The organism is Actinomadura miaoliensis (assembly GCF_039536785.1).
Lineage (GTDB): Bacteria > Actinomycetota > Actinomycetes > Streptosporangiales > Streptosporangiaceae > Spirillospora > Spirillospora miaoliensis.
In genome coordinates this window covers 1-57,671 of the sequence record NZ_BAAAZG010000003.1, presented here as the reverse complement: position 1 = coordinate 57,671, position 57,671 = coordinate 1, and the positions used below count along the sequence as shown (strand labels likewise).

The window sequence follows — 57,671 nt, the reverse complement described above, 5'->3', positions numbered from 1 at the left end:
GCCCCCGGCGCCGTCCGAGGCGCCCTGCCCGGCACGTCACCGGCTCGAACGTCCCACCGCCCCTGCCTGCGGTCCCCAAGGGGCGGGGGGTGCTGGCGGGGATGATTGGAACCTCAGGTGGGGGTATGCGGCGGACATGACCCACATCCCGTCTGGACACCGCACCACCCGCCAGGACCGGGACGCCCACCAGGCGCCAGACGCCCGGGACGTGCGAGAGCGCACCCCCGCCCGCCGCCCCGCCCGCGGGCGCGTCCGCGAGCAGGGCGCCGGGCTGAAGCGTGGACAGGCGCGCAAGCTGGAACGGGAACTGCGGCGCCGCGTCGACGGTGAGGTCCGCTTCGACGACGGCACCCGCGCCGCCTACGCCCACGACGCCTCCAACTACCGGCAGGTCCCCATCGCGGTGGTCGCGCCGCGCACCGTCGACGCCGCCGCCGAGGCCGTCGCGGTGTGCGCGCGGCACCAGGTGCCGGTGCTGTCACGCGGCGGCGGCACCAGCCTGGCCGGGCAGTGCTGCAACACCGCCGTGGTCATCGACTGGTCCAAGTACTGCAACCGCGTCGTGTCGGTCGACCCCGGCGCGCGCCGCGCCGTCATCGAACCGGGCGCGGTGCTGGACCAGGTCAACGCCGAACTGTCGCGGCACGGGCTGATGGTGGGGCCGCGGCCGTCCACCCACGACGCCTGCACCATCGGCGGGATGGTCGGCAACAACTCCTGCGGCGCGTCCGCCCAGGCGTACGGGAAGATGTCGGACTCGGTGGAACGCCTGGAAGTCCTCACCTACGACGGGACCCGGTTCTGGGCCGGCGCCACCACCGACGACGACTACCGGCAGATCGTGGCCGCCGGCGGCCGCCGCGCGCAGATCTACCGCGACCTGCGGGCCCTGCGCGACGCCAACCTGGCGCTGATCCGCACCCGCTACCCCGACATCCCCCGCCGCGTGTCCGGCTACAACCTGGACGCGTTGCTGCCCGAACGCGGCTTCCACCTGGCGCGTGCCCTGGTCGGCAGTGAGTCGACCCTGGTCACCGTGCTGCACGCGGAGATCTCACTGGTGCCGGTGCCGGCCCACCAGGCGCTGGTCGTCCTCGGCTACGACGACATCGTGCGGGCCGCCGCGGCGGTGCCGCGCATCCTGCCGCACCGGCCGCTGGCCCTGGAGGGCGTGGACGACACCCTGATCGACCTGGCCCGCGCCGAGCACATGGCCGGACGCGACGCGCTGTCGCAACTGCCGCAAGGGTCGGGGTGGCTGATGGTGCGGTTCGGCGGCGACACCCGCGAGCAGGCCGACCGCCGCGCCCAGGACCTGCTGGACGACCTGCACCGCGGCCGCCACTCCCCCACCGTGTCGTTCCTGGACGACCCCGCCGCCGAAGAACGCCTGTGGAAGCTGCGCGAGGCCGGGCTGGGCGCCACCGCCTACCCGCCGGGACGCCCCGAAACCCACGAAGGGTGGGAGGACGCCGCCGTCGCCCCCGACCAGCTCGCCGCCTACCTGCGCGACTTCCGCACCCTGCTGCGCGAGTTCGGCTACGGCGGCTGCTCCCTGTACGGGCATTTCGGTCAGGGCTGCGTGCACACCCGCATCCCGTTCGACCTGCGCGACCCCGGCGGCGTGGACAAGTACCGCCGCTTCGCCCAACGCGCGGCACGGCTGGTGGCCGCCTCGGGCGGATCACTGTCGGGCGAGCACGGCGACGGCCAGTCCCGCGGCGAGCTGCTGCCCATCATGTTCGGCGACGACGTGGTGGAGCTGTTCGCCCGCGTCAAGCACATCTTCGACCCCGGCGACCGCATGAACCCCGGCAAGGTCGTCCACCCCCACCGCCTCGACGACGACCTGGACCTGCTCGGCTACCACCCCGCCGAACCCCGCACCCACTTCACCTACCCCCACGATCACGGCCGCTTCGTCCACGCCGCCGCCCGCTGCGTGGGCATCGGGCAGTGCCGCTCCCACAGCGGCGGGGTGATGTGCCCCAGCTACCGCGTCACCCGCGAGGAACGCCACACCACCCGCGGCCGCGCCCGCATCCTGGAGGAGATGATGCGCGGGCAGGTCATCACCGACGGGTGGCGGTCCAAGGACGTCCTGGACGCCCTGGACCTGTGCCTGGCGTGCAAGGGCTGCCGCGGCGACTGCCCCGTCCACGTCGACATGGCCACCTACAAGGCCGAGTTCCTCGCCCACCACTACGCGCGGCGGCTGCGGCCCCGCTCCCACTACGCGATGGGATGGCTGCCGGTGTGGGCGAAACTGGCCGCGGCGGCCCCGGTGACCGTCAACGCCCTCACCCACGCCCCCGTCCTGCAGGCCCTGGTCAAGTTCGCCGGCGGCGTCGACCCCCGGCGTGAACTGCCGCGCTTCGCGCCGCAACGCTTCACCGACCAGTTCACCCGCGACGCCCCCCGCCCCGGCGGCGAACCCGACGTCGACCCCGGCTGTGACGGGGAAGCGGACGAGCGGCCGCGCGTGGTGCTGTGGCCCGACACCTTCACCAACAACTTCCACCCCCACATCGCACGCGCCGCGCTGCGCGTGCTGGACCGCGCCGGGTTCCGCGTGGAGGTCCCGCCGGTGCCGCTGTGCTGCGGCCTGACCTGGATCTCCACCGGGCAGCTGGGCGTCGCCGAACGGGTGCTGCGCCGCACCGTGCGGGCCCTGGCGCCCAGGCTGCGCGCCGGGATCCCCGTGGTGACGCTGGAACCCAGCTGCACCGCGGTGTTCAAGTCCGACGCGCCCGAACTGTTCGGCGCCAGCGACGGCGAACCCGGATTCGCCCGCCACGGCGGCGGCATCGCCGCCGACGTGCGGCGCCTGTCGCAGCAGACCTACTCCCTCGCCGAGTTCCTGCTCAAGCACGCCCCCGGCCAGTTCAGCGTCCCACCGCCCGGCACCGGACGCACCGCGCTCGCGCAACCCCACTGCCACCAGCACGCCATCTGGGGATTCCAGGACGACGCCGAACTGCTGCGCCGCGCCGGAGTGCAGGCCCGTGTCCTGGACGTCGGATGCTGCGGCATGGCCGGCAACTTCGGGTTCGAACGCGGCCACTGGGAGGTCTCCACCGGCTGCGCCGAACTGGGCCTGTGGCCGCAGGTCGACCAGGCACGCCGCGACGACCCCGGCACCGCGATCCTGGCCGACGGGTTCTCCTGCCGCACCCAGATCGAGGCGGGCACCGACGCCCGCCCCGTCCACCTGGCCGAACTGCTCGCCGAACTGTGACCCACCAGCCCCCCGGCACCCCGATCCCGGGCCCGCACCGCCAACGGCACGACGCAGGAGGACGACGCGATGCGTTCCGCTCACGCGCACCGGCGCGCACTGGTGCGCACCGCCGCCCAGGCCGCGGCATGGTGGGTGCCGCTGCTGGCGATCTACGCGGCGCTGGTGTCGACGCTGTCGCCGACCGAGGTGCTGGTCGGCGCGGCGGTGGCCGCCGCGTCCGCCGTGGCGGGGGTGGCGGCGCGCCGCACACTGCTGAACACCCGGCCCGCACGCGGCGGCGGCGACCAGGTGCGCCGGCTGGCGGTGCGGCTGCCCGGCCGGATCGCCGCCGACACCGCCCGCGTGCTCGCTCCGCGCCTGCACGGACAGTGGGACCAGATGAGCGTGGGCCGCCAGGCCGCACGGCGCGGCGCGGTGACGCTGCTGGTGTCGGCGTCCCCCGGCGGGTACGTCGCCGCCGTCGACCCGGACCGTGGCGTGCTGACCGTGCACCGCCTCACCCGCGCCCCCACACGAACCCGCACACCAACTCGCACACGGAACGGCACGCGGAACGGTGCCGGGCACGACGACAGGAACGGAAGGTGACAGCGGTATGGCCGCCCTGGCACTGACCCTGCTGGCCGCTGGACTGGCGCCCTGCCTGGCCGCGATGGCGCGCGGCCGGCCCGCCGACCGGCTGGCAGCCCTCATCCTGGCCGGCCCCCTCGCCACCCTCGTCCTGGCCGTGCTCGCCGCCGTCTACGCACGCCCCGCCTACCTGGACGTGGCGCTGGTACTGGCGGTGCTGTCCCTGGCCGGATCGCTGGTGTTCGCCCGGTTCCTGGCCCGCACGCTATGACCGCCGCGACGGCCGGAACCGCGCTGGCCTGGGCGGGGACGGTACTGGCCGTGGCGTGCGCGCTGCGGCTGCCGCTCACCCGCGACGCGGCGACACGGCTGCACGTGGTCGCGCCCGTCACCACCGTGGCCGCCCCGCTGGTGCTGGCCGGGCTGGCGTTGCGGCCATGGTCGTCCTGGCACGACGTGGCCAAGCTGCTGCTCATCGCCGTGCTGCTGACCGGCACCGGACCGGCCGCCGTGGCCACCGCCGGGCAGGCCGTCCACCGCGCCACCCGGCCCCACCCGCAATCCCACCCGCAATCCGGCCCCGGCCGCGGCTCGGGTGGCGGTCGGGCGGGACGGCGGTCAGAGGGGGAACGGTGATGAAGGACGCGCTGATCTACCTCACCTCGGCGATGGCGGTGGTGATGGCCACGGTGGTCGTGCTCACCCGCGCCCCCGTACGGCAGGCGATGGTGCTGTCGGGCTACGGTCTGACCCTGGGCGTGCTGTTCGTCGTCCTGCAGGCCCCTGACGTGGCGCTGTCACAGATCGGCGTCGGCACCGTGGTCATCCCCCTGCTGGTGCTGCTGGCCGTGCACGCCGCCCGCCGCCACCTGCCACCCCCCGACACCCCACACCCCAGCGGCCCGCCACCTGGAACCGCCCCCCACGCACCCGACACACACCGGCACCGGCCGGCCGGGCGCGGGGACGACACGTGAACGGCCGCGCACGCCTGACCCTGTTCACCGTCGCCGCCGCGGGCCTGGCCACCGCCTACACCGCCGGCACCCTGCGCCTGCCCGGCTTCGGCACCGCCTTCCACCCCTACGGCGACCGCGCCGTCCGCCAAGCCCTCGACCACGCCACCGCCAACACCGTCTCCTCGGTCAACTTCGACCAGCGCGCATTCGACACCGTCGGCGAGGAACTCATCCTCATCGCCTCCGCCCTCGGCACCGTCGTGCTGCTGCGCGCCGTCGGCCGGGAGGAAGAGGCCCAGACCGGCACGCTGCGCCACGGACCAGCCGAGGTGTTCGAGGCGCTGCGCGTCACCGGCCTGGCGCTGCTGCCGGTCACCCTGCTGGTCGGCGCCTACGTCGTCGCCCACGGCCACCTGTCACCCGGCGGCGGCTTCCAGGGCGGCGTCCTGCTCGGCACCGCCCTGCACATGCTGTACCTGGCCGGCGACTACCCCTCCCTGCGCCGCCTGCGCCCCATCCCCGCCTTCGAAACCGGCGAGGCGCTGGCCGCCGGCGCGTTCGTCATACTCGCCCTGGCCGCCGCCGGGCAGATCATCCCCCTCAACACCGCCGTCGGCGTCGAGGTCGGCTGCGCCATGGTGCTGCTGCTCGCCAAGTTCTTCGAACAGGCCCTGCTCATCCGCCAACCCCCCGACAGCCAACCCCCCGACAGCCGACCCGACGCCCGGCCCGGCATCCCGCCCGGCGCCGCGCCGAGCACCGGGGAGGCCGGCCGGTGAGCACCCTGACCGCCCACCTGCCCCACCTGGCCGCCGGATGGATCCTGCTCGCCGGGATCTACGGCATCGTCACCACCCGCAACCTCATCCACGCCGTCGTGTGCCTGTCGGTCACCCAGTCCGGCACCTACGTGCTGCTGCTGACCATCGGCTACCGCGCCGGCGGAACCGCCCCCGTCTTCTCCGACCTGACCCCCGCCCGCCGCCACGCCCACGCCGCCGTCGACCCCGTCGTGCAGGCCATGACCCTCACCGACATCGTCGTCGGCGCCACCGTCACCGCCCTGCTGCTCGCCCTGGCCGTGCAGGTCGCCAAACGCCGCGGCACCCTCGACCCCGCGCACCTGCGCCCCCTGGAACCGGCCGCCACCACCCGCACAGGACCCACCCAGACAGGACCGGCCGACACGGGACCCGCCGGCCCGAAGGCGCCCCGGCCGTGATCCTGCAGACGACGATCGCGCTGCCGGTCGTGGTCGCCGCGCTGCTGGCCGCCACCGGACGCCACCTGCCCCGCCTGGCCGTCGACGCCCTGACCGCCGCCACCACCGCCACCGTCACCGCACTGGCCGCCCTCACCCTGCACCACACCACCCGTCACGGCACCGACGTCACCTGGCTCGGCGGCTGGCAGCCCGCCACCGGCGTCGGCATCCCCCTGACCGCCGACCCCTTCGCCGCCGGACTGGCCGTCACCATCGCCGCCCTCACCCTGGCCGCCCTGGTGTTCACCTGGCGCTACTTCACCGAGGTCCAGGCCATCTTCCACGCCCTGACCCTGCTGTTCCTGGCCGCCATGTGCGCCCTCACCTACACCGGCGACCTGTTCAACGCCTTCGTGTTCTTCGAACTCATGAGCGTCGTGGCGTTCGTCCTGGCCGGCTACCAGGCCGAAGAACCCGCCACCGTCCACGGCGCCCTCAACTTCGGCATCACCAACTCCCTGGGCGCCTACCTCACCCTCACCGGCATCGCCCTCACCTACGCCCGCACCGGCGAACTCAACCTCGCCCGCCTCGACCACGCCCTGCACACCCTCCCCCCGGCCGACCGGCCCCTCATCACCGCCGCGTTCGTCCTCATCTGCTCCGGCCTGCTCATCAAAGCCGCCGCCGTTCCCTTCCACTTCTGGCTCGCCGACGCCCACGCCGTCGCCCCCACCCCCGTCTGCGTCCTGTTCTCCGGCGTCATGGTCGAACTCGGCGTCTACACCACCGCCCGCTTCTACTGGACCGCATTCCACGACACCGTCCCCCTCACCGCACCCGCCGCCCTCGGCGCCGCCGCCGCGCTGCTCGGCGCGGTCATGTGCGTCACCCAACGCCACATCAAACGGCTGCTGGCCTACTCCACCATCAGCCACACCGGCCTGCTGCTCATCGGCATCGCCCTGCTCGACCGCGACGCCCTGACCGGCACCGCCTACTACCTCACCGGCCACGCCGCCGTCAAAGGCGCCCTGTTCCTCGGCGCAGGCGTCCTGCTCAACCGCCACGCCACCGTCGAGGAACACCACCTGGCCGGACGCGGCCGCACCATGCGCGTCACCGCCACCGTGTTCCTCATCGGCGCCCTGGCCCTGGCCGGACTGCCCCCCTCAGGCATGTGGCTCGGCAAAACCCTCATCGAACACGCCGCCGAACAGGCCGGCTGGTGGTGGGTCACCCCCCTGGCCGTCATCGCCTCCGGCCTCACCGCCGGAGCCGTCCTGCGCGTCTGGCTGCGCGTCTTCCGCGGCGCCGGTCCCCCACCACCCGACCCCACCCCCGGCACCGACAACGCCGACAACACCGACAACGGCGGCGGTGAAGACGGCGACAGGCAAGACCGCGAAACCACCGTCCCACTGACCCGCACACCCTGGACCATGCTCACCCCCGGCCTGGTCCTGCTCGCCGCCGGCCTGGCCATCACCTGGATCCCCGGCCCCGCCGTCACCTCCGCCGCCGCCACCTTCACCGACCCGCCCGCCTACGCCGCCGCGATCCTCCACCAGCACCCCGCCCCACCCCCACCCGGACACACCCCGCACCCCTGGACAGTCCCCGGCATCCTCAGCATCGCCCTGTCCGCCGCACTCGCCGCCGCCGTCGCCGCACTCGGCGTCTCCCAACGCGTCCCCCGCGTACTGCACGCCACCGCGGCACGACTGCACCACCTGCACTCCGGGCACATCGGCGACTACACCGCCTGGCTCGCCCTCGGCGTCGCCCTCATGGCCCTGCTCACCACCACCACGTGACCACCCCACCCCGCCCCCGGGGCCGTGTCACTCACCCCTCCATGAACCAAAGACGCGCGGCCGCGTCCCGCGCCACCAGGAACCCCGCAATGGCCAGCAACCACCCTGTGGCGCCCGCACCCCTGTCACCGATCCAGGCGTCGACCCGACGCAGCACCGGCTCCACCCGCGACGCGGCGAGGACCCGCGCGACCAGCAGCACACCCGCCGGAAGCACCATGACCACGCAGTAGCCGGCGAGCAGCACCACCACGACACCAGCGTGCAGATCGGACGCGGCCAGCATCGCCAACGCCCCCAGATACGGCAGCATCGTGGCGACCTCGGCCACCGCCGCCACCAACGCAAGACCCACCACCCACACCACCGACGACGACCCCGCCGCCACACGTTCCCGCCAACGCGACACCCCGCCCCGCCCCTCACCCCGCCGCTTGGGATCGAAACGAAAACTCAGCGCGAACAGACCCACACCCACCGCCAGCTGCCCCCACAGCGCGGCACGACCGTCCAGCGCCCCACCCACCGCGGCGGCCACCGAACCCGCACCACCGACCACCACCACACCGACGGCGAAGTAGAACACCGCAAGCGTCCCCAGGTAGACCACCACCCGTCCGGCCCGCACCCGCCCCGGCACCAAAAGCAGCCACACCGGGATGAACAACGTGCCGACGCTGGTGCCGTCCAGCAACGCCAACCCCGCCAACGACAGCAGCACAGCGACACTCACACACACTCACCTCCCCCGCCGCCCGCGCCGCCTGCCCCGCCTGCGCCGCCTGCCCCGCCTGCGCCAACGAAGATCCGGTCGAGATACCGCCCCAGCAACACGCGGACCTGATCATCGGCCATGGCCTCCGGGGCGACGGCACGCTGGACGGCCAGCCCGTCCGCGAACGCCGCCAACGCCCACGCCTCGGCCTCCGCGTCAACCCACCGCGGCACCCGCCCCAACTCCCGCGCCGCCTCCAACGCCCGCCGGCAATGCTCACGGATCTCCGCCGCCCCCGCGACATGCACCTCACGCAACGCCGGATGGAACGCCGCCCGCGCCAGGAACGCCAGCCAGATCCGCCCCTCGGCCGCCCGCTCATCATCGGCGCCCGCCACGACGCACATCGCGCGCAGCAGCCGCTGCCTGACATCCCCCTCGGGGGCGGCACGCACCGCGGCGGCCACACGCGCCCTGATCAGATCACCCAGATGCCGCGCCGCGAACAGCAGCAGCTCGTCCTTGCTGCGGAAATACGCCTGCACCAGGCCGGTGGAGGCGTTCAGCTCCCGGGCGATCCGCGGGATGCTCGCCGCCTCCAGCCCCTCGTCCTCCACCACCGCCAGCAGCGCCTCCGCCACCTGACGACGACGCTCCACCGGATCCGCATGTCGTGGCACACCGTAACATTAAGGTCATAATCCAACCCGGGGCAACCGCCGCCCGCCCTGGTGGCCGACGCGTGCCCCGCCGCCACCAGCCGCCCGCCGGTAGGGTCACCCGGTGAACAGCGGACCGGAACTGACCACCCCACGCCTCCTCCTGCGACGCTGGCGCGACACCGACCGCGCCCCCTTCGCCGCCCTCAACGCCGACCCGCAGGTCATGCACCACTTCCCCGCCACGCTGAGCCGCGCCGAAAGCGACGCCCTCATCGACCGCATCGAAGCCCACTTCGACCGGCACGGCTTCGGCCTGTGGGCGGTCCAGCACACCGGCACCGGCGCCTTCCTCGGCTTCACCGGCCTGTGGACCCCCGCCTTCGACGCCCACTTCACCCCCACCGTCGAGATCGCCTGGCGGCTGGCCCACCACGCCTGGGGCCACGGCTACGCCACCGAAGCCGCCCGCCGCGCCCTGGAGTACGGCTTCACCACGGCCGGGCTGCCCGAGATCGTGTCGTTCACCGCCGTCCCCAACGACCGCTCCCAGGCCGTCATGCGCCGCCTGGGCATGACCCGCGACCCCCGCGACGACTTCGACCACCCCGTCCTGCCCGCCGGACACCCACTGCGCCGCCACGTCCTGTACCGCATCACCCCCGACCGGGCCGCCTGACCGGCCCGGGCCCCGACCAGCGCCGTGATGGCCACAGCGCGGCGCCGCTCCCACACCGAACCCGCCCCGGGCAGGCTCCACAGGCTGGCACAACCCGACGTCAGCCGGGCAGCGGCAGGTAACCGACACCTGCCGCCAGTGGGCACGACCGCCCGCCGGGCAAGCGGCACACCCGCATGCCCGGCGCGCCCGTCATGTTCGTCGGGACGATGCCAGAGGCGACGCTGGAAGCCCTGCCGCTACGCCCACCTCGGCGGCGAACCACTCAACCCGTTGCACGGGCCGGCCGACCTGGGCCGCCGGCCCGTGCAACGACGCCATACTCACCTACGGTCGCCGAACATCACGCTAAGTGAGGCGTTCTTCCCTTGGTGATGGTGGTTCTGCACGGTGAGGATTACCTGTCAGGTATTGGTAGTGCACCAACCCAGCGCCTTGACAAAGTAAGGTTCAGGTGGGGCGGGGAGTGCCGGACCGAGCCTCGGCGGGCGGCAGGCCGTGCAGGACGCGGAACAGCCGCAGCCACTGATCCGGATGCACGAACGCCACCACCGCGTCCCGCTCCACCCCGGCCACGCGCAGCGCCGCGTCCACCCTCCCCCGGGGATGCTCGCGCCGCAGCGACGCCCGCAGGGTGCCGCCCTCCCCCGTGAACCCCAGCGCGACGCACCGTTCGTAGTCCGCCAGCGCCGAGGCGGGCAGCAGCGGCCGCGGGCGGCGCTCCAGCCGCAGGATCGCCGAGTCGACCCGCGGGACGGGACGGAACAGCTCCCGGCCGATCCGCTCCCCCAGCCGCCAGTGAAACAGCGGCCACGACCGCACGGTCACCAGGCTCCAGCGGCCGTAGTCGCCGGTGCGTTTGCGGGCGTACTCCAGCTGGGTCACCAGCGTCGCCGACGTCAGCTCCGGGGCGCGCAGGCACCACTCGACGATCGCCGAGGTCAGCGAGTACGGGATGTTGCCCGCCACCGCGAACGGGCCGCGCGGCGGCCGCGCCCGCAGGAAGTCGCCGCGCACGATCCGCACGTTGGGCAGGTCGGCGCACCGCTCACGCACCCGCCCGGCCAGCGCCGGGTCGATCTCGTAGGCGATGACGTAGGCGTCGCCGGCGGCCAGCGCGGCGGTGATCCGCCCGTCCCCCGCGCCGACCTCCACCACCAGGTCACCGGGACGGGCGGCCACCGACCGCACGATCACATCGATCGCGCGCGGGTCGGCCAGGAAGTTCTGCGACAGGAAACGGCGGGCGCGGTCACGGCCGGACCGGGGACGCCGGGGGCCCGGACGCCCGGACGCGCCGGAGGTGCGTGGCGTGGAGTTTCGGGTCATCGTGGATGTCCTCCGCGGCCGGACACGCCACAGCCGGGCCGCGCGCTGACGCCGTCACCGGCGACGCGGACGAGAAGGCGGGGCGCGACCGGCCAGACGGGACGGGCACAGGCCCGTCCGGATGGGCAAGGGACCGGTCACGGCCCTGAACTTGCGGGACACCACGAAGAGCATGGGAGCACGACGGCACCACGCGAAAGGAACGCGAAAGTGCGCGCGCCGAAGAACGCGGATCAGTGCACGCGAAGAAGAGAAGCAGGCGTCAGATCACACATCGGCGCGACGGCCCGGCAGGTTCAGAGCCGGACGCCGCCCGCGCAGCCGCCAGAAGACGACGGCACCGCGGACAACGATGCCGTCGAACTCAGTTATCGCTCCCATGCCGCTGATCTTAGGGGCGCCGGCGCCACCCGCCCAACAGGTTTTCTCGCCAGGAACCGCCGCAGCAGCGCGTCAGGCGCGGGTCAGGGGCGGGTCAGTTCGGCGCGCAGAAGGTCCAGGCCCATCGGGCCCACCTCCAGGCCCCGGCGGTGGAACGCCTTGAGATCGAACGCCTCGCCGTCACGGCGGCGCACCGCCTCACGCGCCTCCAGCCACACCTTCTCGCCCACCTTGTAGGCGATCGCCTGCCCGGGACGCCCCAGGTACCGGTCGATCTCGAAGGCGACGCCGGCGTCGGTCAACGTGGCGTGCGCGCGCAGGAACTCCCGGCCCAGCCGCGGCGTCCACCGCTCCCCCTCGTGGAACCCCGTCCCGGCGGGGATCGGCAGCTCCAGGTGCAGGCCGATGTCCAGCACGACCCGGGCGGCGCGGAACAGCTGGCCGCCCACCAGCATGCCCAGCTTGTGCGCGGGGTCGCGGTAGAAGCCCAGCTCGTCCATCAGCCGCTCGGCGTACAGGGCCCAGCCCTCCCCGTGACCGGGGTACAGCTCGCATCCCAGCCGCTGGAACCGGGTGAGCCTGCCGGTGGCCAGCGTGGCCGTGCCCAGCTGCAGATGGTGGCCGGGCACGCCCTCGTGGTACATGGTCGACGGCACCGACCAGGTGACGACGTCCTCGTCGGGTTCGGTGACGCTCCACCACACCGTGCCCGGACGCGACCCGTCCTCGGCCGGCGACAGGTAGTAGATGCCCGCGTCACCGGCCGGGATGCGGCACTCGATGCGGCGCAGCGGCGCGGGGATGTCGAAGTGCACGCCGTCCAGCGCGTCGATGGCGGCGTCGGCCAGCTCCTGCAGGAACGCCCGGAACGCCTCGGCGCCGCGGACGCGGTGGGCGGGGTCGGCGTCCAGCGCCGCCCGCACCTCGGCGACCGTCGCGCCGGGACGGATCCGCGCGGCCACCTCGGCGATCTCGGCCTTGAGGCGGGCCAGTTCCGCCCACCCCCAGGCGTAGGTGTCCTCCAGGTCCAGGCGCGTGCCCAGGAAGTCCCGCACGCCCAGCAGGTACCGGTCGCGGCCCAGCGCGTCGCGTTCGGGGGCGTGCGGCGCCAGCTCCTCCTCCAGGAACACCGCGAAGCCGGTCAGGGCGCCTGCCGCGGCGGCCGCCGCGTCCCGCAGCGCGCCGCCCAACGCGGCGTCCTTGGAGAACTCGCCGTGACGGGCGGCCAGCCCGGTCAGGTAGCCGGTCATGACACGGCAGTCGGCGGCGCTGCGGGCGACCTGGCGCCGCGCGGCCACGCGGCCGTCCCGCCGCGCCCGGGTGAGGCTGGTGCGCAGGCCGTCCAGCATCGCCGGCAGTGCCCGCAGCCGCGCCAGCACCGCCTCCCACGGCGTGCCGGGGCCCCGGTCCAGCAGCTCGAACGCCATGCGCAGCCGCTGCACGGGACCGTCGGTGGTGTCCAGGAACGCGTCGGGCACCCCGGCCTCGTCCAGCGCCCGCTCGACCTCCAGCCGTTCCCGCAGCACGGCCGCGCCGACGCGTTCGGCGGGACCGTCCAGCGGCGTGCCGTCCAGCGCGGCCAGGGTGCGGCGGGTCAGTTCCCGCCGCGCGGCCCAGCCGCCGGGACCGTAGTCGGTCAGGTGCGACTCCTGCCCGGAGATCCCCATCATCGCCGCCCGGCACGGGTCCAGGGCGGCGAACTCGGTCACGTACCGGTCGGCGAGCTGCTCAAGTGCGGTCACCCGCCACAGGCTACGACGGCGCCCCACCGCGCCGCGACACAATAAACGATCTTCCCGGGCGGTGGTCCCCGGTGGTCCCGGGGCGGCGCTACAGCAGGTCGCGGACGGCCTTGTGGGCGGCCTTGCGCATCGCCGCGTGCAGCACCGCGTTGGCGTCGCGGTCGGTACGGGCCTCCACGATCCGCAGCCCGTCCCCCGTGATCGCCTTGGGCAGCTCGGCCGCCGACTCCAGCAGCCGGTACGGCAGCCCGTGCGCCGCCGCCACATGCTCCAGATCCACCTGGTGCGGAGTGCCGAACACCCGCTCGAACGGCCCGTCCAGCGCCGCCTGCGGCAGCAGCGAGAAGATCCCCCCGCCGCGGTTGTTCACCACCACGATCGCCAGATCGGGACGGCGCTCGTCCGGCCCCAGCACCAGCCCGTTGTGGTCGTGCAGGAACGCCAGGTCGCCCAGCAGCGCGTACGAGCGGCCGCTGTGCGCCAGCGCCGCGCCCACCGCCGTCGACACCAGCCCGTCGATGCCGCTGGCGCCCCGGTTGGCCATCACCCGGATGCCGCGGCGCGGCCGCATCACCTGGTCCAGGTCCCGGATCGGCATGCTGGCCGCGCTGAACAGCAGCGACCCGCCCGGCAACGCCGCCGCCAGGTCCCGCGCCAGCCGCGGCTCGGTCACCTCCGGCGCCGCGTCCAGCACCGCGTCCACCGCCGCCGCGGCCGCCCGGTCGGCCGTCCGCCACGACCGCAGCCACGCGTCGTCGCCCGACACCACCGGGATCTCCACGTCCTGCGCCACCTGCGTGGCCGACCGCACCGGATCCGGCCACCGCGCCAGGTCCGGCGCCAGCACGATGTGCTCCTCGGCGCGGCGCAGCAGCGACAGCAACGGCCGCGACAGGCCCGGCTTGCCCAGCGTCACCACCACCTCCGGGCGGTGCCGCTCCACGAACTCCGGCACCCCCAGAAGGAAGTGGTGCGCCGACAGCGCGTGGTCGCCGTAGCGGGCGTTGCCGCTGGGCTCCGACAGCACCGGCCAGCCCGCCATCGACGCGGCCGCCACGTACCGCTTGACGTTCACCGCGCCGTCCCCGACCACCAGCACCCCGCGCCGCGTCGCCGGCACGTGCAGCACCGACCCCGGCGTGGCCGCCCGCACCTTCGTCCACGCGCCCGTCGCGTCGCCGTCCAGCGGCTCGCACCACGACTCGTCCCCGTCGGGGATCAGCGGCTCACGGAACGCCACGTTCAGGTGCACCGGCCCCGGCTCGGGCGCCTGCGCCAGCCCCCACGCCCGGCTGGTCACCGACCGCCAGTACGCCACCATCCCCGGACGGTTCTCCGGCACCCCGATCTCACAGCTCCACCGCGCCGCCGTCCCGTACAGCTTGACCTGGTCGATGGTCTGGTTGGCGCCGGTGTCGCGCAGCTCGGGGGGACGGTCGGCGGTCAGCACCACCAGCGGCACACCCGACTGGTGCGCCTCGATCACCGCCGGATGGAAGTTGGCCGCCGCCGTGCCCGACGTGCACACCATCGCCACCGGACGCCCCGACCGCTTGGCCAGCCCCAGCGCCACGAACGACGCCGACCGCTCGTCGATCCGCACGTGCAGCCGCATCCGGCCCGCCACCGCCGCCTCGTGCAGCGCCAGCGCCAACGGCGCCGACCGCGACCCCGGCGCCAGCACCGCGTCGGTCATGCCGCACCGCAACAGCTCGTCCACCAGCACCGTGGCCAGCGCGGTCGCCGGGTTCATCAACGCACCACCCCGATCACCGGCGGCCCGCCCAGCAGCGACTGCGCCTCGGCGGCCCGCGTCCGCCACCGCCCGGCCGTCGCGGCGTCGGCCTCGTGCCGGGCCAGCGCCGCCTCGTCCACCTGCGGACGGCGCACGGGCAACTCGCCGCCGACCGGCGTCAACGGGTCGTCCACCACGTCGCCGTGCAGCAGCGACAGCGTCGCCAGCCCGCACGCGTACCGCAACTCCGGCAGCGCCGCCGCCAACGCCACACCCGCCGCCAGGCCCACCGACGTCTCCACCGCGCTGGACACCACCACCGGCAGCCCGCACGCCTCGGCCACCCGCAACGCCGCGCGCACCCCGCCCAGCGGCTGCACCTTCAGCACCGCCACGTCCGCCGCCTCGGCCGCCCGCACCTTCAGCGGGTCCTCGGCCCGGCGGATCGACTCGTCGGCCGCCACCGGCACGTCCACCAGGCGACGCACCCGCGCCAGCTCCTCCAGCGTCGCGCACGGCTGCTCGACGTACTCCAGGTCGAACCGGTCCAGCCGCCGGATCATCCGCGCCGCGGTGTCGACGTCCCACGCGCCGTTGACGTCCACCCGCACCCGGCCCGACGGGCCCAGCGCGTCACGCACCGCCTCCACCCGCGCCAGGTCGTCGCCCTCGTCCTGCCCCCGCTCGGCCACCTTCACCTTCGCGGTCCGGCACCCGGACGCGGCGACGATCTGGCGCGCCCGTTCCGGCCCCACCGCCGGAACCGTCACGTTCACCGGGATCCGGTCGCGCACCGGCGCCGGCCACCCCTCGAACGCCGCCTCCCGCGCCGCGGCCAGCCAGCGGGCGCACTCGGCCGGGCCGTACTCGGCGAACGGGGAGAACTCCCCCCACCCGGCCGGACCCCGCACGAGCACGCCCTCCCGCCGCGTGATGCCGCGAAACCGCGTCCGCATCGGGATGGCATACACCCGCACCGGATCCGACCCCCTGCCGTGACAAGCTCGAAGAAAACCTAGTAGTACCACGGGAAACGCGACCAATCGGGGTCGCGCTTCTCCAGGAACGAATCGCGGCCCTCCACCGCCTCCTCGGTGCCGTAGGCCAGCCGCGTCGCCTCACCGGCGAACAGCTGCTGCCCCACCAGCCCGTCGTCGACCAGGTTGAAGGCGTACTTGAGCATCCGCTGCGCCGTCGGGCTCTTGCCGTTGACCTTGCGCGCCCACTCCAGCGCCGTCGCCTCCAGCTCGGCGTGCGGCACCACCGCGTTCACCATGCCCATGCGGTGCGCGGCCTCGGCGTCGTAGGTGTCGCCCAGGAAGAAGATCTCCCGGGCGAACTTCTGGCCCACCTGCCGCGCCAGGTACGCCGAACCGAACCCGCCGTCGAAGCTGGCCACGTCCGCGTCGGTCTGCTTGAACCGGGCGTGCTCGCGGCTGGCCAGCGTCATGTCGCACACCACGTGCAGGCTGTGCCCGCCGCCGGCGGCCCAGCCGGGCACCACGCAGATCACCACCTTGGGCATGAACCGGATCAGCCGCTGGCACTCCAGGATGTGCAGCCGCCCCGCCCGCGCCGGATCGATCGTCTCGGCGGTCTCGCCCGCCGCGTACCGGTAGCCGTCGCGGCCGCGGATGCGCTGGTCGCCGCCCGAGCAGAACGCCCACCCGCCGTCACGCGGCGACGGCCCGTTGCCGGTCAGCAGCACGCAGCCCACGTCGCTGGACATGCGCGCGTGGTCCAGCGCCCGGTACAGCTCGTCGACGGTGTGCGGGCGGAACGCGTTGCGCACCTCGGGACGGTTGAACGCGATCCGCACCGTCCCGTGGTCGACGGCCCGGTGGTAGGTGATGTCGGTGAAGTCGAACCCCTCGACCGGCTTCCAGGCGTCGGGGTCGAACAGTTCGGAGACCTTGCCCGCTTGTGGCATGTGCCCTCTTCCTTGATCGGCGTGCGGGGTGCCCTGCGTCCCCAATTCAACCGCTTCGGCCGCCCCCGCCGAATTCGAACGCGTTCAACAGATCGTCTAGGCTGGCCGGGACATGGACAGCACACCCACCGCCTCCGCCGCGCACGCGAGCGAACGCACCGGTGAACGGCGGGTGCACGCCGTCGTGCTGCCCCCCGGCCGGCGGCTGTTCCAGGCGCTGGCCGTCGCGCTGGACGGTACCGGACCGGCCATCTGTCCCCTGTCGCCCGACCTGCCCGCCCCCGCGCTGCGCACGCTGCTGGACGCCCTGGCCCCGCACGCCGTGCACACCGCCGACGGGCTGCGCGCACGCCACGGCGGCATACCGGCGGCCGCCGACACCGCCGTGCTGATCGCCACGTCCGGATCCACCGGCACCCCCAAGATCGTCGAACTGTCCGCGGCGGCGCTGCGGCACTCGGCCGCCGCCACGTTGACCCGCATCGGCGCCCGCCCCGGCGACCGCTGGCTGTGCTGCCTGCCCACCAGCCACATCGCCGGCGTCCAGGTGCTGGTGCGGTCCCTGGTCGCCGGAACCGAACCGGTCATCCTGCCGCGCTTCGACCCGACCGCCTTCGACGCCGCCCTGGCCTCCGGCCGGCCGCTGCACACCGCGATGGTCCCCACCCAGCTGCGGCGCCTGGTCGACGCCGGAACCGACCTGGCCAAGGTCGGCGCCATCGTCCTGGGCGGCGCGCCCGCCTCCCCCGCCCTGCTCGCCCAGGCCCGCCGGCGCGGCGCGCGCGTCCACACCTCCTACGGCATGAGCGAGACCTGCGGCGGATGCGTCTACGACGGCGTCCCCCTGGACGGCGTGCGCGCCGAGGTCGGCGACGACGGCCGCATCCGCCTGGCCGGGCCCGTGCTGTTCACCGGTTACCGGCTGCGTCCCGACCTGACCGCCGCCGCCCGCGACGGCGACTGGTACCTCACCCCCGACCTGGGCGCCCTGGAGCCCGACGGGCGGCTGCGCGTGCGCGGCCGCGCCGACGACGTCATCAACACCGGCGGGGAGAAGGTCGTGGCGGGCGAGGTCGCCGCGCTGCTGGCCCGCCACCCGTCCGTGCGCGACGTGGTCGTGGTGGGCCGTCCCGACCCCGAGTGGGGGGAACGCGTCACCGCCGTCGTCGTGCCCGCCGGCGCCCCGCCCGCCCTGGAGGACCTGCGCGCCTTCGTCCGCACCGCCATGCCCGCCTACGCCGCGCCGCGCGAGCTGCAGCTGGTGGAGGCGATCCCGCTGCTGCCGTCCGGCAAACCCGACCGCCAGGCCCTCCGCCGCCCCGCCCCCTGACGCCTGCGCCGCCCGGCCGCAGGCAGGGCTGAGCCAGGGGCGGGCGGGTATCGGGGCACGGGCGTGACACGCTGGAGGACGGAGGTCCCTATGACGGAGCACCAGACCGAGCAGACGGACCGGCAGGCCGAGCAGCAGACAGAGCAGCAGACGGAGCAGCAGGCCGGGCGGCGGCCGCAGGGGGACGACCAGGGGACGCGGCGCGGCCGGCACCGGGAGAGCATGCTGACGGTACTGCTGGCCCTGGGCGCCAACCTGGGAATCGCCGTCGCCAAGACGGCCGCCGCGCTGATCACCGGCTCGGCGTCCATGGCCGCCGAGGCCGCCCACTCGGTCGCCGACACCTTCAACGAGGTGCTGCTGATGGTGGGGCTGCGCCGCAGCGGCCGCCCCGCCGACCGCCGCCATCCCCTCGGCTACGGCAAGGAACGCTACATCTGGACCCTGCTGGTCGCCGTGGCGATCTTCGGGATGGGCGCGCTGTTCGCGTTCTACCAGGGCGTCCAGACGCTGCTGGGCCACCGCGGCGGCGAGGCCGACCCGCTGGCCGGGTACGCGGTGCTGGCGGTGTCGTTCGTGCTGGAGGCGATCTCCCTGCGGCAGGCGTGGCGGCAGGTGCGCGGCGACGCCCGGGACGAGGGCCTGCCGGTGCGGACCCACATCCGCCGCACCGACGACCCCACGTCCGTCAGCGTGCTGCTGGAGGACTCGGCCGCCCTGGCGGGCCTGACGCTGGCGTTCGCCGGGCTCGGCCTGCACCAGCTCACCGGGTCGGCCGCCTGGGACGGCGTCGGCTCCATCCTGATCGGCGTGCTGCTGACCGCCGTGGCGCTGGTGCTCGGCCGCATCAACCTCAACCTGCTCGTCGGCAACCAGGCCGACCCGCGGCTGGTGCGGGACGTGCGGGCGCACCTGGGCCGGGCCCCCGAGATCGAATGGGTCGTCGACATCGTCACCATGACCTTCGGCGCCGACCGCGTCCTGGTGTGCGCGCGGCTGGACTTCCGCGACGCCCTCACCTCCGCCGACGTCGAACGCGCCTGCGTGCGCATGGCCCAGGAGCTGCGGGAGCGGCACGAGGAGATCGACGAGGTGTTCCTGGAACCGGTGCCCCGCGACGACCCCGAGCTGCGGCACCGGGTCATCGCCCGCTACGGGCGGGTCGCCCCGCCGCCGTCGTCGTCCTGACCGTGTGTTCAGAACCACCTTGCACGATGGTGAGAGGAGTATCACAACCAGGCGTCTTTACGTAGTAAGGTAAGGTTGGCGGCGGGGAGATCGTCGCGTGCGGCACGTCGCCTGCCTGGGCGTCCGCGGCCCTCACCGCACCGGGGTCCGCGGCCGCCGTGGGACGCTGGATGTGGGCCGCCGGGAACAGACGGCGTCCCCCCGGCGTTTGGGATTAGTGCGCGCGTCGAAGCCGCAAGTGCGCCTCCGCGTCGCACCACACCACCGAAGGGAGGGGGGTGTCCCCATGCCACGAACCGCAGCAGAGACCCCGCTCGCGGAGTCGTCGAGCCCCGCGCTCGACGACCTGATCGAGCGTGGTCGTGCCCACGGGCGCCTCTCACTCGACGAGGTGCGCAACGCCTTCGAGGCGGCGGGCATCAGCCCCGCACAGGGCCGCTCGATCCTGCGTGAGCTGTCCGAGGCGGGCATCGGCCTGGCCACCGAGGACGAGGGTTCCGGCAGGGCCCGCGCCCGCGCCCCGCGCGCCCGCCGAGGCGACGCGCCGCCGGCCCACACCGCGGGCACCGCGCACGCCGCCCCCGGCGACGGCACCGCCGACGAAAGCACCGACAAGACCGGCGAGACGGCGGTCGGCGCGACCGGCGGCAAGAGCGCCAGGAGCGTCAAGGCGAGCACCAAGACCAAGACCGCCAGGACGGGCCGCAGGCGCACCGCCGCCACGGCCCCCGCCTCCGACGACACGCCGGCCGCCGGGCCCGACACCGCCGCCACCGCCGGCGACACCGACGACGACGAGGCGTTCGAGGTCACCGAGGTCGAGGTGGAGGACACCTCCGCCGACCTGGACGACCAGTCGACCACCATGGGCGACTCGGTGCACACCTACCTCAAGGCGATCGGACGGCGCCAGCTGCTGACCGCCGAGCAGGAGGTGGAGCTGGCCAAGCGCATCGAGGCCGGGCTGTACGCCGAGCACAAGCTGACCCACGAGACCATCGACGACCCGCAGCTGCGCGCCGACCTGGAGTGGGTCGCCGCCGACGGGCAGCGCGCCAAGGCGCACATGCTGGAGGCCAACCTGCGGCTGGTGGTCTCGGTCGCCAAGAAGTACTCCGACCGCGGGCTGTCGCTGCTGGACGTGGTGCAGGAGGGCAACCTCGGCCTGATCCGCGCCGTGGAGAAGTTCGACTACACCAAGGGCTACAAGTTCTCCACCTACGCCATGTGGTGGATCCGGCAGGCCATCCAGCGCGGCTTCGCCGACTCGGCCCGCACCATCCGCCTGCCGGTGCACGTGCTGGAGATGCTCAGCAAGCTCAGCCGCGTCGAACGCGACATGCACCAGCGCCTCGGCCGCGAGCCCACCCCCGAGGAACTGGCCGTCGAGCTGGACAAGAGCCCCGAGCAGGTGCTGGAGCTGCTGCGCACCAGCCGCCAGCCGATCAGCCTGGACTCCACCATCGGCGAGGACGGCGAGACCCGCATCGGCGACCTGATCGAGGACGTCGACACCCCCGAGGCGTCCGAGCTGGTCGACCGGCAGCTCATGGCCGACCAGCTGCGCCGCACCCTGGACGTGCTGTCCCCCCGCGAAGCCAAGATCATGGCGATGCGGTTCGGGCTGTACGACGGAACGCCGCGCACCCTGGACGAGATCGGCAAGGCGCTCGGCCTGACCCGCGAGCGGATCCGCCAGCTGGAGAAGGAGTCGCTGTCCAAGCTGCGGCACCCCAGCAACGCCTACCCGCTGCTCGACTTCGCCGTCTGAGCCGCCGCCCCTCTCCCCCATCGGCACGCCCCCGCGGCACGACAGGGCCCGCCGGATCCCACGATCCGGCGGGCCCTTCGCCGTCCACGGCCACCCGCCCCGCCACCGGGACCGCGCAGGCCCCGCCGCCGGTCAGTCACCGGTCAGTCGCGGGTCAGTCGCCGCGGCGGAACTGCGCGATCGCCCCGGCCAGCATCACGAACCCGATCAGCACGACCAGCACGACCTCCAGCCACACCGGCACCAGCCACCCGTTCCAGGTGACCCCCGGGTTGAACACCCGCTGCAGCTCGGGCGATACGTCCATGTGCGAGAACACCGCCTGCCGCAGCGGGTCCACCGCGTAGGTCAGCGGGTTGAACCGGGTCAGCACGCTCAGCCACGCCGGCAGCCCGCCCAGCGGGTACAGCGCGCCCGACAGGAACATCATCGGCATCATGCCCATCTGCATGATCCCAAAGAACGACTGCATGTTGGTGATCCGCGCCGCCAGCAGCACCCCGAACCCCGTCAGCGCGAACGCCGTCAGGAACATCAGCGCCAGCAGCTCGGCGAGCAGGACCGGGTCGTAGGGCACCCCCGCCAGCCCGGCCAGCGCCAGGATCAGCACGCCCTGCCCGGTGGCGACCACGGCGCCGCCCAGGCACTTGCCGACCACGATCGCGGCGCGGCTGACCGGCGCCACCAGCATCTCCCGGAGGAACCCGAACTCGCGGTCCCACACGATCGACCCGGCCGAGAACAGCGCGGTGAACATCACCGACATCGCGCACACGCCGGGGAAGATGAACGTCCTCAGATCCACGTCCCCGGCCGGGCCCTGCCCCACGGCCATCAGGTTGGACAGGCCGGTGCCCATCACCAGCAGCCACAGCACCGGCTGCATCAGGTTCGCCACCATCCGCATCCGGTCCCGCCAGAACCGGATCAGCTCCCGGTGCAGGACGATCTTCACCGCCCGCAGGTCGTGCCGCACGCTGCGTTCGGGCACCCGCACCCGCACCACCTGCGGCGCCGTCGTGGCGTCCGTCGCGTCCATCGTCACCGCCTTCCCCGCGCGACCATGCGCATCCAGTCGGTACTGGACGCCTCGGCGTCACGGATCGTCTTGCCGGTGAACGACATGAACACATCGTCCAGCGACGGCCGCGACACGCTCACCGAACGGATCGCCACCCCCAGCCCCTCGAACAGCTTCGGCACGAACGCCTCCCCCGCCGCCACCGCGAACGTCACCGCGCCCTCGGCCATCGTGGCCTCCACGCCGAACCGCTCCGTCAGCGCCGCGATCGCCGCCTCGTCGTCGTCGGTGCGTATCTGCACCCGGTCCTTGCCCACCCCCGCCTTCAGCGCCTCGGGGGTGTCCAGCGCCACGATCCGCCCCGCGTCCATGATCGCGATGCGGTCGCAGTACTCGGCCTCGTCCATGTAGTGGGTCGTCATGAAGATCGTGATCTGCTCGGTGTCGCGCAGCCGGCGGATGTACTCCCAGATCGACGAGCGGGTCTGCGGGTCCAGACCGACGGTCGGCTCGTCCAGGAACAGCACCCGCGGCGAGTGCAGCAGCCCCCGGGCGATCTCCAGGCGGCGCTTCATCCCGCCCGAGTAGGTCTGCACCAGGTCACCGCGCCGGTCCCACAGCCCCACCATCTCCAGCACCTGCCGCATCCGCTCGCGCGCCGCCGTCCGCGGCACCCCGTACAGCTCGGCGTGGAAGCGCAGGTTCTGCTCACCGCTGAGATAGCCGTCCAGGGTCGGGTCCTGGAACACCAGGCCGATGTTGCGGCGCACCTGGTCGCGCTCGGTCACCACGTCGTGCCCGGCCACCCGCGCGGTGCCGGCGCTGGGCCGCAGCAGCGTGCACAGCATGTTGATCGTGGTGGACTTGCCGGCGCCGTTCGGGCCCAGGAACCCGAAGATCTCGCCGGGCCGGACGGTGAACTCGATCCCCCGTACGGCCTCGACGTCACCGAACCGCTTGACCAGGCCGTCCACCTCGACGGCCGGTTCCCCGCTCGGCATGCGGGCCTCCCTTGACTGATTCACTTGGCCTGCCCAACAGTAGGAATGCCCTATCGTGTCGTCAAGCGAGATATCAGACCTGCCGGAGGAGACCGCTGTGGCGCACCCAGGACCAGCGGAGCGACCGGACTGCGCGCACCCCGGCCCCGCGCCGCACGAGCCGCTGCTGCGCGCCCCCACCTACCTGGTCGCCGAGCTGACGAAACTGATCCGCCGCGAGTCGGCCGGCGCCCTGCCCTGCGCCGACGCCGCCGGACGCATGCGCGGCCCGGCCGTGCTGGTGCTGGCGTGCGTGGCCGCCGAAGGGCCGATGTCACAGCGGCAGGTCAGCGAACGCCTGCGCATGGACCCCGCCGACGTGGTCAGCCTCGTCGACGTGCTGGAGGAACGCGGCTACGTCGAACGCCACCGCGACCCCGCCGACCGGCGCCGCTACCGGCTGGACGTCACCGAGGACGGACGGCTGTTCCTCGCCCGCCGCCGCGAGGCCGGCCTGCGCCTCAACCAGCGGCTGTTCGCGCCGCTGACGCCCGAGGAGATGGAGCAGTTCACCGACATGATCGTGCGGGTGCTCGCCCACCACGACCCCCGCTTCACCGAACACGGCCCGTCCGAAACCGGCCCCGAGGACGCCGCCTGACGGCCCGCGGCGCCCGGACCGGGGTTCAGGCGACGGGCACGGCGCCGCACAGACGCAGCCGGGCCTCGTCGTAACGGCGCAGCACCAGCCGCGCCACGGCGTCGTGCGCGCCGATCGGCGCCGACACCCGGTCGGCGCCCGAGGCCGCCATCCGGTCGTGGAAGAACCCCGGCGCCAGCAGGTAGGACGCCACCGTCACCCGAGCGGCGCCCCGGGCGCGCCGCTCGGCCACCACCTCGGCCAGCGCCGGGCCGCCCGCCGCGACGAACCCGTAGGGCACCGGCCGCCGCAGCCGCCGCGCCAGCAGGCGGGCCGCCACCCGCACGTCGCTCACCCCCGCCGGGTCGGACGAACCCGCCGCGCCCAGCACCACCGCGTCCCCGCGTCCCGGCGCCGCCGCCGCGACCAGCCGTTCCGCCAGCGCCGCGGCGAGCATGCCGTGCGGGCCCAGCGGACGCGCCATCACCGCCTGCGGGCAGACCCGCTTCACCCGCCCGGGAATGTCGATCAGCGCGTGGTAGCCGCGCGCCAGCATCAGCGGCACCACCACGACCGGGCCGCGCAGCGGACGCGCCGCGTCCTCCAGCGTCGGCGCGGCGATCTCGGCGTAGCCCTCGGCGACCGGCAGCCACGGCCGCAGCGCCCGCACCCGCTCCAGCAGCGCCCGCACCGTCCGCGGACCCGCCGGGTCACGGGTGCCGTGCGCCACCGCCAGCAGCGTCGGCACTCCGCCCTCCCCCGACGCGTCCCGCCCCACCGTGCAGGCGTCCCGCCCCAACGCGCCGTCCGCCAACGCGCCCTCCCCCATCGCGCCCTCCCCCATCGCGCCCTCCCCCATCGCGCCCTCCCCCATCGCGCCCGTGCGCATCCCGCCCGTGCGCATCCCGCCCGTGCGCATCCCGCCCGTGCGCATCCCGCCCGTGCGCATCCCGCCCGTGCGCATCAGCCGCTCAGCTCCACCCGGACCGGGTCGCACGCCAGCCGATAGCCGCGCTTGACCACCGTCTCCACGATGCCCGACCGGCCCAGGCCGCGCCGCAGCCGCGCCACGGCCATCTCCACCGCGTGCTCGTCGGCCTGCGGACGCGCGTCCCGCCCGCCCGCCGACGTGCCCACCACCAGCCGGCCCGGCAGCACCCCGCACAGCTCGGCCCGCGACACCACGTGCCCGGGACGCCGCGCCAGCGCCCGCAGGATCGCCATCGGCGCCGGCGCGATCGGGCGCAACTGCCCGTCCAGCACCACCGCGTGCCCCCGCAGCTCCAGCGAGAACCCCCGCACCTGCACGCGCCGCGCCCGCCGCTCCGGCAGGTCCGACACCAGCGCCCGCACCAGCGCCCCGATGCGGGCGCGTTCGGGCTGCACCGTCGGCACGCCCCGCTCGGTGAGCTGCTGCGCGGTCACCGGCCCCACGCACGCCGCCACCACGTTGGCACGCAACGCCTCCAGCAGCGGCTCCTCCAGCCCGTCCTCGGCCGCCACCGCCAGCGTCGCCGCCACCGCCGGCGCGCTGGTGAACGTGATCGCGTCCACCGTGCCCGCCACCGCCTGCCCCACCAGCCGCCGCAGCGGCGTCGGGTCGTCGGTGCGCGACCACCGGTACACCGGGATCTCGACCACCTCGGCCCCGGCGGCGCGCAGCGCCGCGGCGAACTCCGGCAGCTCCTCCCCGTACAGCTGCACCGCCACCCGCCTGCCCGCCAGGTCCTTGCGCAGCAGGTACTTCAGCACCTCCGCGCAGCTCTCCGACTCCGGCGACCAGGTCTCCTGCAGCCCCGCCGAGCGGATCGCGCCGCGCGCCTTGGGCCCCCGTGCCAGGATCTCCACGCTCGCCAGCCGCTCGATGAGCGCGTCACGCATACCCCACCCGTCGGCGGCCTCCAGCCACGCCCGGAACCCGATCCCGGTGGTGACCACGGCGTGGTGAACCGGCGCCTGGATGCACTCGTCGGTCGCCTCCAGCAGCCGCGTGTCGTCCGACAGCGGGATCAGGCGGATCGCCGGGGCGTGCACCACGCGCGCGCCGCGCCGCTCCAGCAGCGTGGCCAGCTCCTCGTGGCGCCGCGCGGCCGTCACCCCGACGGCGAATCCCGCCAGCGGCTCACTGTCGGTCTTCATGAGTCAGGGCCACCTCCACGCGGCCGGTCGCCGGGTCCCGGCGGATCGGGAAGGTGGGCAGCGCCACCTGCGGGTCGTCCAGGCACGCGCCGGTGCGCAGGTCGAAGACCTCCTTGTACATCGGCGACGCCACCGTCGGCACGCCGCCGCGGGTGCCGAGGATGCCGCGGGAGATCACGTGCGCGCCGGAGAAGGGATCCAGGTTGGACAGCGCGTACAGCTCCCCGCCGAACGTGCGGAAGATCGCCACCTGGACGCCCTGCACGAGCGCGCACACGCCGCGTTCGGGGATCAGGTCGTCGTAGGAGCACACCGGGTGCCAGCGCCCGCCGCCGTCGCGGGGCGCGGGCCCGGTGGGGCGAAGGTCGGTCGTCGTGGTCATCGGCTCGCCACCTCCAGTCGCGGACCGGTCACCAGGACCGGCTTGATCTGCTCGCGTTCGGACTCGAACACGATGCTCGGGTCGGGCACGTCGGGCGCGTTGACGAAGGACACGAACCGGCTGAGCCTGTCCGGATCCTCCAGCGTGTCGCGCCACTCGTCGGAGTAGGACCCCACGTGCCGGTCCATCGCCGCCTCCAGCTCGGCGCAGATGCCCAGCCGGTCGTCGACGATCACCTCGCGCAGGTAGTCCAGGCCGCCGTCCAGCGACTCCAGCCAGGTCGCGGTGCGCTGCAGCCGGTCGGCCGTACGGATGTAGAACATCAGGAACCGGTCGATCAGCCGGACCAGGCCCTCGTCGTCCAGGTCGGTGGCCAGCAGGTCGGCGTGCCGGGGCCGCATCCCGCCGTTGCCGCACACGTACAGGTTCCAGCCCTTGTCGGTGGCGATCACCCCGAAGTCCTTGCCCTGCGCCTCGGCGCACTCGCGCGAGCAGCCCGACACCGCGGACTTGAGCTTGTGCGGGGCGCGCAGCCCCCGGTAGCGCAGCTCCAGCCGGATCGCCATGCCGACCGAGTCCTGAACCCCGTAGCGGCACCAGGTCGACCCGACGCACGACTTGACGGTGCGCAGCGCCTTGCCGTAGGCGTGCCCGGACTCGAACCCCGCGTCGACCAGCCGCTTCCAGATCCGCGGCAGCTGCTCCACCCGGGCGCCGAACAGGTCGATCCGCTGCCCGCCGGTGATCTTGGTGTAGAGGCCGAAGTCGCGGGCGACCTCGCCGATGACGATGAGCTTCTCGGGAGTGATCTCCCCGCCGGGGATCCGCGGGACCACCGAGTAGGTGCCGTTCTTCTGCAGGTTGGCCAGGAAGTGGTCGTTGGTGTCCTGCAGCGCGGCCTGCTCGCCGTCCAGGATGTGCCCGTTACCGAGGCTGGCCAGGATGGAGGCCACCACCGGCTTGCAGATGTCGCAGCCGCGGCCCCGGCCGTGCTCGGCGATCAGCTCGGTGAACGTGGTGATGCCGCGCACCCGCACGATGTCGAACAGCTCGGCGCGGCTGTAGTCGAAGTGCTCGCACAGCGCCCTGCTGACCTCGATGCCCGCGGCGGTCAGCTCGGCGTCCAGGATCTTCTTGACCAGCGGGACGCAGCTGCCGCAGGTCGCCCCGGCCCTGGTGCAGCTCTTGACCGCGCCCAGGTCGGTCAGGTTCTCCTCGCGGATCGCGCAGCGGATCGCGTCGGCGGTGACGTTGTTGCAGTTGCAGATCTGCGTGCCGCCCGGCAGGTCGCCGCCCGCCGCCTCGGTGCCGCCGAACAGCGCCTGCTCGGGCGAGCCGGGCAGCTCGGCGCCGACGTAGGCGCGCAGCGTCGGGTAGGCCGACGCGTCGCCGACCAGCACCCCGCCGATCAGCGTGCGGGCGTCGTCGCTGACGATCAGCTTCTTGTAGACCCCGGCGACCGGGTCGGTGTATGTGACGTCCAGGGCGCCCTGGTCGGGGCCGGCGAACGGGTCGCCGAAGCTGGCCACGTCCACGCCCATCAGCTTGAGCTTGGTGGACAGGTCGGCGCCCTCGAACCGGGCGCGGCCGTCCTGCCGCGACACGGCCGCCAGCAGCTGGTCGGCGACCACCTCGGCCATGCTGAAGCACGGCGCGACCAGCCCGTACACCTGCCCGTTCACCAGCGCGCACTCGCCGACCGCCCAGATCGCCGGGTCCTCGGTGCGGCAGGTGTCGTCGACGACGATGCCGCCGCGTTCGCCGACCGGCAGGCCGCAGCCGCGGGCCAGCTCGTCGCGCGGGCGGATGCCGGCGGAGAACACCACCACCCCGGCGTCGACGGACGCGCCGCCGGCCAGCGCGACCCGCGCAACCCCGCCGTCCTCGCCCGCCTCCAGGCCCGCCATCGGGGTCCCGGCGTGCACGGTCATGCCGAGCGCCTCGATGTGGCGGCGCAGCATCGCCCCGCCGCCCTCGTCGAGCTGGCGCGGCATCAGCCACGGCGCCACCTCGACCACGTGCGTGTCGACGCCCAGGCCCTGCAGCGCGCGGGCGGCCTCCAGGCCGAGCAACCCGCCGCCGACGACGACGCCTCCAGCCCCAGGCCTTGACGTTGTAAGGTCGCGGCAGTGGGCGCGGATGGCGTCCAGGTCGTCGATGGTGCGGTAGACGAAGACGCCCGGCAGGTCGCGGCCCGGCACGGGCGGCACGAACGGCGTCGACCCGGTGGCCAGCACCAGCGCGTCGTAGCCGACCACCCGTCCCGAGGCGGTGCGCACGGTGCGCTCCCCCCGGTCGATGGCGACGACCGGGTCGCCGGTCAGCAGCGTCACGCCCTCGTCGTGGGCGGGGTAGGACAGGTCGGCGTCCTCGGTCAGGTAGGAGGTCAGCGCGACCCGATCGTAGGCGGGCCGGGTCTCCTCACCGATCACCGTGACCCGCCAGGCGCCCGCGCCGTCGCGCTCGCGCAGCGCCTCGACCAGCCGGTGCCCGGTGGGCCCGTGCCCGACGACGACCAACCTCATGTGCCCGTCTCCTCCTGCGTCGGTCATGCTGAGATCCTCAGCAGGGGTCGTTTCGCGGTTGCGTCCCGTTTGTCACCGGCGTGTTAAAAGACGCTCACGCCGAAATCGAATCGTGGTCATCCCGCAATGGACGGCGGAAGAATTCCCGTCGATGTTCCGAAAAGCGTGAAACCCCGCCGTCGTGACGGCGGGGTTTCGTTGCGCCTGTGTCTCCCCGCGCTCATCGCACGGCGGGTACGGCACGGGCGAGTACGGCCCGGGCGGCGGGCGCGGGGCGCGTGCGGGGCTCACACGCGGCTCATACGGGGCTCACCCGACGGGCACCGAGTCCTGCTCGTCCAGCCACGCCACGATGCCCTCCAGGGCGTCCCGGCACCCGCCGCAGCCGGTGCTCGCGCGGGTCTCCCGGGCGACCTCGTCGGCGGTACGTGCCCCTTTCTCCCAGCAGGCCCGGATTTGTCCTTTGGAGACGTTGTTGCAGTGGCACACCGTCGCCGCGTCCGGCATCCGCACCGGCGAATCGGCGGCCTGCACGCCGCCCATCCCGGGGAAGAACAGGCTCAGCCGATCCGACGGCAGCGGCGCGGAACGGTCGTACAACTGCGTCAGCGTCCCGGCGGTGCTGGTCTCCCCCAGCAGGATCGCGCCGACCAGACGGTCCCGCCGGATCGCGACCTTCTTGTAGGTGCCGCGGCTGGCGTCGGCGAACCGCATCACCTCCACCTCGGGATCGTCGTCGCCGAAGTGCGTCTCCCCCATCGCCACCAGGTCGACGCTGGCGGCCTTCAGCCGGGTGATCTGCCGCGCCCCGGTGAACCGCGCCCCGGCGTCGGCGCCGGTCAGCAGGTCGGCCAGCACCGTCGCCTGCTCCCACGCCGGCGCGACCAGCCCGTACACGGTGTCGCCGTACTGCGAGCACTCCCCGATGGCCCGCACGTGCGGGTCGCTCAACGACCGCAGCGTCTCGTCCACCAGGATGCCCCGGTCCACCTTCAGCCCGGCCTCCCGCGCCAGCCCCACCTCGGGCCGCACCCCGCAGGCCATCACCACCACGTCGGCGGGCAGCCGCTCGCCCGACTCCAGCTCCACCGCGTTCACGCGCCTGTCGCCGTCGGTGGCCAGCGCCCCGGCGCTGGTGCCCAGCACGGTGCGGATGCCCAGGCGGCCCAGCGTCCGCGCCAGCACACTGCCCGCGCCCTGGTCCAGCTGGCGTTCCATCAGATGACCGGCCAGGTGCACGACCGTCACCGCAAGGCCCCGCCCGGCCAGCCCGCGCGCCGCCTCGATGCCCAGCAGCCCGCCGCCGACGACCACCGCGTGCCGCGCCCCGTCGGCCGCGTCCAGGATCCGCCGGCAGTCCGCCAGCGTGCGGAACGCCACCACCCCGCCGGGCAGCCCGTCCTCGGTGCCGGGGATCGGCGGCACGAACGACGTGCTCCCCGTCGCGATCACCAGCGTGTCGTACGGGGTGACGCTGCCGTCGGAGGCGTGCACGCGCCTGGCGTCCCGGTCGACGCGCACCACCTCCACGCCCAGGCGGGCGTCGACGTCGTTGGCGTCGTACCAGGCCGGGTCCACCAGGCCGATCTGCTCGGGCCCGGTCACCCCGGCCAGCACGTTGGACAGCAGCACCCGGTTGTAGGGCTGCTGCGGCTCGGCGCCGAACACCGTCAGCGCCACCCGCCGGTCGCGCGCCCGGATCTCGCTGACCAGCCGCGATCCGGCCATGCCGTTGCCGACGACCACGATGCCCGCCGGCGTCCCGCGCCGGCCCGTCGCGCGCGCGCCGCTGTCTGTGGAGGATCGGCTCATCTGCTCGCTCCGCTCGGTTCCCGGGCCGCGCCCGGTTCGTCGATCTGGCTCGCCCGCGGTGCGGCCACCGGTTCCAGCCGCACCGCGCACACCTTGAACTCCGGCATCCGCGACACGGGGTCCAGCGCCGGGTTGGTCAGCAGGTTGGCCCGCCCCTCCCCCGCCCAGTGGAACGGCATGAACACCGTGTCGTGCCGGATCGCGTCGGTCAGCCGGGCCCGCACCGTCGCGGTGCCGCGCCTGCTGGCCACCCGCACGTCCGCGCCGTCGTCGATGCCCAGCCGCTCGGCCAGGTCCGGATGCATCTCCACGAACGCCTCGGGCGCCGCGTCGGTCAGCGGCCGCACCCGCCGGGTCTGCGCGCCGCTCTGGTACTGCGCCAGCACCCGGCCCGTGGTCAGGTAGACGGGGTAGTCGGCGTCGACGTCCTCTACCGCCCCGCTGTGCTCCACGGGGGTGAACCGGGCCCGCCCGTCGGGCGTGGCGAACCGGTCGAGGAAGGGACGCGGCGTGCCCGGGTGCTCCGGCGACGGGCACGGCCAGAACACCCCGCCCTCCCGCTCGATGCGCTCGTAGGTGATGCCCGAGTAGTCGGCCAGGCCGCCCGCGCTGGCGGCGCGCAGCTCGTCGAACACCTCGGCGGGCTCGGCGCTCCACACGCCCGGCGCGTCCAGCCGCCCGGCCAGCGCCGCGATGATCTCCAGGTCGGTGCGCACCCCGTCCGGCGGCGGCACGGCCCGGCGGCGGCGCAGCACCCGGCCCTCCAGGTTGGTCATCGTGCCCGACTCCTCGGCCCACTGCGCCGTGGGCAGCACCACATCGGCGCGGGCCGCGGTCTCCGACAGCACGAAGTCGGCCGCGACCAGGAACTCCAGCGCGTCCAGCCGCTCCTCCACCGCCGCCGCGCGCGGCGCCGACACCACCGGGTTGGACCCGAACAGCAGCAGCATCCTCGGCCCGCCCGCGGTGCCCAGCGCCGACAGCAGCTCGTAGGCCGACCGTCCCGGCCCCGGCAGCACCGCCGGGTCCACGCCCCAGACCGCGGCCACGTGCGCGCGGGCCGCCGGGTCGTCGATCTTGCGGTAGCCGGGCAGCTGGTCGGCCTTCTGGCCGTGCTCGCGTCCGCCCTGCCCGTTGCCCTGCCCGGTCAGGCACCCGTACCCCGAGCCTTCGCGGCCGGGCAGGCCCAGCGCCAGCGCCAGGTTGATCAACGCGGTCACCATGTCCACGCCGCGCGCGTGCTGCTCGGCCCCGCGCGCCGTCAGAACGTAGGACCGCCGCCCGCGCGCCAGCAGCCGCACCGCCTCGCGCATGTGCGGCACGGGCACGCCGGTGATGCGCTCGACGCGGTCGGGCCAGTAGGAGTTCACGACCGTGCGCACCGCCGCGAACCCGTTGGTGCGCGCCGCGACGTACTCCTCGTCCACCAGGCCCTCGGTGAGCGCCAGGTGCAGCATGCCGTTGGCCAGCGCCAGGTCGGTGCCGGGCGTGGGCTGCAGGTGCAGGTCGGCCTGCCGGGCGGTGGCGGTGCGCCGCGGGTCGACCACGACGAACGCGCCGCCCGCCCGCTGCATCGCGGTGACGTGCCGCATGAACGGCGGCATCGTCTCGGCCACGTTGCCGCCCACCAGCAGGATCGCGTCGGCCGCCGCCAGATCGGTGATCGGCCCGGGCAGCCCCCGGTCCATGCCGAACGCCCGGCCCGTCGCGGCCGCCGCCGACGACATGCAGAACCGCCCGTTGTAGTCGATCTGCGATGTGCCGAGCGCGATCCGGGCGAACTTGCCGAGCTGGTAGGCCTTCTCGTTGGTCAGGCCGCCGCCCCCGAACACCGCGACCGCGTCGGGCCCGTGCGCGTCCCGCAGCCGCCGCGCCTCGGCGGCGATCCGGTCCAGGGCCCGGTCCCACGTGCAGGGCTCCAGCGGCGCACCGCGCCGGGCGCGCATCAGCGGCGTGGTCAGCCGGTCCGGCACCGTCAGCACCTCGGCCGACGTCCAGCCCTTCTGGCACAGCCCGCCCTGGTTGGCCGGGACGTCCGCACGTGGCGTCACCCGCAGCGGCGGCCCCGAGCCGGGGCGCACCGCGCCGGCGGGTGCGGGCCCGCCGCCCAGGTTCATGCCGCACTGCAGGGCGCAGTAGGGACAGTGGGTCGGGGTGTCGGTCATGTTTCCGAGGTTGTGCGGAGCCCGTTTCGCGTCGGGGTCCCGCGTGTGACCCCGCTGTTAAAAGCGGCTCACGCACCGTCGATCACCAGGGTCAGAACGTCGCCGCCCGCGCCGCCGTCCGGGCACTCCCGACGATCTTCGACGCGCACATGTCAAGCGTTGTCAGAGATCTGTCGAGTCCGTTTCGTCGCAAATGCTCCGTCCGCCGCACGGATCGGCGGCGCCACGGCGGGCCCGCGGCACGAACCGTCCCCACCCGCGCGCCCGGCCCGATCACGGCGCGGCCGACACGCCTAACCTCGGTACATGCCCGACCTTGCTTATTACGCCTCACTGCCGCGCACCCGCGGCGCCGCCGCCGCACTGCTGCTCGACGACCTCGGGCGGGTGCTGCTGGTCAAGCCCACCTACAAGGAGGGCTGGTTCCTGCCCGGCGGGGTGATCGAGGCGGGCGAGTCGCCCCTGGCCGCGTGCGTGCGCGAGTGCGAGGAGGAACTCGGCCTGGTCCCGCGGCTGGACGGCCTGGTCTGCGTGGACTGGGGGCCGCCCCGCGACGGCGTGGACGCGGTCAACGTGTTCGTGTTCGCCGGATCGCTGACCGACACCGAGATCGCCGCGATCCGGCTGCCCCCCGAGGAGCTGTCCGACCACGTGCTGGTGGCGCCCGAGAAGGTCCCCGAACTCGCCCCGCCGCACGTCTCCCGCCGCATGGAGCCCAGCCTGCGCGGCCTCGTCGAGCACCGCGCCGTCTACCTGGAGGACGGCCGCGAACCCGGGTACGGCCCCACTCCCCTGGCCCCCGGCCCCCGCCCCGGCCGTCCAGGGTAGACACGCGCCCGGACGGGTAGGCCGCAGGCGACGGACGAAGAACGGGGGGACCGTCGATGGCAGCCTGCGAAGTTTGCGGAAACGACTACGCGTTGAGCTTCGAGGTGCACGCCCAGGGCGCCGTGCACGTCTTCGACTCGTTCGAATGCGCGATCACCAAGATGGCGCCGATCTGCGAGCACTGCCAGTGCCGCATCCTCGGCCACGGCGTCGATGTGGGCGGGCACTGGTACTGCTGCGCGCACTGCGCCCGCACCGCCGACCCGCGCAGCGCCGAACTGGTCGCCGACCACGCCTGACCGGCTCCGCCCCCGCCCGGCGCCGCCACGACCAGCGCCGCCGGGCGTAGGGGTACGCCCGGCGGCCGAAGGCGCGCGGGCCGGTCGCCGTCCCGCGCGACGGCGACCGGCCCGACAGTTCACACGCCCGCCTCGGCCAGGCTCATCCGCGTCTGCCCCACCCGCACCTTCCGCAGGTAGAAGAACCAGGTGAGCAGCACGCACACCCCGTAGAACGCGGCCAGGATCAGCAGCGCGGGCGCGATGCCCTTCGTCTCCTCGATGGAGATCCGGAACGTCTGCTGGATCAGCACGCCCCCGGCGGCGCCGACCGCCGAGATGATGCCGATCGCGGCCGCCGCGGTCCGCCGGGCCCGCGTCAGCGCCCGCTCGGTGGCGGCGCCGTCGCTCTGGTCCACCTCGGCCAGCTCCCGCGCCCGGAATATCGCCGGGATCATCCGGTAGGTGGAGCCGTTGCCGACCCCGGTGGTGACGAACACGAACAGGAACGCCGCCAGGAACATCGGCCAGCTCCCCGCCCGCACCGACACGGCCACCGCCGCGACGCCCAGCCCCATCAGGAAGAAGTTCACCATCGTGACCCGGGCGCCGCCGAACCGGTCCGCCAGCCAGCCGCCGAACGGACGCGCCAGCGACCCGGCGAAGGCCCCCAGCCAGATGAAGTGCGACCCGGTGATGTCGGGGAACGTGTTCTTGATCAGCACCCCGAAGGAGAACGAGTAGCCGATGAACGACCCGAAGGTGCCGATGTACAGCACCGACATCACGACCGTCTGCCCGTCCCGGGCGCCGGCGCCCATCTCCCGCAGCGTGTACGCCGACGTCGCCTTGGTCAGGTTGTTCATGAAGAAGTAGGCGCTCACGGCGGCCAGCAGGATCAACGGCATCCACACCCAGCCCACGGCGACCAGCCCGAACGCGGTGATCAGCGGGGGCATCGCCAGCTGCGTGACGCTGGTGCCCAGGTTGCCGCCGGCGGCGTTCAGCCCGAGCGGCAGGCCCTGCCGCCCGGTCGGGTAGAAGTGGGTGATGTTGGCCATCGAGGAGGCGAAGTTGCCGCCGCCCAGGCCGGTGGTCGCCGCGATCAGCAGCAGCGCCCAGTACGGGATCCCCGGATTCTCGATCGCGTAGACGAAAAGCCCGCACGGGACGAACAGCAGCAGCGCGCTGACGACCGTCCAGTTGCGGCCGCCGAACCGGGCCGGGGCGAAGGTGTAGGGGATCCGCATCGCGGCGCCCACCAGGTTGGGCAGCGTGGTCAGCCACAGCGTCTGGCCCACCGACAGCCGCACGCCGTTGTCGGCCAGGTTCAGCACCGCGATGCTCCACAGCAGCCACACGCAGAAGCCCAGGTGCTCGGTGAAGATCGAGAACACCAGGTTGCGGGCGGCGACCCGCCGCCCCGTCGCGGCCCAGAACCGGTCGTCGTCGGGCTCCCAGTGGTCGATCCAGCGACCACCCCGGGGTGTGGCCCCCGTCCGCGGGGCGGCTTCGTCGGTCAGCGCCGTCATGGCGTCTCCTTCGGGTGTCGTTGGCGGCCGGCGGCGTTGCCGGACGGATCCTGCGGACATCCGCGAAGGTAGGAACGGCGGGTTACGCGGGGCGGCACGTCATGTGCCCGTGGTGCTACATCCTGCGCACACCCGTAACACGGTCGTGTGAAACCGGGCCGCGCCCGGCCGAGGAGAAACGCCCAGGTCAGGAGCCCGATCCAGACCCGGATCCGGACCCGGCCTCCGACCCGGAATCCGGCCAGGACGGGGACCGGCCCGAGGAGCGCAGCACCGCCTCCCAGGCGTCGCCGGACGCCAGCGGCAGGTGCGGCACGCCCCAGTGCCACGCCGACACCAGCAGCTCGGGATCGCGCGGCCGGTAGTCGTCGCCGATCGCGCGCGCCAGGTCCCAGGCGTGCAGGTGCCACTCCACGCACGCCGCGCCCGCGTGGTCGCCGACGGTGTACTTGGTGCCCCGGTAGACCAGGTGGGTGCGGTCCCACATGTCGGGCATCAGGTCGGCGTAGGCACCCGCCGACACGGTGAACGCCATGATCCGGTCGGGGCCCGGCTCGGGCGGCAGCACGGCCAGCTCGGCGGCGTTCTGCCGGGCCTGCTGGCGGATCAGCACCGCGGTCGCGGCGTCCCGGGCGAACAGCTTGGCCAGCCGGCTGTCCGGAGAGTCCTGCAAGTACTCCAGGTAGTTCTCGGCGACGCAGCGCAGATGGCCGGCCAGGTCGATGATCTGCCACTCGGTGCACGGGGTGGGGGCCGCCCAGTCCGCCACCCGCCCGGCCAGCGCGCGGATCGCCTGCACCCCGTCCCGGTAGGACTCCAGAACGCGATGACGGTCAGGCGGCGTGCGCTCCACGTGACTTTCCCCCCGCGGTCAGAGCACCTTCGATGGCCGGCCGACGCGCCGGACCGGCGGCCGCAGCTGCGTGCGGTGCGTGCGAATCCCTCGACCGGGACGCGTCGGCGGCGTCGGCCGCGGCACGGTGCCGCGCGGGCGACGCGGAGCGTCCCGGCGTTCCCCGAGGGGCTACGTTCTCAGAAGTCGGCGGCCGGTGCCACCCGGTGACGCTGTGTCGTCCCCCCCGGGTCGGCCGCCCCCGCCCGGCGCCGGGCGGGTGTCGAACCGGTGCGCGGCCCGTGTCAGGCCGCCACGCCGGGGCCGGTGCGGTAGCCGAGCCGGTGGGCCTCGCGCGCGGTACGCAGCCGGTCGACCTCTTCGGTCCAGGGCCGCACGGCCGGCTTGGCCTTGGCCTCGCGGCGCGCGATCTCGGCGGCGCGGCGGGCCCCGGCGTCGGCGCCGTCGGACGCGTACACGCGGGTGCCCATGGCGACCCGCTCGGCAGCCTCGGCGGCCAGCAGCGCCTCGGTGAGCGCCTTGTCGAACGCGATCGACAGGGCCCGCAGCTCGTCCGCGGGCCGCGCCTCGGTCTCGGCGGCGCGCAGCACCCGCTCGGCCTCGGTGGCGGCCGCCAGCCGGTCGCGGTAGGTCCCGGCCAGCCGCTCGTCGGCGGCGTAGCGCTCGGCGACGTCCTTGCTCACCCGGCGACCCAAGGCCATGGCGGTCCCCTCCTTCGTCCGCGGCCGTGACCGGCCGTGCTCGACTCTACCCTGCCGTGACCGGCCGTTCGTGGCACGTGATCGAGGTGTGATCGGGGGTTAGCGTACGCCCGTCCCCGGCGTGTCGTGACAGCGGACACCCCGCCCACGCCCTTTACGCAGTAAGGTCAATGGTCATTATGGTTCGACAGCCGAGCATCAACGCCCAGAACCGCCCGCCGCTGACCATCGAGCGGATCATCGAGGCGGCGCTGGCGATCGTCGACGGACAGGGCCTCGGGCGCCTCACCATGCGCCGCCTCGGCGACGCCCTGGAGGTGGAGGCCATGGCCATCTACCACCACCTGCCCCGCGGCAAGGAACAGCTGCTGGACGGCCTGGTCGCGCACGTGGCGGTCGCGCCGGCCGCCGCCGCGCCCGGCGCCGCCGAGTGGCGCGACGCGCTGCGCCGCTGGGCCGTCGCCTACCGCGAGCGGCTGCTGGAGCACGCCGGGGTGCTGCCGCTGCTGGTCACGCGGCGCAACCCCGCCGCCCTGGCCTCCACCGCCGCGTCGCTGCGCGAGCTGATCCACCGGGGCGGCGTGCCCGACGACGCCGCGTCCGTCGCCGCCCACACGCTGCTGGCGTTCGTCATCGGGCACGTCGCGCTCGAGGTGCGCGGCACCGGCGACGACGGCGCCACCACCGCGGCGGCCGCCGGACCCGACGGCCCGGTCGACTGGCAGGCCCGCTTCACCACCGCCCTCGACCAGATCATGGCCGCCGTCGCCCCCTGACCCACACGCCGCGTCGGCCCCCGGCCTGTTCGGCCGCCCCTACCGATCAGTCTTCGACGACGAGGACCTCCAGGGTGCGGGGGCCGTGACCACCCTCCACCCGCCGCGCCTCGGGGCCGCCGGCGACGGGCGGGCCGCTGATCCAGGTCAGCGGGCGCTCCGGCCGCAGCCGCGCGACCGCCTCAGGCACGGTGCCGACGATCTGGTCGGCGTGCACCACGCACAGGTGGTAGTCGGGGACGAGCGACAGCAGCCTCCGTCCCTGCGCGCGGCCCCCGTCCAGCACGATCGTGCCGGTCTGCGCGATCGCCACGGCGCAGCCGGTCACCACGCCGTCCAGCGCCTGGAGGGTCTCCAGGTCGGTGAGGCCGGTGTCGGCGACGGCGTGCACGCCGTCCAGCTCGGACAGCCATCCGAACGGCAGGTCGGCCGGGGCCGCGATGCGCTGCGCCTCACGCGCCCACAGCGCCGCCGCGACCGAGGTCGCCAGATCGTCGGCGCCGGCGTGGCGGACGGTCGCGCGGTGGTCGGCGACCCGCTCGGTGAACATCGCGATCACGTCGGCGCGGGTGGCGGCATCGGCCTCGGTGAGCCGGCGCCGGTAGCCGCGCGGCACGTCCACGCTCGTGCCGCGCGCCTCGCCCAGCGCGTCGCGCACGCGCCGCAGGATCCGCTCGCGCGAGCTCACCGCTGTCCCCCACGGCGTGCGCGGGCGCGCCACCAGGCGCGGAAGCTGCGCACCGGCGGGGCGGGCAGGTCGCGGGCCTCGGTCCACTTGCCCAGCAGACCGGGCAGCCGCCGGATGCGGCCGCCGCGCGACAGCAGCCGCGCCCACCGCGCGCCCGACCGCAGCGCCGCCTCGTAGCGGCCCTGCTCGCCCATCGTCCAGGCGGCGCTGCGCATCATCAGCAGCTCGGGCGTGGGCACCGGCCGGCGCCGCCGCGACTCCACCACCGCGCCCCGCAGGTGGACGAGCAGCTCCGGAATGTCGATCTTGACGGGGCACACGTCGGCGCAGGCCCCGCACAGCGTGGACGCGTACGGCAGGGACGCGTGCGCCGCGCCGTCCACGCCCTCGACCAGCGGCGTCAGCACGGCGCCGATCGGCCCGCCGCCGCGCGGGCCGTAGGGTTCGTCGCCGGTGCGCTCGTAGACGGGGCACACGTGCGAGCACGCCGAGCAGCGCACGCAGCGCAGCGCGGCCCGTCCGACCTCGTCGGCCAGCACGGTGGTGCGGCCGTTGTCCAGCAGCACCAGGTGCAGCTCGCGGGGCCCGTCGCCGGGCGTGACGCCCGTCCAGGTGGACACGGCGGGGCTCATCCGGTCCCCAGTGGCCGACCGCGGCAGCAGCTGCAGCAGCACCTCCAGGTCGTCCCAGGTGGGCACGACGGCGTCGATGCCCGCCACGCAGATCAGCGTGTCCGCCGCGGTCACGGCCGTGCGGCCGTTGCCCTCGGACTCCAGCAGCACCAGCGTGCCGGTGTCGGCCACCATGAAGTCGGCGCCGCACACCGCCACCCGCGCCGACAGCAACCGCCGCCGCACATGGGCGCGGGCCGCGGCGGCGAGCGCGGCCGGGTCGTCGGGCAGGCCGGGCGGCGCGTCCGGCAGCGTCCGCGCGAACAGCTCGCGCAGCCGCGCCCGGTCGCGGTGGAACGCCGGGGGCGCGGCACGGGCCGCGGGCCGGGGGTCGTCGCCGAGTCGCGCGACGAGTTCGGCCAGGTCGGTGGGGTGGACGGTCACGCCCGCCTCGGTCAGGGCCTCGTGCAGGCCGATCTCGCGGGCGGCGGGCGCGGCGGCCGTCACCACCTCGCCGTGCCCGGTGGCCCGCACCAGGCCGGTGACGAGGCGGGCGGCCTCGGCGGCGTCCGCGGCCCAGTGCACGGCGCCGCCCGCCTCGGTGACCGACTTCTCCAGCCGTTCCAGGTGCCCGTCCAGGTTGAGCAGGGTCTCGTCGCGGACGGCGCGTCCGGCCTCGCGCAGCTCCTGCCAGTCGCCCAGCTCGCCCGCGGCCGCCTCGCGCCGCTGCCGCAGCGTCGCGGCGGCGGCCCGCAGGTCGCGGCGCAGCCCGGTGTCGGACAGGGCGGTGCGCGCCGCCACGGCGAACTTGGGCATGGGCAGCGACACGGGCCCCGCGGAGGAGGCCCTCCCCCCGGCGGAGGAGCCGCCGTTCACGACCGCCCCGCCGCGGCCGGTGCCCCGGTGGCGGCCAGGATCTCGGCCAGGTGCATGACGCGGACCCCGCCGCGCAGCCGCGACAGTGCTCCGCCGATATGGGCCAGGCAGGCGTTGTCGGCGGCGCACAGCACGTCGGCGCAGGTGCCGCGCACGTGCCGCACCTTGTCGGCCACCATCGCCACCGACACGTCGGCGTTCTTCATCGCGAACGTCCCGCCGAACCCGCAGCACTCCTCGGCCGCGGGCAGCTCGACCAGCTCCAGGCCCCGCACGGCGCGCAGCAGCCGCAGCGGACGGTCGCCCAGCCGCAGCGTGCGCAGGGAGTGGCAGGTCGGGTGGTAGGCGACGCGGTGAGGGAAGTAGGCGCCGACGTCGGTGACGCCCAGCACGTCCACCAGGAACTCCGACAGCTCGTGGACGGCCAGCCCGGCGGCGGCGCGTTCCAGCTCGGCGTCGCCGTCGGCGCGGGCGATGCGCGCGTAGGCGGCGCGCACGGTGGCGGCGCAGGACGCCGACGGGGTCACCACCGCGTCGTGTTCGGCGAACACCGTTGTGAAGCGGCGGGCCAGGTCGGCGGCCTCCCGCTGGTAGCCCGTGGTCCAGTGCATCTGGCCGCAGCAGGTCTGGCCGGGCGGGAAGACCACCTCGTGCCCCAGACGTTCCAGCAGGGCGGTCACGGCCCGGCCGGTGCCGGGGAACAGCGCGTCGTTGAAGCACGCGACGAACAGAGCGACGCGCATCTGCGGCCTCACCTCCCCCTGGCCCACGCCCCCCGGGCCATCGTAGGGGTCGGGGCGCCCCTGGTCCCGGTAAAGTCACGGCTCGCCGGGTGGCCGATGGGGGCCGCGCGGAGACGTCTGGCACTCTTGAGTGAGGCGTGTCACACCCCGGCCCGTCCTCCGGTACCAGTTCACAATCGTCCCTTCGGGCTATGGTCCGGGCGGGTCGAACCGTTCCACACTGGGTGACGTCAAACACATGCAAACCCACACCAGTTGTCGAGACCGGAGGCACGCAGATGTGCCCGCACCAGCCGCCATGTCCCGCCGCCGACGGACCTGACCGCGACGCCGCCCGGACGATGGTCCATCACCCCGAGCAGGGGTGGAGCCTGCTGTGCAACGGCGTCGTCCTGTTCGAGGACACCGGCGAGCTGCTGCCCGACGGGGGTGTCATCGCACCGCACAGACCGACGGACGTCCCGGCGCGCACCGCGCCGGCGCCGTCCGCCGTCTGACCGGTCGCCACGGGGGAACCGCTTCTCCACGGGGGACCAGTACACGGGGTGATCATCCTCGGGGCGGCGCCGCCGCACCGACGTCAGCTCCACCCGGCCGCTTCCGGCCCCGCCCGGGCCGGAGGGGCCGGCCGCTGTGCTCAGCTCGGGCGGCCGCCCGGCACGGGGGCCCGCGCCGTCCAGCGGCGCAGCCACGGCTCCACGGCCGCGCCGACGGCCGCGGGGTTCCTGTCCAGGTCGTGCCGTTCGCCCGGCAGGACGACGACCTCGGTCGCGTCCGCCCGCTCCGGCACGCCGAACGGGTCGCGGTCGCCGTTGACGACCAGCACCTCCACGCCGGCGGCGCGCAGCTCGTCCGCGCGTGACTTGTCCGGCTTGCCGGGCGGGGTCAGCGGGAACGCCAGCGCGACCACGCCGGCCGCGTCCGCCGCCCGCGCGGTGCGGCAGGCCACCCGGGCGCCGTTGCTGCGCCCGCCCTGCACCAGCGGCACGTCCCCGAACCGCTCCCGCAGCACCCCGATCACTTCCAGCCAGGCGGCGTCCTGGCGGACCGGCGAGCCGGGCGCGCGCCGTCCCGCCGCCCGGAACGGCTGCAGCACCCGCGCGACCGCCCCGCCGAGGCCCAGCGCGACCTCCCGGACGGCCAGCAGGTCGGCGGCGTCCACCCCGCCGTTCGAGCCGTGCGTCAGCACCAGCAGGAACGCCGGGTCGCCGGTCTCGTCGAGGGTGACCTCCGCCGGACCCTGCGCCGTGTCGATCCGCATGCGCCCACGGTAGCGGCCCGTCCGCTGGGGAAGGCTGGAGGGCATGGCGAAGATGAGCGACAGCGAGTGGCGAGCGTTCGTCACCCAGGGCACGCGCACCGGCAAGGTGGCGGTGATCCGCGACGACGGCGCGCCCCATGTGACGCCGATCTGGTTCGTCCTGGACGGCGACGACCTGATATTCACCACGGGCTCCGAGACCCTCAAGGCCCGCGCCCTGCGCCGCGACCCGCGCGTGTCGGTCTGCGTGGACGACGACACGCCTCCGTTCTCCTTCGTGGTCATGCGAGGCGAGGCGACCCTGTCGGAGGACCTCCCCGAACTGCGCCGCTGGGCCACCGTGATCGGCGGCCGCTACATGGGCGAGGACCGCGCCGAGGAGTTCGGCGCCCGCAACGGCGTCCCGGGCGAGTCCCTCGTCCGCGTCCACCTCACCAAAGTCATCGCCCAACGCGACATAGCCGCCTGAGCTGACCGACCCCCGTAACAGAGCGCGTGAAGAGCAGGGTCTGCCGGTCAACACGTGGGCGAAGGGGTCGTTCCTGCGGGGAAACACACCACCCATAGCGGGGCGCAGCGAACCACAGGCCCTGCCGGTCAGCCACCGGTGAGCGAATGGGGTCGCCCCTCAGAAAACACGCCACCCGCAACAGGGCGGAGCAGAGCGCAGGCCTGCCGGTTAGCCACGGGAAGGCGAAGGGGGCGCCATTAGCGCACACGCCACCCGCAACAGGACGCAGCGGAGTAGAGCCGGCCAGCCGCGGAACGTGAAGAGGACGCCTCCACAAATCACGCCACCCTCAACAGACCGGGCAGAGGGCAAGGTGCCGGTCAGCCACGCGAACGTCAAGGAGGTGCCCCCAGCCCACACGCCACCCACAACAGGACCCAGCGAAGTAGAGGCCTGCCGGCCAGCCGCGGAAACGTGAAGGGGGCGCCACCAGGAAACACGCCACCCGCAACAGACCAGGCAGAGAGCAAGGTGCCAGTCAGCCACGCGAACGTCAAGGGGGCGCCCCCAGCGCACAGCCACCCGCAGCAGAGCAGGCAGAGTGCAGGGTGCCGGTGAGCCACGGGCGATCAAATCAGAGGGGGCGTGTCATCCGCGCGGGTAACGCAACGCGTGTCAGCAAGCGAGAAGCTGGTTGGGGCCCAGACCGTCCGGGTTTCAACCAGGGCTGCGATTGCCGGGACACAACAAGTTGGACCGCTTATGGACGCCCGTTCCAACTGCTCGTGAGCCACAACCGGCTTTCACAGGAACTGTGTGTCCCCCCCGGCGCCGGAGCGGGACCGGGGCGGGCGACGGTCTGCGGCCGTGCTCAGGGCCGGGTGCGGGCGGCGGCCTGGTGATGAGGGGGTTCTCGCTCTTCGTGCGGGCTGGTCTGCGGCGGCGGAAAGGGAACCAGAGCGCGGCGACCAGGGCGAGGCTCAGCAGGTGCCAGGGTGTTCTCCACCAGGGGCTCACTACCCCGGAGTAGGAGGCCTGGGTCACTGGTCGCGCGGTTGCCGACCAGGCCAGGAAGGCGTCACCGACGGGGAGAGTGCCGAAGGCGTAGCGCTTGGTCTTGGGAAGGCGCACGGGTAGTCCGGCGGTCTCGCCGAGCGCGTACAGCGGCCCGGCAAGACGGTCATCGCCATGGACCCGGGCGGCGCCGAGTGCCACCACGGTCGCGGACGCGCTCACCCCGAGGATGAGCGGGCCGGAGTCGACATCGCCCTGGCCCGATAGGCCCGGCGGGTACTCGGCGATCGCTGGCAGGCCGAGCCGGGTGACGACGAAGAGCCGCCGGAACTGGGCGTATTGCCGGCGTCCCCAGGCAGGATCGACCTCTACGAGGAAACGCTGGATCATCGACTGCGAGGTGCCCCGTGCGCCCTGGAACTGCGGGCGGACCTGGTGAGGGAGCAGGCCGGTGGCCGGGTCGAGCCGCGCACGCGCCGCTTCTGTCCAGCGTGCAGGGTCGCCTGGTAGCGCGGCGGGAACAGCCTGTCGTGCAGCCGTAGAGTGGCGGAAGCGACGACGCTGTCGACCGGCCATGCCTGGCCGGGATAGGCGTCCAGGAACGGTCCGGATCGATCGAACTCGGCGGCGAGCGCGGCTGTGTCGCTGTGGAAGCGGGCCGTCTGCGTGGTGTCCCCGAGCGCGATCGCCTTGCCGCGCAGCCAGGAACCCCAGCCGACGTAGAAGACGCCGTAGGCCGGACGCAGCGCAGGGTCACTCCGGGCGGAGACCGCCCACCGGTTGTCCAGCCTGCGCCACTGTCCCACCCCGTCCCGTAGCGGCCTGCCTGACGGCGCTTGCCGATCAGATCGCCCTCGCCAGAACCCGTTGGCCTGAGGGACGGACGCCCCTTGCCCCCTTCGCGGCCGACGGGCGGCCCTGCACTCCCGCTCCGCCTCTGGGTTCCCGAGTTGCTGCCAAGCGCCCCGATGCGATCGCGAACCGGCGGCCGCGACGACCGGGCGGCCCCGCTACTGTGGAGCGGCCCCGCCGCCACCTACCGCGGACCACTGCGACGGCCGGGGCCGTCAGCCGCCCGGCCAGGGTTGTTGACAACCGTCCAGCCGAGGACCAGTGGCCTGGTGGTGGCGCCGCGCCGGTCGATTGCTCGATCGTTGCCCGCCTTCGGGTCGGCGGGTGGGAACACACGCCCACTGGGCGTCTGACCAGCAAGCCCCAGCGCTGGATTGAAAGGCCGAACGACACCGTGCCGGTCCGCGGAAAGGAGAACTGATGGGTGTTGCAGCCGACGTGGATGCTCTGCTGCGGCTGATGCCGCCGCCGGAGGACGGCGGCAGGGCCGTCGACTGGGACCGGATGGCACAGTCCTGGGGCCGACCGTTCCCGCCTGACTACCGGCGGTTCATGGAGGTGTACGGAGCCGGAGTCGTCCAGGACTTTCTGGTGGTCCTCGCGCCGCAGCCTAAAGCACCGCTGCCCGAGGCGGGCTGGGACGGGATGGTCGAGGAGACGGGAAACGCCGAGGACACCTGGGCGAACGCCTATAAGACCCCCGAACTGGAGGGCACGTCGCCCCGGCTGATCGCCTGGGGAGCCGCCGCCAGCGCCGACATGATGTGCTGGGACGCCTCCGGTGAGGATTCGGCCGCGTGGCCGGTCCTGGTTTTCAACCGCGGGAAGATGCAGTTCAGTCGCTACGAGTGCGGGATGGCGGAGTTCCTCACCCGGTTGCTGCGGGGCGATTTCCCCGAGTGCCCGCTGGGAGACGTCACCCTGTGGAAGCGGGGAGAGGCGGCCTTCAAAAAGCTGGGGTAACCCGCCGCTCGTAAATCAGTGAACTGAAGGCCCGGATCGGTCGAGGCCTGGGCCTCCTGCCTCATCCGGGCGCAGCACCGGCGCCGACTCATTCCCCCACGTCCACATCGCAGTGGGACGGGCAACTCGCCGCCGCAGAAGCAGGGCCGGTTGCCGCATCATGACGGCCAGACCGGCCAGGACACCTGAGACGTCATCAACTGGCGGACCGACGGAGTCATCGCCGAAGGAGACGGCGCGGCCTGGACGGCTATGCCCAGGCCCACGTCCGCCTCGATCTCGAGGGCACCTGGCGCCGCGTCGACCCGCTGCAGAGCTGCCCCGATAGGTCGACCCGTCACCGCCCAACGCCGTTCCCCCTCTCGCCGAAACGCTGCGGGACTGGAGAGGACGGTCGAACAAACCCGATGACGCGGGGAGCCCGCTACCGCCGCTAAGCCTGCTTGTCAGCCCACACGAGCGTCCACCTGCGGACGGTCAGCCGCCGCTCATCGGTGACAAGATCGCCGGACGATCGGGGATCATCAAGTCGCCGGGCCGGTCGCCCCCTGTCAGTCCGACTGCCAGGCCGTGTCGCCCGACGCGATAGCCACCGAGTGCCGCATCCAGCACCTCATACGTGCCGATCTCCGACAACACCACCGACCTGACCTGCAGAAAACCCAGCGACATGGCGCCGCGGACGGCCCGTCGAAGGTCCGGCCGTCCCCGGCACGTCGAACTGGGCGCCCCACCGCCGGCAACCGCAGCCTGCGCCACCATGCTCCGGGAGTTCTCCGAGGTCGCCAGCGGCCCCGCATTGTCGAAGCAGCGTCCGCAGCACCTGTTCGCCCGACCAGCCCCGCGGCCGACACAACGAAGACCGATTGCCCAAAAGACCGCGGTTCAGCAGTCCGATGGCGACTCCCGGTGGCAAGCACAACGCCAGCATGAAGTACACCGTCAAGCGGGACGGCAACAACCTACGCCGCCGCTCCACGGGGCCGACCTTTGCGTGTCCCATCGACCACCAAGCCGGGGCCGCAGCCCAACGCCGGTTCCGCCGCTCGCCCCCGAACACGATCAAGCACTGGGGAAACCGCTACCTCGTGGTGCGCCGACCTGTCGTGATCGTGAGCAGCAGCCATGATCCATCCCTCCCCAACTCCCCCGCGGCTCCGCGGAGGCAACCGCACTGCGCGCCCCGCCCCCGAGGCTCGCTTTGAGCAGTGCGGCACTGGGGCGTTCCAAGTTGCACCCGCCGCATCAGGTCCGGACGACAGCCGTGTAAAGACCCTCGTCGGTGGCGGCCAGGAGGGTGCCGTCCGTGGTGAAGGCCAAGTCGTTGACCATGCCGGGAAAAGCGATGCGGTGACAGGAGGCGGGGTGGGCAGCGTCCCAGGCCAGCAGCAGACATGGATCGTTGGGCACGTCTGCGGCCACGAGCAGGCGGCCCGCCACGGTGGCGGCGGCCACCTGTTCGGGCAGATCGGGTGTCTGCAGCGCGGTGACGCGCCTGCCGTCGAGCCGGCACACCAGCACGCCGGGGTACTCCGGCCGAATCAGCAAGGCGCCGTCCGGTCCGTCAACCGCCGCGGCCCGCCGGCAGCCCGGGGACGGGAAGCTGGTGATCTCCTCGCCCCGTTCGATGTCCCAGACTGCGAGGTAGTAGGCGTCCACGACGTCCACGGTGCCGTCGTCCCACTCATCGATCTGTTCGGTGTCGCACGTCAGGCCGATCAGCGGGCCGGTCAGGTGCAGGATCCAGCGGTCGAGCCCGGCCCAATGGCCGAGCCACACACGGAAGACGGCACGCTGGTCCCCAGTGAAGGCGTCCCAGACGACGACCTCGGCGTCAACGGGCCCGAAGACGGCGACGACGGCCGCTGTGCCACAGTGCACGGCCAGCCCGACCGACACCGGCGGCTTGGGGCGCTTGGGATCGATGGTGATCTCAGTTCCGGTACCCAGGTGACGGACGCGCAGGCATTGGCGGTCTGCCCAGGCCACCAGCGGCGCGTCACCACCTGGGCCGGGCAGGACATCGAACGCCCAGCTCGACCGGTCGGCGGGGAAGGACAGGATCGGCGGGCCGACGGGCGATCCAGACGGCACATGCCATGTTCGTCCCGTGATCGGGAACGGCGCGCGCTGGGACGTGAACGCCAATGGCTCCTCACGGGTGGTGGCAACGCCGTCGAACACCCCGGGCGCCAGGAGGTTTGCGGTCACGGTTTCTGACACGTGACGCAGGCTAGGGCACATCCGCGCGGTACCGCAGGTTCAATTTCCGTCACTACGGGTCCGCAGGGCATCCTGCAGGCGGGAGGAGCATGAAGTCGTCCTCGCCCGAGTCCCGCGAGCCAAGACGTCCACTCGCGGGCATCGCGTTCGATCAACGGCAGGAATTTCTCCCCCAGGTCAGCACCGCGGAACGCACGGGCCACAAGCGCGCGCCGCACCGCGTACTCGCGCCCGCTGAGCTGCACGATGGTGCGCCCGTGCACCGGGGAGGGAGTGAACGCAATGCGGGCGGGCTGAGTTGACGGCCCGCCGCTCAACCACGGCGCCCCCAAGCTCCTTGAGGTTGACGGCACCGCCAGGCCCCTCACAGTGCGGATGGACGACTCGTGGTCACCAACGGCTGCTTCACCCGTGAAGCCCGTCGCCGAGCGATGCACGTCCGCATGCCCCTGGTCAACCGGAGCCGCATGGCGTCAAGGGACCTCCTGCGGAGTGTCAGTCCGTCAAAGATGTTTGAGCTGGTCAGTCGGCAACGGGACCAGTGTTGTCGGCTGTTGTGCCGTCTTGAACAGGCCACGTCCTTTACAATGTAGATCAGTAACAATGTGGGCGACCTCGACGCAGCGCCGCAGGTGATGAAGCCGCCCGGCCCACACCGCGGTCATCGGCAGCGAACGAGGAACCCGGCCAGGCGTCGGCGGCCGGTCAGCACGAAAGCGTTCTCGCTGTGCACAGAGTCAGCGAAGCCGCCGCTGCGCACGGATCAAGGCGTGAGGAGGGAGTAGGCGAAGGTGACTGTTCAGCGGCGGCGCTGGCTTCTGCGCTGACGTTTGGAGCCAGGCTGGCGATGCCTGGCCGAAGTAGTGCAACCGGTCCTTGGTTCCCCGGCCGGTCGATCGGTGAGAGTGTGCCGCCCAGGATGAGGTGGGCCTTACGCGCCGCGATCCGCATGGCTTGGCGTAGGCCGGGCGCCGGGCCGGCCAGCAGGGCGGTCGGCCGGTAATGCTCGCCACCGTGAGCCGATCGCCCGTCAGTGCGTGGTGTGCGACCGTTCAGATGGATCGACCCCATGCACGAATCACCTCGAACAGTCGCGCGACACCAAAAGCTCGAGAATCTCGCTGGCGATGTCCTCGGCGGGCACGTCTTCGAGGCCGGCGGGGGCGTGAAGATCAGGCGGCGAGGCTTGGGTGGGGAGGCTGGCTCTCAGCAGGCGCGAACAGTAGTCGGTTTCGGTGGGTGGCGGATCGCAGCCTGCGGTGATCTCAGCGAGTTCGTTGCGGATGATGTCGGGGACCTGTGGCCACGCCGGGCGTGCCGCTTCCTTGGCGAAGTCCTCAAGACCGCGCTACGAGTGGTATTCGGCGAAGTCGAAAGACGTCGTAGTCGTGGCCGGTCAACCCATTGGACGAGGCTATCGCCGCCTATGCGGTTCGCCGCGGTACAACAGGTCGCCTATGCGCTCGATTTCACGCGCGAGCTCCGCCGGCCGTGTGGGATCGACAGGTGGAGGCAGCAGTTCCGACGCAGATCCACGCGCGCATCCTCCCACGAGCAACGTCGTCCGCCGCGACGGTGCTTGGACGTGGCAGTCCAAGTTTCCGAGTTTGTGGTTGTTCGGGCCGGCGTGCTCCTGGGTACGCGTGGTTTCAAGTAGCCGCTACCCCCTGGCGAGGTCATGAAGTACGACCGTCCCGTGCGAGAGCTTCTGGTCGAGTGTGTGAGCAGTCTTCCCGAGCCGTTCACCAGACAACAGGTCATTGACTGGTTCCGCCAGAACTACCCCGACATCGCCGAGCGGACCATCGTCACCCAGGTAGGAAGACTGACCGAGCCGCCGGACAAGGCCCAGCACGCCCGGGGGCTCGCCGCGCAAGCCCCTTTGCTGGTCCGGGTGGACCGTGGCCGCTACAAGCGCATTTCGTCACTGTCCAGTACGGCTCGGCCGCCTGCCGCCGAAACAGCGGTGATGGGGCTGGTCCTCGTGGGGTGTGTGAAGACCAAGGCAGACCGGGCGATGGCGGCCAAGGACCTGTATCGCAGCCCACTGTTTCAGCGGCGCAGAACCTACGCCGAGCGGACGGCCCTGCCATGGTTCATCCTCAGCAGCCGCTGGGGGCTTGTCGCGCCGGACGAAGTGATCGCCCCCTATGACATGTATCTGGGGGATCAGCCTGTTTCGTATCGGCGGGCCTGGGCGTCCTTCGTCACCCAGCAGCTTCTGCTGCATGGGCCGGTGGCCGGACGGCGGATCGAAATCCATGCCGGTGACGCGTACATCGCGCCGCTGCGTCCTCTCCTGGAGGATCTGGGCGCGGTGGTGATCGATCCGGTCGATGCCCGTTCCAGGGGCGAGATCATCGCTTGGTACAACCGGTTCCCGTCCGGTACCGGCCCGTCTGAGACTGCCGCCGAGTGCGGTGAGATCGACCGGGTGGTGGACGAACTCGCCGGCGCGTTGTCGGACAGGACGGCGGCCCTCACGATCCCCGAACTGCGGCGCTCCGAGCGGACGCGGCTGTCCTCACCAGGTGTGTACGGCTGGTGGGTCGATGCCGACGGCGCGCATGATCTCTCCGTCGGCATCGGTGAACGTCTGGATGCGGGGCTCATCTATGTCGGCCAGGCGGGAGCCACACGCCGGCCGAGCGGCAAACGGTCCGCCGGCACCCTGTGGTCCCGCATCGTCACCATGCATCTGTCCGAGAATGCCGAACTGTCCACCTTTCGCCGCACACTTGCCGCCGCCCTCAGGGGACCGCTCCGGCTTCGGCACGAGGACGATTCGCGGCTATCGGATTGGATGACCCGCCATCTGTCCGTGGCCGCCGTCCCCTGCGACGACGCAGACGATCTCCGCACCATCAAGGAGGCCCTGCTTCGACGGCTGGACCCGCCCCTCAACCTGAACGGCGTCCCGTCCACGCCGCTGCGCGCCCGGCTTCGGGCTCTGCGCGCCGAGAGGACGGACGGAAACCGGCGCGGATCCTAGTGAAGATCTTCAGCCGCAGCGCCATTCGTCCCATAATGGAAGTTTCCCGCATTGTTCCTAGCCTCACAGCAAGCATTGTTGGGGGGTGATTCCTGGACGTAACCGGCCGGTCTCGCATGGGTTTCTCAAGGGTCGATGCAGGAGGGACAGCCGATGACGACGTTGGTCGAAGGACCTGACTGGTCGGTGCGGGGACTCGAGCAACGGTCGGGCCGCTACCCGCTACAGGTGGAGGCGCCCATCCTGCGGGTGGTCGAATTGCTGGTGCCCGGTATCTCCACAGTCACCCGATATATACGCTATTACGCCTTGTATTCGGCGTTGGCCGCCCACGCTGCCAGGCAAGGTCTGGACGGCGCCGCGTGTCAGCGGCTGCTGCGCCGTTGCGAGGTCGTTCTCGCGGGGGTCTCGCTCGTACACGACCACCCCGAGCGGTGGCCGGGCATGGCCCACGGGATCGATCGGGTCAGGTTGTCGCTCGGAGACCAACTGGAACTCCAGCCGGTTGCCGGGGTTGCGGACAAGGAGCGCTCTTACTCCCCGCGGCCCTGGGGTTTCTGGGCTCAGTACGGCGGGCCGAGCACGACCCTCGGCACCATCTCCATCGATGACGGTGCACTGCGCCCGGGCAGGCACGCCTGTCCCGTGGAGGTCCGTGAGCTCTTCACACCGCTGGTGCGAGCCGCCGACAGCGACCTGCTGCCCACAGCACGGCTTGGTGAGCTGGCGTCCCTGGCCATGCAGGCGGCTGACCTGCCCGAGGTGCCATGGCTGCGCGGGTTGTTCACCGCGAAGCGCGAAGGGCGGCACGATCCACAGACGTGGGAGCCCGATGACCGGCGCCGCCGCGCCACGTTCCGGATGTTCGGGCGGGCCACGCTGCTGCACGGCTCCCAGGCCGGCGGGAACTGGGAGGAATGTGTTCGCTCGGCGGTGGCCTTCGGTGATCAGGTCGAGAACGACCCGGTGTTGAGCGCGCTCCCCCATGTCCTCGGCTGGCGCGGATTGCTGCTCAGGAACTACTCGGTGAGCGCGTGGCGGCGCCTGTGGGCCGGGCTGGTCAGGTCGATCGGTTCCGCGGAAGGTGAGGCCGACCGCAGCCATGACGAGCTGCGCGCCTGGCTGGTCGACGAGATGCCCGACGCGTCGTTGCGGGTCGTCCTCAACGAGCTGCCGGACACGATGGCCGGCGGGCACCCGGCGCCGGCGGAACGGCAGGTGCTGGAAACAGCCGGTGACCGGCGCGACCCCTTGGTGAACGTGAAGCTGCTCCTGCTCGGAGGCCTGCGTGAGAGGGACCTGACAGGCGAGGCGCGCGCCACGTTCCTGGGGACGTCGAACGACATCCTCAACCCCCTGTGGGTGTCCCGGCTGATCGTTGACCACATCGACCGCCCCATGCACGACCTGGCGGAGCGGCTGGTGGACGACATGCTCACGCAGTCCCGCCGGGTCGCGTTGGCCAAGATGCGCCCCGACGGCTCCGGCCGGATGCGGGTGTTCTCCCGGATTCACGAACGCGGTGGCCGCTACTACAAGACCGGTGACGAGGGTGACGGCGACATCGGGACGCGGCTTCACCAGGTCGCCGATTTCGCCCGTCAGCTCGGTCTCGTCGCACTGGCCGACGACGGGACCGCGACGGTGACGCCGCTTGGCCTGGAGCTGCTGGAGGTGGGGGAATGACGTGGGAGTTCGCCTCGCCGCTCACCCTCCTCGGCGAGTGGCGGGACCGTACCGACGCGGCCAACCTGCATGAGCTGCTGTTGCTCGGCTTCACGGTGGACCTGCCCTTCCTGGAAAAGGTGGCCATCCCGACCGCCCGTGCCCTGGGGGCGCGGGTCACGGTCGTCGGCGACGCCTCGCAAGGTCTGTACGACCCGGTCGACGTGCGAATGGCCGGACGCGCCTACTTCCATGGGCTGGCGGCCTGCCGTGGGGCATTCCATCCCAAGCTGGCACTGCTGATCGGCGAGCACGATCTGGTGGCCGCGATCGGTTCCGGCAACCCGACCATGGCGGGCTGGGGGTACAACGACGAGTTGTGGACCGTGCTGCGCGGTCAGCGCACCGGTGCCCCCGAAGGCATCCGCCAGGTCGGCGATTGGCTGGGGAGGCTGTACGGGCCGGTCCGGTCGCCCGACTACGTGGGAGAGCTCCTGCGGGAGACGGCCGCGCGGCTGGAGGAGTTCCGGACCTCTCCCCATCCGGCTCAGGTGCTGCACAATCTCGACAGCGGACTGCTCGATCAGCTGCCCTCCGGTCCGGTCGACGAACTGCACCTGTACGCGCCGTTCGTGGACCAGAACGGGACGGCGCTGAGCCGGATCGTCGAACACTTCGCCCCGTCCCGGATCGTCATCGGCCTGCAGGAACGCTGGAGCAGCTACGACGGTGACGCGATCCTGCGTTCGGTCGAGGGGCTGGAGACGGAGGTGCGGCTGCTGCCCGAGCGCCGGCCACGTCACGGCAAGCTGCTGGAATGGCGGAAGGGCGAAACATGGACCGCCCTGACCGGCAGCGCCAACCTGACCGAAAGCGCCCTGCTCAGACCTGTCAGTGCCGGGGGCAACTGCGAATTGGGAGTCCTGACGCCGATCCCGTCCCCGCTCATGCCGGAGGGGGACGCCACCTCCCCCGCCCGGCTGCGGGGACGACGCACCGTCCAGCCGACAACGGGCCGGACGACGCTGCTCGTCCTCGGGGCGCTGCTCACAGGCAAAGGGCTGCTGCAGGTCACTCTGGCGCGGCCCTACGACATCGATGTCGCCGTCGAGGCCTCCCCTGACGGATCACCAGGCTCCTGGACGCGCATCGGCACCATCCCCGCTGGGCAGACCACTGGTGATTTCGCGGCCGCGGAGTTCGCCGGCGCAGTCGTACGGGTCATCGCCCCGCGGGCGCAGGAGCGCGTCGAGTCGCCTCCGGTTTTCGTCGTCCACCCCACCCGCTGTGCACGTCGCCAGGCCGACGAGAACCGTCCCCGGCTTCGCCACGCCTACACCGAGGAGGAGATCTTCACCGACGAGGAGCTGGCCCGTCGCTTCCGTGCCGACCTGCTGCGGCTCTCCGAGCAACTCGCCGAGCAGCGGACCGCGAGTCTCAGCCACGGCCGGACCGACGTCACGGCATCCGTCGTCCACGACCGCTGGGCTGCGTATCTGGAGGAGTGCGAACGGGCGTTCGGCCGTCCCTTCACCGTCAAACTCTTCGGCAAGGCCGGCATGCCCGATCCCTCGCCGCGTTCGCGCTGGGGCCTGTCCGCCGACGCCGCAGTGGAAGACGTCGAGGAGGCGGACGGCTCGGACGAGGAAGCCGAGGACGCCGTGGTCCGGGAGATGTCGTCGTCCGAACGCTCCGAATGGCGTAAGTGGATCAGACGGGCCGTCTCCCGGACCATTCCCGACCGGCGGGAACCGGCGCCAGTGGCGGTGCGCATCCTGATCGCCCGGCTTTTCGTCCAGCTGCTGGCCCACGGCGTCTGGGATGTTGACGACGACTCCTGGCGAGCGGACCTGGCCCGCCTCACCCGCGGGCTGCCGCCTGGGCCTCACGACGACCTGCCCGAAGAGGCCATGGGACATGTAGCGGCATTGGCCGCCGTGTGCATGGGGCTGTTGCGCAGCGGCGCCTCGCTGACGGGCGGCGCCCCCGCCGACATACTCGCCGCACAGACCTGGCAGGCCGTCAAGGACCTGATCGTCCAGGCGGACATGGAGCTGGCCGAGGACCTGCTTCTGCCCGCGCGGCTTCCCCGCGCCTACGTGCTGGGCCGCTCGGAGTGGTGGAGGTTGCTGGAACTGGCCACCGATGACGACCCGATCGCCCCCGTCGTCGCCGATCTCGCCGGGGATGGGCTGACCATCGAGCACGATGACGGGCTGTACCGAGTAACCGGCAAGTTCAACAATCCCATTCCCGTGGCCGCCCGCATCGCCACCCTCCTCGGGCCGCATCTGGACGTCGCGCTGGTGCACGCCGTGGCGAACGGCCATTGGGCGTTCATCGCCTGGCAGCGTCCCGTTCTCGTCCTGGCGTGCGCCCAGGGGCTACGCCTGGAGGGTCTATGAAATCCGCCAGCCGGCCACCCCTGAATCGCGTCTCGCCGGCAGCGAAGGGCTTCCCCGAACCGGTCTCGTGGGCAAGCCGGTGCGGCTGGGGCAGGTTCCGCCTCCCAAGGCGCTGCAGGTCCTTTCCACGGCCGGCGTCGACCATGTCTCGCTCCTGCGGAGGCTGATCAAATAGAGCGTCTCACGGCCGTTTCCCATCGGAGGCGACGCGTCCACGCCCTCGCTGCACTCTGGGACCACCTGAGCGCTTGAGGGGCCGCCCCGTCCCCGCGGGCGCGGACCGGTTGGTGTTCGCCACGCGGAGCGGGACTCCGGTGAGCGCGGGCAACGTCCGGCGGGAGTTCCGGCGCGTGATCGCTCGCTCTGGGCTGGTGGCCCGACTGGATGCCGCGGGGTAAGCGCCGCAGCTTCGTGTCGTTGCTGTCGGACAACGGGATGGCCCTAGAGGACGTCTCCCGACTTGTGGGGCACAAAGGGGACGGTCGTCACGGAGACGGTCTATCGGCACCAGATCAGGCCGGTCATTGAGGACGGAGCAAGCGCCATGAACTGCATCTTTCCCGGCCGACGATCAATGGCCGTCGTCAGGCAGTCAGGCAGGCATCCACGCACTGACATCGCACAGACGCGCCGAGAGCCCGCTTTCGGAAGATCGGAAGTGGGCTCTCACCTTCATGCGGGGTGGGCGATACTGGGTTCGAACCAGTGACCTCTTCGGCGTGAAGCAATTCAGAGGAGTCGATCTAGGTTGATTCGAGTCGAACGGGGAGCCTTTCGCCTACTCCAACGCCCTGGCCAGCACGCGGCGAGTCTTGGCAAACCTGTATACGGTGGCTCCCGGTCCTGGCTCCCGTGGCTCGGAAAAAGCGCCCCCATGGGGATCGAGATCAACAACGACTCCGCGGTCCTCCAGATTAGCGGAGTCGAGATCGTTAAAGCCGCACGCTTCGATGCGGTCGGACACATCACCACCGCGCACCCTTGCCTACAACAAGACGATCACCGCCCTGACGCTCGCCGAACGCCTGACCTCCGGTCACGACGGACGAGGCTCTGCCGCAGATCAAACGGCTGACCCGTATCCTGGCGGCCGACACCGACGTCTGGCACGACACCATGTGGATCTCTGACTCCACCGCAACTAGCCGCAGCTGGATCGCCTTCGCACGGCGGGCCGCGACCTCTGCCCGCCGCGCCTTGGAGACGCCCATCCCGCCTTTCCCGTCCTTCCCTCGCCGCTCCCCTGCCCTGCTCGTGTGGGGCCCGTGATGTTGGCACGTCTTGTGGGTTGGCATGTCGCCGTGATGGCGTGGTCTTGGTGATCAATTAAACGCCAGGCGGGGCGTGGGTGAACTGCGCTGTTGGTGGTGTCGCACCGGGGTTGTCGTGGGGAGGGTCGGCGCTGGTTATGGCGTGGATGGTGCGATGTGGCGGTGGTTGGCGGTTCTGTGCCCCGGATTTGAGGTCGATTGGCTCTGGTCACGGGGCCCTGGGGCGGCAGGGTTCGCGCATTGGCGGTCGGGGAGGTGCCGGGACGCCCGGGGGACGGGTAGCGTCGGAACTGGTGCTTGGCGGGGGCTGTACACCTGTTCAGAAGCGGGTTTGCTCGTCCACGATCGCTATTGCACGCACGTCTTGTTCTGACAGCCCCCTGCTCTCTCGAAGGCACGCCCGCCGCAGATCCGCGCCATGCAGGTTCGCGCCCGACAGGTTGGCGCCCCGCAGGGCCGCGCCCGACAGGTTCGCGCCGGACAGGTCCGCACCCGACAGGTTCGCGAGTAGCAGGTCCGCGAGTGACAGATCCGCGAGTGCCAGGTCAGCGCTTGACAGGTCAGCGCCGAGCAGGAACGCGCCCTTGAGAATCGCGCCCCGCATGAGCGCGCGCTGCAGGAGCGCGTCCGACAGGTTCGCGCCGGAAAGGTCCGCGCCCGACAGGTCCTCGTCGTGCAGGTCCGCCAGTTCCACGTCCGCCAGCTCGGCGTCCGACAGCTCCGCGTCCGACAGGTCCGCGCGTCTCAAGAAGGCTCTCTGCAGGTTCGAGCCCGCCAAGCTCGCGTGCGACAGGTTCCCGCCTCCGAGGTCCGCGGCCCGCAGGTTGGCATGCAGCAGGGTCGCGCGCTCCAGGTTCGCCTCGCGCAGGACCGCGTGCTTCAGATCCGCGTGCGCCAGATTGGCGCCCTGTAGGTTCGCGCCGTGCAGTTTTGCGTCTGACAAGACCGCGTCATGCAGGTTCGCGCGTCGCAGGTCCACGCGCTCCAAGTTCGCGTTCCGCAGGTCTGCGACCTCCAGGTTCACCGTGCTGAGGTCCAGCGTGGCTAGGCGGGCGTGGGCCAGGTGGAGGCCGCTGAGGTCGAGGGTGCGGCGTTCTGGACGGTGCGGTCGGGTGCCGAGCGTGGTGAGGGTGGCCTGGACATCGGCGGCGGGCCGAGACGGTAGGTGGGGGCGCGCGGCCAGGGTAGGGCCGGTGTCGTGGCGGGCGGCGGGGGCCCGGCGGCGCAGGAAGGCTTCTAGGACTTCAACCACGTCGTTGTGGTGGGGGCGGGAGTCGTTGGCGACGTGGGCCAGGGCATAGATGCCGCCGAGGCGGGCGTCCATGTCGTCGGAGCTGAGGCGTTCGAGGGCTTTGGTGAAGCGGTCGGTGACTTGTCCGTGGTGGTTGAGCTGGTAAGAGCGGGCGGTGTAGAGCAGGGAGACCACCACCACGGCGGCGCCGCCGACCGAGATCACCAGGAGCCGGGCATTGTGACGGTCCTTGGGGTCGTGCTGGTGCATCCAGTCGGGCATCCGCCACATCGCCACCGCGTACACCGCTGCCAGTGCGGCCAGGCCCAACCACCTGAGCACCGTTCCGGCCGCGCGTGCTGTCGGCCGCGCTGCGGCGTACTGTCCTCGGCGCCGGAGCCGGGTGATCTTGTCTCTCACGGCAGACCAGTCAACGGCCCTGCTGGGGTCCTCGCCACCTGTTGGCCGGATTGGGCTATTGGCGCTAGGGCCTGTTCTTAGTTCAGATCATGGGAGGGCTGGCAGGCTGCGGAGCCAGAT

The 57,671-nt window shown here is 72.8% G+C and carries 49 protein-coding genes; 22 read left to right on the top strand and 27 right to left on the bottom strand.

The genetic code is table 11. The features are described from left to right. Positions 1–136 precede the first annotated feature (136 nt). The 8 genes from ABD811_RS06875 to ABD811_RS06840 all read left to right on the top strand — a co-directional run bounded on the left by ABD811_RS06875 (position 137) and on the right by ABD811_RS06840 (position 7,794). Entirely contained in the window at positions 137–3,241 is a 3,105-nt protein-coding gene (locus ABD811_RS06875; protein WP_344942527.1) for an FAD-binding and (Fe-S)-binding domain-containing protein, read from the top strand. A 69-nt stretch (positions 3,242–3,310) separates the two neighbouring features. Next, complete coding sequence (locus ABD811_RS06870) at positions 3,311–3,832, top strand: hypothetical protein (RefSeq protein ID WP_344942524.1); 522 nt, start codon at positions 3,311–3,313, stop codon at positions 3,830–3,832. Between the two features lie 7 nt (positions 3,833–3,839). Further along, complete coding sequence (locus ABD811_RS06865; protein WP_344942521.1) at positions 3,840–4,085, top strand: monovalent cation/H+ antiporter complex subunit F; 246 nt, start codon at positions 3,840–3,842, stop codon at positions 4,083–4,085. After that, positions 4,082–4,450: a monovalent cation/H(+) antiporter subunit G gene (locus ABD811_RS06860; protein WP_344942518.1), complete on the top strand. Its 369-nt coding sequence runs from the start codon at positions 4,082–4,084 to the stop codon at positions 4,448–4,450. Before ABD811_RS06865 ends, ABD811_RS06860 begins: the two co-directional genes overlap by 4 nt. Beyond that, positions 4,450–4,791, top strand: a complete 342-nt coding sequence (locus ABD811_RS06855) for a DUF4040 domain-containing protein (protein ID WP_344942515.1) — start codon at positions 4,450–4,452, stop codon at positions 4,789–4,791. Before ABD811_RS06860 ends, ABD811_RS06855 begins: the two co-directional genes overlap by 1 nt. Beyond that, entirely contained in the window at positions 4,788–5,552 is a 765-nt protein-coding gene (locus tag ABD811_RS06850) for an MnhB domain-containing protein (protein WP_344942511.1), read from the top strand. The genes ABD811_RS06855 and ABD811_RS06850 overlap by 4 nt, the downstream gene beginning before the upstream one ends. Then, complete coding sequence (locus ABD811_RS06845) at positions 5,549–5,995, top strand: sodium:proton antiporter (protein ID WP_344942508.1); 447 nt, start codon at positions 5,549–5,551, stop codon at positions 5,993–5,995. Before ABD811_RS06850 ends, ABD811_RS06845 begins: the two co-directional genes overlap by 4 nt. Beyond that, entirely contained in the window at positions 5,992–7,794 is a 1,803-nt protein-coding gene (locus ABD811_RS06840; protein ID WP_344942505.1) for a complex I subunit 5 family protein, read from the top strand. The genes ABD811_RS06845 and ABD811_RS06840 overlap by 4 nt, the downstream gene beginning before the upstream one ends. A gap of 31 nt (positions 7,795–7,825) precedes the next feature. On the opposite strand, the gene ABD811_RS06835 is transcribed toward ABD811_RS06840, so the two are convergent. Both ABD811_RS06835 and ABD811_RS06830 read right to left on the bottom strand, forming a co-directional pair. After that, positions 7,826–8,527 (bottom strand): GAP family protein, encoded by a 702-nt coding sequence (locus ABD811_RS06835; RefSeq protein ID WP_344942502.1) that lies wholly within the window; start codon positions 8,525–8,527, stop codon positions 7,826–7,828. After that, positions 8,524–9,150 (bottom strand): TetR/AcrR family transcriptional regulator, encoded by a 627-nt coding sequence (locus ABD811_RS06830; protein ID WP_344942499.1) that lies wholly within the window; start codon positions 9,148–9,150, stop codon positions 8,524–8,526. The genes ABD811_RS06835 and ABD811_RS06830 overlap by 4 nt, the downstream gene beginning before the upstream one ends. Positions 9,151–9,292: 142 nt before the next feature. Between ABD811_RS06830 and ABD811_RS06825 the strand changes: the two genes are divergently transcribed. Beyond that, complete coding sequence (locus ABD811_RS06825; RefSeq protein WP_344942496.1) at positions 9,293–9,847, top strand: GNAT family N-acetyltransferase; 555 nt, start codon at positions 9,293–9,295, stop codon at positions 9,845–9,847. 450 nt (positions 9,848–10,297) lie between these two features. Here ABD811_RS06825 and erm read toward each other — a convergent pair whose 3' ends face one another. The 5 genes from erm to ABD811_RS06800 form a co-directional block, all read right to left on the bottom strand. After that, positions 10,298–11,176, bottom strand: a complete 879-nt coding sequence (gene erm / locus ABD811_RS06820) for an ErmE/ErmH/ErmO/ErmR family 23S rRNA (adenine(2058)-N(6))-methyltransferase (protein ID WP_344942493.1) — start codon at positions 11,174–11,176, stop codon at positions 10,298–10,300. 464 nt (positions 11,177–11,640) lie between these two features. Next, positions 11,641–13,299, bottom strand: coding sequence for a DUF885 domain-containing protein (locus tag ABD811_RS06815; protein WP_344942490.1), 1,659 nt, complete (start codon positions 13,297–13,299; stop codon positions 11,641–11,643). Positions 13,300–13,387: 88 nt separating this feature from the next. Continuing rightward, a complete protein-coding gene (gene menD, locus ABD811_RS06810) occupies positions 13,388–15,052 on the bottom strand; it encodes a 2-succinyl-5-enolpyruvyl-6-hydroxy-3-cyclohexene-1-carboxylic-acid synthase (RefSeq protein WP_344942487.1) in 1,665 nt (554 codons plus the stop codon). Further along, entirely contained in the window at positions 15,052–16,011 is a 960-nt protein-coding gene (locus ABD811_RS06805) for an o-succinylbenzoate synthase (protein ID WP_344942485.1), read from the bottom strand. Before ABD811_RS06805 ends, menD begins: the two co-directional genes overlap by 1 nt. Before the next feature lie 38 nt (positions 16,012–16,049). Next, entirely contained in the window at positions 16,050–16,964 is a 915-nt protein-coding gene (locus ABD811_RS06800) for a 1,4-dihydroxy-2-naphthoyl-CoA synthase (RefSeq protein WP_344942482.1), read from the bottom strand. A 112-nt stretch (positions 16,965–17,076) separates the two neighbouring features. Here ABD811_RS06800 and ABD811_RS06795 point away from each other — a divergent pair, with 112 nt between their 5' ends. From ABD811_RS06795 to ABD811_RS06785, 3 genes are all read left to right on the top strand, one after another. Next, entirely contained in the window at positions 17,077–18,294 is a 1,218-nt protein-coding gene (locus ABD811_RS06795) for an AMP-binding protein (protein WP_344942479.1), read from the top strand. Between the two features lie 90 nt (positions 18,295–18,384). Further along, on the top strand, positions 18,385–19,482 hold the full coding sequence (locus ABD811_RS06790) for a cation diffusion facilitator family transporter (protein WP_344942476.1): 1,098 nt from the start codon (positions 18,385–18,387) through the stop codon (positions 19,480–19,482). A gap of 286 nt (positions 19,483–19,768) precedes the next feature. Continuing rightward, positions 19,769–21,253 carry an RNA polymerase sigma factor gene (locus ABD811_RS06785; protein WP_344942473.1) on the top strand — a complete coding sequence of 495 codons (1,485 nt, stop codon included), beginning with the start codon at positions 19,769–19,771 and terminating at the stop codon, positions 21,251–21,253. Between the two features lie 154 nt (positions 21,254–21,407). On the opposite strand, the gene ABD811_RS06780 is transcribed toward ABD811_RS06785, so the two are convergent. Together ABD811_RS06780 and ABD811_RS06775 are read right to left on the bottom strand one after the other, a co-directional pair. Next, complete coding sequence (locus ABD811_RS06780) at positions 21,408–22,292, bottom strand: ABC transporter permease (protein ID WP_344942470.1); 885 nt, start codon at positions 22,290–22,292, stop codon at positions 21,408–21,410. A 2-nt stretch (positions 22,293–22,294) separates the two neighbouring features. After that, the gene (locus tag ABD811_RS06775; RefSeq protein ID WP_344942468.1) at positions 22,295–23,275 is read right to left on the bottom strand and encodes an ABC transporter ATP-binding protein; all 981 of its coding nucleotides are present in this window, start codon (positions 23,273–23,275) and stop codon (positions 22,295–22,297) included. A gap of 97 nt (positions 23,276–23,372) precedes the next feature. Here ABD811_RS06775 and ABD811_RS06770 point away from each other — a divergent pair, with 97 nt between their 5' ends. Continuing rightward, the gene (locus ABD811_RS06770) at positions 23,373–23,915 is read left to right on the top strand and encodes a MarR family winged helix-turn-helix transcriptional regulator (RefSeq protein WP_344942465.1); all 543 of its coding nucleotides are present in this window, start codon (positions 23,373–23,375) and stop codon (positions 23,913–23,915) included. 25 nt (positions 23,916–23,940) lie between these two features. Here ABD811_RS06770 and ABD811_RS06765 read toward each other — a convergent pair whose 3' ends face one another. From ABD811_RS06765 to ABD811_RS06740, 6 genes are all read right to left on the bottom strand, one after another. Further along, on the bottom strand, positions 23,941–24,858 hold the full coding sequence (locus ABD811_RS06765) for a sirohydrochlorin chelatase (RefSeq protein WP_344942463.1): 918 nt from the start codon (positions 24,856–24,858) through the stop codon (positions 23,941–23,943). Continuing rightward, positions 24,858–26,033: a uroporphyrinogen-III synthase gene (locus tag ABD811_RS06760; RefSeq protein WP_344942459.1), complete on the bottom strand. Its 1,176-nt coding sequence runs from the start codon at positions 26,031–26,033 to the stop codon at positions 24,858–24,860. The genes ABD811_RS06765 and ABD811_RS06760 overlap by 1 nt, the downstream gene beginning before the upstream one ends. Continuing rightward, positions 26,017–26,415 carry a nitrite reductase small subunit NirD gene (gene nirD, locus ABD811_RS06755; protein ID WP_344942456.1) on the bottom strand — a complete coding sequence of 133 codons (399 nt, stop codon included), beginning with the start codon at positions 26,413–26,415 and terminating at the stop codon, positions 26,017–26,019. The genes ABD811_RS06760 and nirD overlap by 17 nt, the downstream gene beginning before the upstream one ends. Beyond that, a complete protein-coding gene (gene nirB / locus ABD811_RS06750; RefSeq protein ID WP_344942453.1) occupies positions 26,412–28,940 on the bottom strand; it encodes a nitrite reductase large subunit NirB in 2,529 nt (842 codons plus the stop codon). Before nirB ends, nirD begins: the two co-directional genes overlap by 4 nt. 309 nt (positions 28,941–29,249) lie before the next feature. Beyond that, positions 29,250–30,752 (bottom strand): FAD-dependent oxidoreductase, encoded by a 1,503-nt coding sequence (locus ABD811_RS06745; RefSeq protein WP_344942450.1) that lies wholly within the window; start codon positions 30,750–30,752, stop codon positions 29,250–29,252. Beyond that, positions 30,749–32,917: a molybdopterin oxidoreductase family protein gene (locus ABD811_RS06740; RefSeq protein WP_344942447.1), complete on the bottom strand. Its 2,169-nt coding sequence runs from the start codon at positions 32,915–32,917 to the stop codon at positions 30,749–30,751. Before ABD811_RS06740 ends, ABD811_RS06745 begins: the two co-directional genes overlap by 4 nt. A 306-nt stretch (positions 32,918–33,223) precedes the next feature. On the opposite strand from ABD811_RS06740, the gene ABD811_RS06735 reads away from it, so the two are divergent. After that, complete coding sequence (locus ABD811_RS06735) at positions 33,224–33,745, top strand: NUDIX domain-containing protein (RefSeq protein WP_344942444.1); 522 nt, start codon at positions 33,224–33,226, stop codon at positions 33,743–33,745. Positions 33,746–33,801: 56 nt separating this feature from the next. Next, on the top strand, positions 33,802–34,044 hold the full coding sequence (locus ABD811_RS06730; protein ID WP_344942441.1) for a hypothetical protein: 243 nt from the start codon (positions 33,802–33,804) through the stop codon (positions 34,042–34,044). Positions 34,045–34,163: 119 nt separating this feature from the next. Here ABD811_RS06730 and ABD811_RS06725 read toward each other — a convergent pair whose 3' ends face one another. The 3 genes from ABD811_RS06725 to ABD811_RS06715 form a co-directional block, all read right to left on the bottom strand. After that, entirely contained in the window at positions 34,164–35,555 is a 1,392-nt protein-coding gene (locus ABD811_RS06725; protein ID WP_344942438.1) for an MFS transporter, read from the bottom strand. A 187-nt stretch (positions 35,556–35,742) separates the two neighbouring features. After that, complete coding sequence (locus ABD811_RS06720; RefSeq protein ID WP_344942435.1) at positions 35,743–36,408, bottom strand: maleylpyruvate isomerase N-terminal domain-containing protein; 666 nt, start codon at positions 36,406–36,408, stop codon at positions 35,743–35,745. A gap of 284 nt (positions 36,409–36,692) precedes the next feature. Beyond that, positions 36,693–37,109, bottom strand: coding sequence for a plectin (locus ABD811_RS06715; RefSeq protein WP_344942432.1), 417 nt, complete (start codon positions 37,107–37,109; stop codon positions 36,693–36,695). Between the two features lie 179 nt (positions 37,110–37,288). Between ABD811_RS06715 and ABD811_RS06710 the strand changes: the two genes are divergently transcribed. Then, positions 37,289–37,885, top strand: a complete 597-nt coding sequence (locus ABD811_RS06710) for a TetR/AcrR family transcriptional regulator (RefSeq protein WP_344942429.1) — start codon at positions 37,289–37,291, stop codon at positions 37,883–37,885. Positions 37,886–37,931: 46 nt separating this feature from the next. On the opposite strand, the gene ABD811_RS06705 is transcribed toward ABD811_RS06710, so the two are convergent. Genes ABD811_RS06705 through ABD811_RS06695 form a run of 3 tightly spaced genes read right to left on the bottom strand, consistent with a single transcriptional unit; the run spans position 37,932 to position 40,803 of the window. Then, entirely contained in the window at positions 37,932–38,573 is a 642-nt protein-coding gene (locus ABD811_RS06705; RefSeq protein ID WP_344942426.1) for a LutC/YkgG family protein, read from the bottom strand. After that, positions 38,570–40,000: an LUD domain-containing protein gene (locus tag ABD811_RS06700; RefSeq protein ID WP_344942423.1), complete on the bottom strand. Its 1,431-nt coding sequence runs from the start codon at positions 39,998–40,000 to the stop codon at positions 38,570–38,572. Before ABD811_RS06700 ends, ABD811_RS06705 begins: the two co-directional genes overlap by 4 nt. A gap of 56 nt (positions 40,001–40,056) precedes the next feature. Then, entirely contained in the window at positions 40,057–40,803 is a 747-nt protein-coding gene (locus ABD811_RS06695; RefSeq protein ID WP_344942420.1) for a (Fe-S)-binding protein, read from the bottom strand. Between the two features lie 278 nt (positions 40,804–41,081). On the opposite strand from ABD811_RS06695, the gene ABD811_RS06690 reads away from it, so the two are divergent. Next, on the top strand, positions 41,082–41,300 hold the full coding sequence (locus ABD811_RS06690; protein ID WP_344942417.1) for a DUF5999 family protein: 219 nt from the start codon (positions 41,082–41,084) through the stop codon (positions 41,298–41,300). A gap of 140 nt (positions 41,301–41,440) precedes the next feature. Here the strand turns inward: ABD811_RS06690 and ABD811_RS06685 are convergent, their stop codons facing one another. Next, complete coding sequence (locus ABD811_RS06685; protein ID WP_344942415.1) at positions 41,441–42,064, bottom strand: alpha/beta hydrolase family protein; 624 nt, start codon at positions 42,062–42,064, stop codon at positions 41,441–41,443. A 43-nt stretch (positions 42,065–42,107) separates the two neighbouring features. On the opposite strand from ABD811_RS06685, the gene ABD811_RS06680 reads away from it, so the two are divergent. Continuing rightward, positions 42,108–42,533, top strand: a complete 426-nt coding sequence (locus ABD811_RS06680) for a PPOX class F420-dependent oxidoreductase (RefSeq protein ID WP_344942412.1) — start codon at positions 42,108–42,110, stop codon at positions 42,531–42,533. A 1,382-nt stretch (positions 42,534–43,915) separates the two neighbouring features. Here ABD811_RS06680 and ABD811_RS06675 read toward each other — a convergent pair. Beyond that, positions 43,916–44,335, bottom strand: coding sequence for a hypothetical protein (locus ABD811_RS06675; protein WP_344942411.1), 420 nt, complete (start codon positions 44,333–44,335; stop codon positions 43,916–43,918). A 466-nt stretch (positions 44,336–44,801) separates the two neighbouring features. On the opposite strand from ABD811_RS06675, the gene ABD811_RS06670 reads away from it, so the two are divergent. Continuing rightward, a complete protein-coding gene (locus ABD811_RS06670; RefSeq protein ID WP_344942408.1) occupies positions 44,802–45,344 on the top strand; it encodes an SMI1/KNR4 family protein in 543 nt (180 codons plus the stop codon). A 477-nt stretch (positions 45,345–45,821) separates the two neighbouring features. Here the strand turns inward: ABD811_RS06670 and ABD811_RS06665 are convergent, their stop codons facing one another. After that, positions 45,822–45,986, bottom strand: coding sequence for a hypothetical protein (locus tag ABD811_RS06665; protein ID WP_344942405.1), 165 nt, complete (start codon positions 45,984–45,986; stop codon positions 45,822–45,824). Positions 45,987–46,589: 603 nt separating this feature from the next. Next, on the bottom strand, positions 46,590–47,567 hold the full coding sequence (locus tag ABD811_RS06660; protein ID WP_344942402.1) for a hypothetical protein: 978 nt from the start codon (positions 47,565–47,567) through the stop codon (positions 46,590–46,592). A 1,696-nt stretch (positions 47,568–49,263) separates the two neighbouring features. Between ABD811_RS06660 and ABD811_RS06645 the strand changes: the two genes are divergently transcribed. The 3 genes from ABD811_RS06645 to ABD811_RS06635 all read left to right on the top strand — a co-directional run bounded on the left by ABD811_RS06645 (position 49,264) and on the right by ABD811_RS06635 (position 54,629). After that, entirely contained in the window at positions 49,264–50,559 is a 1,296-nt protein-coding gene (locus ABD811_RS06645; RefSeq protein ID WP_344942399.1) for a DUF6884 domain-containing protein, read from the top strand. 153 nt (positions 50,560–50,712) lie between these two features. Further along, positions 50,713–52,245 carry a hypothetical protein gene (locus tag ABD811_RS06640; protein ID WP_344942396.1) on the top strand — a complete coding sequence of 511 codons (1,533 nt, stop codon included), beginning with the start codon at positions 50,713–50,715 and terminating at the stop codon, positions 52,243–52,245. Continuing rightward, entirely contained in the window at positions 52,242–54,629 is a 2,388-nt protein-coding gene (locus ABD811_RS06635; RefSeq protein WP_344942393.1) for a phospholipase D-like domain-containing protein, read from the top strand. The genes ABD811_RS06640 and ABD811_RS06635 overlap by 4 nt, the downstream gene beginning before the upstream one ends. 965 nt (positions 54,630–55,594) lie before the next feature. Here ABD811_RS06635 and ABD811_RS06630 read toward each other — a convergent pair. After that, positions 55,595–55,840 (bottom strand): hypothetical protein, encoded by a 246-nt coding sequence (locus ABD811_RS06630; protein WP_344942390.1) that lies wholly within the window; start codon positions 55,838–55,840, stop codon positions 55,595–55,597. A gap of 379 nt (positions 55,841–56,219) precedes the next feature. After that, on the bottom strand, positions 56,220–57,551 hold the full coding sequence (locus ABD811_RS06625) for a pentapeptide repeat-containing protein (protein WP_344942388.1): 1,332 nt from the start codon (positions 57,549–57,551) through the stop codon (positions 56,220–56,222). Positions 57,552–57,671: the final 120 nt, after the last annotated feature.

What these genes read in the sequence shown, in the direction of transcription:
- ABD811_RS06875 (WP_344942527.1), top strand. Translation starts at nt 137, where the DNA reads ATGACCCACATCCCGTCTGGACACCGCACCACCCGCCAGGACCGGGAC.
- ABD811_RS06870 (WP_344942524.1), top strand. Translation starts at nt 3,311, where the DNA reads ATGCGTTCCGCTCACGCGCACCGGCGCGCACTGGTGCGCACCGCCGCC.
- ABD811_RS06865 (WP_344942521.1), top strand. Translation starts at nt 3,840, where the DNA reads ATGGCCGCCCTGGCACTGACCCTGCTGGCCGCTGGACTGGCGCCCTGC.
- ABD811_RS06860 (WP_344942518.1), top strand. Translation starts at nt 4,082, where the DNA reads ATGACCGCCGCGACGGCCGGAACCGCGCTGGCCTGGGCGGGGACGGTA.
- ABD811_RS06855 (WP_344942515.1), top strand. Translation starts at nt 4,450, where the DNA reads ATGAAGGACGCGCTGATCTACCTCACCTCGGCGATGGCGGTGGTGATG.
- erm (WP_344942493.1), bottom strand. Translation starts at nt 11,176, where the DNA reads ATGACCCGAAACTCCACGCCACGCACCTCCGGCGCGTCCGGGCGTCCG.
- menD (WP_344942487.1), bottom strand. Translation starts at nt 15,052, where the DNA reads ATGAACCCGGCGACCGCGCTGGCCACGGTGCTGGTGGACGAGCTGTTG.
- ABD811_RS06800 (WP_344942482.1), bottom strand. Translation starts at nt 16,964, where the DNA reads ATGCCACAAGCGGGCAAGGTCTCCGAACTGTTCGACCCCGACGCCTGG.
- ABD811_RS06795 (WP_344942479.1), top strand. Translation starts at nt 17,077, where the DNA reads ATGGACAGCACACCCACCGCCTCCGCCGCGCACGCGAGCGAACGCACC.
- ABD811_RS06790 (WP_344942476.1), top strand. Translation starts at nt 18,385, where the DNA reads ATGACGGAGCACCAGACCGAGCAGACGGACCGGCAGGCCGAGCAGCAG.
- ABD811_RS06785 (WP_344942473.1), top strand. Translation starts at nt 19,769, where the DNA reads ATGCCACGAACCGCAGCAGAGACCCCGCTCGCGGAGTCGTCGAGCCCC.
- ABD811_RS06780 (WP_344942470.1), bottom strand. Translation starts at nt 22,292, where the DNA reads ATGGACGCGACGGACGCCACGACGGCGCCGCAGGTGGTGCGGGTGCGG.
- ABD811_RS06775 (WP_344942468.1), bottom strand. Translation starts at nt 23,275, where the DNA reads ATGCCGAGCGGGGAACCGGCCGTCGAGGTGGACGGCCTGGTCAAGCGG.
- ABD811_RS06765 (WP_344942463.1), bottom strand. Translation starts at nt 24,858, where the DNA reads ATGCGCACGGGCGGGATGCGCACGGGCGGGATGCGCACGGGCGGGATG.
- ABD811_RS06760 (WP_344942459.1), bottom strand. Translation starts at nt 26,033, where the DNA reads ATGAAGACCGACAGTGAGCCGCTGGCGGGATTCGCCGTCGGGGTGACG.
- nirD (WP_344942456.1), bottom strand. Translation starts at nt 26,415, where the DNA reads ATGACCACGACGACCGACCTTCGCCCCACCGGGCCCGCGCCCCGCGAC.
- nirB (WP_344942453.1), bottom strand. Translation starts at nt 28,940, where the DNA reads ATGAGGTTGGTCGTCGTCGGGCACGGGCCCACCGGGCACCGGCTGGTC.
- ABD811_RS06745 (WP_344942450.1), bottom strand. Translation starts at nt 30,752, where the DNA reads ATGAGCCGATCCTCCACAGACAGCGGCGCGCGCGCGACGGGCCGGCGC.
- ABD811_RS06740 (WP_344942447.1), bottom strand. Translation starts at nt 32,917, where the DNA reads ATGACCGACACCCCGACCCACTGTCCCTACTGCGCCCTGCAGTGCGGC.
- ABD811_RS06735 (WP_344942444.1), top strand. Translation starts at nt 33,224, where the DNA reads ATGCCCGACCTTGCTTATTACGCCTCACTGCCGCGCACCCGCGGCGCC.
- ABD811_RS06730 (WP_344942441.1), top strand. Translation starts at nt 33,802, where the DNA reads ATGGCAGCCTGCGAAGTTTGCGGAAACGACTACGCGTTGAGCTTCGAG.
- ABD811_RS06725 (WP_344942438.1), bottom strand. Translation starts at nt 35,555, where the DNA reads ATGACGGCGCTGACCGACGAAGCCGCCCCGCGGACGGGGGCCACACCC.
- ABD811_RS06715 (WP_344942432.1), bottom strand. Translation starts at nt 37,109, where the DNA reads ATGGCCTTGGGTCGCCGGGTGAGCAAGGACGTCGCCGAGCGCTACGCC.
- ABD811_RS06710 (WP_344942429.1), top strand. Translation starts at nt 37,289, where the DNA reads ATGGTTCGACAGCCGAGCATCAACGCCCAGAACCGCCCGCCGCTGACC.
- ABD811_RS06700 (WP_344942423.1), bottom strand. Translation starts at nt 40,000, where the DNA reads ATGCCCAAGTTCGCCGTGGCGGCGCGCACCGCCCTGTCCGACACCGGG.
- ABD811_RS06695 (WP_344942420.1), bottom strand. Translation starts at nt 40,803, where the DNA reads ATGCGCGTCGCTCTGTTCGTCGCGTGCTTCAACGACGCGCTGTTCCCC.
- ABD811_RS06690 (WP_344942417.1), top strand. Translation starts at nt 41,082, where the DNA reads ATGTGCCCGCACCAGCCGCCATGTCCCGCCGCCGACGGACCTGACCGC.
- ABD811_RS06685 (WP_344942415.1), bottom strand. Translation starts at nt 42,064, where the DNA reads ATGCGGATCGACACGGCGCAGGGTCCGGCGGAGGTCACCCTCGACGAG.
- ABD811_RS06680 (WP_344942412.1), top strand. Translation starts at nt 42,108, where the DNA reads ATGGCGAAGATGAGCGACAGCGAGTGGCGAGCGTTCGTCACCCAGGGC.
- ABD811_RS06670 (WP_344942408.1), top strand. Translation starts at nt 44,802, where the DNA reads ATGGGTGTTGCAGCCGACGTGGATGCTCTGCTGCGGCTGATGCCGCCG.
- ABD811_RS06640 (WP_344942396.1), top strand. Translation starts at nt 50,713, where the DNA reads ATGACGACGTTGGTCGAAGGACCTGACTGGTCGGTGCGGGGACTCGAG.
- ABD811_RS06635 (WP_344942393.1), top strand. Translation starts at nt 52,242, where the DNA reads ATGACGTGGGAGTTCGCCTCGCCGCTCACCCTCCTCGGCGAGTGGCGG.
- ABD811_RS06630 (WP_344942390.1), bottom strand. Translation starts at nt 55,840, where the DNA reads ATGGGCGTCTCCAAGGCGCGGCGGGCAGAGGTCGCGGCCCGCCGTGCG.